The organism is Pseudomonas sp. NFPP25, assembly GCF_900116505.1.
Classification (GTDB): Bacteria; Pseudomonadota; Gammaproteobacteria; order Pseudomonadales; family Pseudomonadaceae; genus Aquipseudomonas; species Aquipseudomonas protegens.
Map to the genome: position 1 here is coordinate 1 of NZ_FPBG01000011.1, position 56046 is coordinate 56046.

General features: G+C 61.8%; 58 protein-coding genes and 1 tRNA gene (1 of these 59 only partly in view). 40 read left to right on the forward strand and 19 right to left on the reverse strand.

Annotated features, from left to right (window positions below; genetic code table 11):
* The first annotated feature begins 35 nt into the window (after nt 1-35).
* The 30 genes from BM382_RS30700 to BM382_RS30845 all read left to right on the forward strand — a co-directional run bounded on the left by BM382_RS30700 (nt 36) and on the right by BM382_RS30845 (nt 23959).
* Nucleotides 36-260 carry a helix-turn-helix transcriptional regulator gene (locus BM382_RS30700; RefSeq protein ID WP_072444106.1) on the forward strand — a complete coding sequence of 75 codons (225 nt, stop codon included), beginning with the start codon at nt 36-38 and terminating at the stop codon, nt 258-260.
* 325 nt (nt 261-585) lie between these two features.
* Nucleotides 586-1104 (forward strand): phage regulatory CII family protein, encoded by a 519-nt coding sequence (locus tag BM382_RS30705; protein ID WP_047287319.1) that lies wholly within the window; start codon nt 586-588, stop codon nt 1102-1104.
* Nucleotides 1097-1321 carry a TraR/DksA family transcriptional regulator gene (locus BM382_RS30710; protein WP_072444104.1) on the forward strand — a complete coding sequence of 75 codons (225 nt, stop codon included), beginning with the start codon at nt 1097-1099 and terminating at the stop codon, nt 1319-1321. Before BM382_RS30705 ends, BM382_RS30710 begins: the two co-directional genes overlap by 8 nt.
* The gene (locus tag BM382_RS30715; protein WP_072444102.1) at nt 1314-3533 is read left to right on the forward strand and encodes a virulence-associated E family protein; all 2220 of its coding nucleotides are present in this window, start codon (nt 1314-1316) and stop codon (nt 3531-3533) included. Before BM382_RS30710 ends, BM382_RS30715 begins: the two co-directional genes overlap by 8 nt.
* A complete protein-coding gene (locus BM382_RS30720) occupies nt 3526-3891 on the forward strand; it encodes a PA0613 family protein (RefSeq protein ID WP_072444100.1) in 366 nt (121 codons plus the stop codon). Before BM382_RS30715 ends, BM382_RS30720 begins: the two co-directional genes overlap by 8 nt.
* 520 nt (nt 3892-4411) lie before the next feature.
* Nucleotides 4412-4753 carry a phage holin family protein gene (locus BM382_RS30725; protein ID WP_060839751.1) on the forward strand — a complete coding sequence of 114 codons (342 nt, stop codon included), beginning with the start codon at nt 4412-4414 and terminating at the stop codon, nt 4751-4753.
* Nucleotides 4754-4902: 149 nt separating this feature from the next.
* Nucleotides 4903-5427 carry a terminase small subunit gene (locus tag BM382_RS30730; protein ID WP_072444098.1) on the forward strand — a complete coding sequence of 175 codons (525 nt, stop codon included), beginning with the start codon at nt 4903-4905 and terminating at the stop codon, nt 5425-5427.
* Between the two features lie 43 nt (nt 5428-5470).
* Nucleotides 5471-7357 carry a phage terminase large subunit family protein gene (locus BM382_RS30735; RefSeq protein WP_170866365.1) on the forward strand — a complete coding sequence of 629 codons (1887 nt, stop codon included), beginning with the start codon at nt 5471-5473 and terminating at the stop codon, nt 7355-7357.
* 12 nt (nt 7358-7369) lie between these two features.
* Entirely contained in the window at nt 7370-7585 is a 216-nt protein-coding gene (locus tag BM382_RS30740; RefSeq protein ID WP_072444094.1) for a hypothetical protein, read from the forward strand.
* A 2-nt stretch (nt 7586-7587) separates the two neighbouring features.
* Nucleotides 7588-9195 carry a phage portal protein gene (locus tag BM382_RS30745; protein ID WP_072444092.1) on the forward strand — a complete coding sequence of 536 codons (1608 nt, stop codon included), beginning with the start codon at nt 7588-7590 and terminating at the stop codon, nt 9193-9195.
* A gap of 2 nt (nt 9196-9197) precedes the next feature.
* Complete coding sequence (locus BM382_RS30750) at nt 9198-10418, forward strand: S49 family peptidase (protein ID WP_072444089.1); 1221 nt, start codon at nt 9198-9200, stop codon at nt 10416-10418.
* A gap of 12 nt (nt 10419-10430) precedes the next feature.
* On the forward strand, nt 10431-10781 hold the full coding sequence (locus tag BM382_RS30755; protein WP_072444087.1) for a head decoration protein: 351 nt from the start codon (nt 10431-10433) through the stop codon (nt 10779-10781).
* An 11-nt stretch (nt 10782-10792) separates the two neighbouring features.
* Nucleotides 10793-11827: a major capsid protein gene (locus BM382_RS30760; RefSeq protein WP_072444084.1), complete on the forward strand. Its 1035-nt coding sequence runs from the start codon at nt 10793-10795 to the stop codon at nt 11825-11827.
* A gap of 1 nt (nt 11828) precedes the next feature.
* Nucleotides 11829-12005 (forward strand): hypothetical protein, encoded by a 177-nt coding sequence (locus BM382_RS31985; RefSeq protein WP_170866366.1) that lies wholly within the window; start codon nt 11829-11831, stop codon nt 12003-12005.
* 2 nt (nt 12006-12007) lie between these two features.
* On the forward strand, nt 12008-12328 hold the full coding sequence (locus BM382_RS30765; protein WP_072444082.1) for a head-tail joining protein: 321 nt from the start codon (nt 12008-12010) through the stop codon (nt 12326-12328).
* Nucleotides 12325-12984: a hypothetical protein gene (locus BM382_RS30770; protein WP_072444079.1), complete on the forward strand. Its 660-nt coding sequence runs from the start codon at nt 12325-12327 to the stop codon at nt 12982-12984. The genes BM382_RS30765 and BM382_RS30770 overlap by 4 nt, the downstream gene beginning before the upstream one ends.
* On the forward strand, nt 12977-13492 hold the full coding sequence (locus tag BM382_RS30775; protein WP_072444262.1) for a hypothetical protein: 516 nt from the start codon (nt 12977-12979) through the stop codon (nt 13490-13492). The genes BM382_RS30770 and BM382_RS30775 overlap by 8 nt, the downstream gene beginning before the upstream one ends.
* A complete protein-coding gene (locus BM382_RS30780; RefSeq protein ID WP_072444077.1) occupies nt 13489-14079 on the forward strand; it encodes a phage baseplate assembly protein V in 591 nt (196 codons plus the stop codon). The genes BM382_RS30775 and BM382_RS30780 overlap by 4 nt, the downstream gene beginning before the upstream one ends.
* 64 nt (nt 14080-14143) lie before the next feature.
* A complete protein-coding gene (locus tag BM382_RS30785) occupies nt 14144-14344 on the forward strand; it encodes a hypothetical protein (RefSeq protein ID WP_072444075.1) in 201 nt (66 codons plus the stop codon).
* A 4-nt stretch (nt 14345-14348) separates the two neighbouring features.
* On the forward strand, nt 14349-14675 hold the full coding sequence (locus BM382_RS30790; protein ID WP_072444073.1) for a GPW/gp25 family protein: 327 nt from the start codon (nt 14349-14351) through the stop codon (nt 14673-14675).
* On the forward strand, nt 14672-15553 hold the full coding sequence (locus BM382_RS30795; RefSeq protein ID WP_072444070.1) for a baseplate assembly protein: 882 nt from the start codon (nt 14672-14674) through the stop codon (nt 15551-15553). Before BM382_RS30790 ends, BM382_RS30795 begins: the two co-directional genes overlap by 4 nt.
* Nucleotide 15554: 1 nt before the next feature.
* Complete coding sequence (locus BM382_RS30800; protein WP_072444068.1) at nt 15555-16160, forward strand: phage tail protein I; 606 nt, start codon at nt 15555-15557, stop codon at nt 16158-16160.
* Nucleotides 16157-17566, forward strand: coding sequence for a phage tail protein (locus tag BM382_RS32150; RefSeq protein ID WP_239690442.1), 1410 nt, complete (start codon nt 16157-16159; stop codon nt 17564-17566). The genes BM382_RS30800 and BM382_RS32150 overlap by 4 nt, the downstream gene beginning before the upstream one ends.
* 3 nt (nt 17567-17569) lie before the next feature.
* Complete coding sequence (locus BM382_RS30815) at nt 17570-18112, forward strand: phage tail assembly chaperone (RefSeq protein WP_072444066.1); 543 nt, start codon at nt 17570-17572, stop codon at nt 18110-18112.
* A gap of 99 nt (nt 18113-18211) precedes the next feature.
* Nucleotides 18212-19378 (forward strand): phage tail sheath subtilisin-like domain-containing protein, encoded by a 1167-nt coding sequence (locus BM382_RS30820; protein ID WP_011060328.1) that lies wholly within the window; start codon nt 18212-18214, stop codon nt 19376-19378.
* A gap of 12 nt (nt 19379-19390) precedes the next feature.
* Nucleotides 19391-19900, forward strand: a complete 510-nt coding sequence (locus BM382_RS30825; protein ID WP_011060329.1) for a phage major tail tube protein — start codon at nt 19391-19393, stop codon at nt 19898-19900.
* An 11-nt stretch (nt 19901-19911) separates the two neighbouring features.
* A complete protein-coding gene (locus tag BM382_RS30830) occupies nt 19912-20217 on the forward strand; it encodes a phage tail assembly protein (protein WP_011060330.1) in 306 nt (101 codons plus the stop codon).
* A gap of 141 nt (nt 20218-20358) precedes the next feature.
* On the forward strand, nt 20359-22923 hold the full coding sequence (locus BM382_RS30835) for a phage tail tape measure protein (RefSeq protein WP_072444064.1): 2565 nt from the start codon (nt 20359-20361) through the stop codon (nt 22921-22923).
* A gap of 9 nt (nt 22924-22932) precedes the next feature.
* Entirely contained in the window at nt 22933-23778 is an 846-nt protein-coding gene (locus tag BM382_RS30840; RefSeq protein WP_072444062.1) for a phage tail protein, read from the forward strand.
* Nucleotides 23753-23959, forward strand: a complete 207-nt coding sequence (locus tag BM382_RS30845) for a tail protein X (protein ID WP_072444059.1) — start codon at nt 23753-23755, stop codon at nt 23957-23959. The genes BM382_RS30840 and BM382_RS30845 overlap by 26 nt, the downstream gene beginning before the upstream one ends.
* Here BM382_RS30845 and BM382_RS30850 read toward each other — a convergent pair.
* On the reverse strand, nt 23956-24426 hold the full coding sequence (locus BM382_RS30850; RefSeq protein WP_072444057.1) for a hypothetical protein: 471 nt from the start codon (nt 24424-24426) through the stop codon (nt 23956-23958). The genes BM382_RS30845 and BM382_RS30850 overlap by 4 nt on opposite strands.
* Before the next feature lie 80 nt (nt 24427-24506).
* On the opposite strand from BM382_RS30850, the gene BM382_RS30855 reads away from it, so the two are divergent.
* The 4 genes from BM382_RS30855 to BM382_RS31800 all read left to right on the forward strand — a co-directional run bounded on the left by BM382_RS30855 (nt 24507) and on the right by BM382_RS31800 (nt 28412).
* A complete protein-coding gene (locus BM382_RS30855; RefSeq protein WP_072444055.1) occupies nt 24507-25550 on the forward strand; it encodes a phage late control D family protein in 1044 nt (347 codons plus the stop codon).
* A gap of 27 nt (nt 25551-25577) precedes the next feature.
* Entirely contained in the window at nt 25578-26129 is a 552-nt protein-coding gene (locus tag BM382_RS30860; RefSeq protein WP_072444053.1) for a glycoside hydrolase family 19 protein, read from the forward strand.
* Complete coding sequence (locus BM382_RS30865; RefSeq protein WP_072444051.1) at nt 26126-26656, forward strand: lysis system spanin subunit; 531 nt, start codon at nt 26126-26128, stop codon at nt 26654-26656. The genes BM382_RS30860 and BM382_RS30865 overlap by 4 nt, the downstream gene beginning before the upstream one ends.
* Nucleotides 26657-26783: 127 nt before the next feature.
* The gene (locus BM382_RS31800; protein WP_139187231.1) at nt 26784-28412 is read left to right on the forward strand and encodes a hypothetical protein; all 1629 of its coding nucleotides are present in this window, start codon (nt 26784-26786) and stop codon (nt 28410-28412) included.
* Between the two features lie 509 nt (nt 28413-28921).
* Here the strand turns inward: BM382_RS31800 and BM382_RS30870 are convergent.
* From BM382_RS30870 to BM382_RS30920, 11 genes are all read right to left on the reverse strand, one after another.
* Nucleotides 28922-29662 carry a hypothetical protein gene (locus BM382_RS30870; RefSeq protein WP_072444049.1) on the reverse strand — a complete coding sequence of 247 codons (741 nt, stop codon included), beginning with the start codon at nt 29660-29662 and terminating at the stop codon, nt 28922-28924.
* A 450-nt stretch (nt 29663-30112) separates the two neighbouring features.
* The gene (locus BM382_RS30875; RefSeq protein ID WP_072444047.1) at nt 30113-31012 is read right to left on the reverse strand and encodes a glycosyltransferase family 2 protein; all 900 of its coding nucleotides are present in this window, start codon (nt 31010-31012) and stop codon (nt 30113-30115) included.
* The gene (locus tag BM382_RS30880) at nt 30996-32099 is read right to left on the reverse strand and encodes a glycosyltransferase family protein (RefSeq protein ID WP_019095056.1); all 1104 of its coding nucleotides are present in this window, start codon (nt 32097-32099) and stop codon (nt 30996-30998) included. The genes BM382_RS30875 and BM382_RS30880 overlap by 17 nt, the downstream gene beginning before the upstream one ends.
* Nucleotides 32096-34168, reverse strand: a complete 2073-nt coding sequence (locus tag BM382_RS30885; protein WP_072444045.1) for a glycosyltransferase — start codon at nt 34166-34168, stop codon at nt 32096-32098. The genes BM382_RS30880 and BM382_RS30885 overlap by 4 nt, the downstream gene beginning before the upstream one ends.
* Nucleotides 34169-34193: 25 nt before the next feature.
* Entirely contained in the window at nt 34194-35216 is a 1023-nt protein-coding gene (locus BM382_RS30890; RefSeq protein ID WP_239690440.1) for a class I SAM-dependent methyltransferase, read from the reverse strand.
* Nucleotides 35217-35245: 29 nt separating this feature from the next.
* On the reverse strand, nt 35246-37435 hold the full coding sequence (locus BM382_RS30895; RefSeq protein ID WP_072444041.1) for a glycosyltransferase: 2190 nt from the start codon (nt 37433-37435) through the stop codon (nt 35246-35248).
* A complete protein-coding gene (locus BM382_RS30900) occupies nt 37428-38120 on the reverse strand; it encodes a 2OG-Fe(II) oxygenase family protein (RefSeq protein ID WP_072444039.1) in 693 nt (230 codons plus the stop codon). The genes BM382_RS30895 and BM382_RS30900 overlap by 8 nt, the downstream gene beginning before the upstream one ends.
* A gap of 5 nt (nt 38121-38125) precedes the next feature.
* Nucleotides 38126-39502, reverse strand: a complete 1377-nt coding sequence (locus tag BM382_RS30905; RefSeq protein WP_019094066.1) for a polysaccharide pyruvyl transferase family protein — start codon at nt 39500-39502, stop codon at nt 38126-38128.
* Nucleotides 39499-40773, reverse strand: coding sequence for an ABC transporter ATP-binding protein (locus tag BM382_RS30910; RefSeq protein ID WP_019095921.1), 1275 nt, complete (start codon nt 40771-40773; stop codon nt 39499-39501). Before BM382_RS30910 ends, BM382_RS30905 begins: the two co-directional genes overlap by 4 nt.
* A complete protein-coding gene (locus BM382_RS30915) occupies nt 40763-41578 on the reverse strand; it encodes an ABC transporter permease (protein WP_019094064.1) in 816 nt (271 codons plus the stop codon). Before BM382_RS30915 ends, BM382_RS30910 begins: the two co-directional genes overlap by 11 nt.
* Before the next feature lie 282 nt (nt 41579-41860).
* On the reverse strand, nt 41861-42511 hold the full coding sequence (locus BM382_RS30920) for an FMN-dependent NADH-azoreductase (protein WP_053157329.1): 651 nt from the start codon (nt 42509-42511) through the stop codon (nt 41861-41863).
* A 97-nt stretch (nt 42512-42608) separates the two neighbouring features.
* Between BM382_RS30920 and BM382_RS30925 the strand changes: the two genes are divergently transcribed.
* Nucleotides 42609-43469, forward strand: a complete 861-nt coding sequence (locus BM382_RS30925) for a LysR family transcriptional regulator (RefSeq protein ID WP_015634881.1) — start codon at nt 42609-42611, stop codon at nt 43467-43469.
* A gap of 185 nt (nt 43470-43654) precedes the next feature.
* Entirely contained in the window at nt 43655-45226 is a 1572-nt protein-coding gene (locus BM382_RS30930; protein WP_011060354.1) for a sensor domain-containing diguanylate cyclase, read from the forward strand.
* Nucleotides 45227-45229: 3 nt separating this feature from the next.
* On the opposite strand, the gene BM382_RS30935 is transcribed toward BM382_RS30930, so the two are convergent.
* Nucleotides 45230-45751, reverse strand: a complete 522-nt coding sequence (locus BM382_RS30935; protein ID WP_072444037.1) for a GNAT family N-acetyltransferase — start codon at nt 45749-45751, stop codon at nt 45230-45232.
* Between the two features lie 35 nt (nt 45752-45786).
* Nucleotides 45787-46362, reverse strand: coding sequence for a GNAT family N-acetyltransferase (locus tag BM382_RS30940; RefSeq protein ID WP_019094062.1), 576 nt, complete (start codon nt 46360-46362; stop codon nt 45787-45789).
* A 202-nt stretch (nt 46363-46564) separates the two neighbouring features.
* On the opposite strand from BM382_RS30940, the gene BM382_RS30945 reads away from it, so the two are divergent.
* Nucleotides 46565-47389 (forward strand): arylamine N-acetyltransferase family protein, encoded by an 825-nt coding sequence (locus BM382_RS30945; protein WP_011060357.1) that lies wholly within the window; start codon nt 46565-46567, stop codon nt 47387-47389.
* A gap of 468 nt (nt 47390-47857) precedes the next feature.
* A complete protein-coding gene (locus BM382_RS30950; RefSeq protein WP_072444035.1) occupies nt 47858-49399 on the forward strand; it encodes a nucleobase:cation symporter-2 family protein in 1542 nt (513 codons plus the stop codon).
* A 63-nt stretch (nt 49400-49462) separates the two neighbouring features.
* On the opposite strand, the gene BM382_RS30955 is transcribed toward BM382_RS30950, so the two are convergent.
* From BM382_RS30955 to BM382_RS30965, 3 genes are all read right to left on the reverse strand, one after another.
* On the reverse strand, nt 49463-50050 hold the full coding sequence (locus BM382_RS30955; protein ID WP_072444033.1) for an SH3 domain-containing protein: 588 nt from the start codon (nt 50048-50050) through the stop codon (nt 49463-49465).
* 93 nt (nt 50051-50143) lie between these two features.
* A complete protein-coding gene (locus BM382_RS30960; RefSeq protein ID WP_072444260.1) occupies nt 50144-51301 on the reverse strand; it encodes an MFS transporter in 1158 nt (385 codons plus the stop codon).
* Nucleotides 51302-51824: 523 nt separating this feature from the next.
* Nucleotides 51825-51900 (reverse strand) — tRNA-Asn (locus BM382_RS30965).
* Nucleotides 51901-52170: 270 nt separating this feature from the next.
* Here BM382_RS30965 and BM382_RS30970 point away from each other — a divergent pair.
* On the forward strand, nt 52171-52404 hold the full coding sequence (locus BM382_RS30970) for a hypothetical protein (protein WP_072444030.1): 234 nt from the start codon (nt 52171-52173) through the stop codon (nt 52402-52404).
* A 6-nt stretch (nt 52405-52410) separates the two neighbouring features.
* Here BM382_RS30970 and BM382_RS30975 read toward each other — a convergent pair whose 3' ends face one another.
* Together BM382_RS30975 and BM382_RS30980 are read right to left on the reverse strand one after the other, a co-directional pair.
* Entirely contained in the window at nt 52411-52608 is a 198-nt protein-coding gene (locus BM382_RS30975) for a hypothetical protein (RefSeq protein WP_011060362.1), read from the reverse strand.
* Between the two features lie 131 nt (nt 52609-52739).
* Nucleotides 52740-53936 (reverse strand): amino acid aminotransferase, encoded by a 1197-nt coding sequence (locus BM382_RS30980; protein WP_015634888.1) that lies wholly within the window; start codon nt 53934-53936, stop codon nt 52740-52742.
* 337 nt (nt 53937-54273) lie between these two features.
* Here BM382_RS30980 and uvrB point away from each other — a divergent pair, with 337 nt between their 5' ends.
* A protein-coding gene (gene uvrB, locus BM382_RS30985; RefSeq protein ID WP_011060364.1) for an excinuclease ABC subunit UvrB crosses the window boundary here: on the forward strand, nt 54274-56046 show its 5' portion. The gene runs 243 nt beyond the window's last position; the window shows 1773 of its 2016 coding nt (coding positions 1-1773); the start codon lies at nt 54274-54276; its stop codon lies off the right edge, out of view.

Below are 56046 nucleotides of genomic sequence, written 5' to 3' on the forward strand. Positions count from 1 at the left end.
TGCTTAAGATTGCCCCGTGTTATCGGAGACCCCTTATGAACCGTATTGCTGAGCACCGAGAGAAAGCAGGTATTAGGCAAAGAGATTTGGTGGTTGAGCTTGGTTGGACGCAGACGCGTGTTAGCAATTACGAGGCCGGGCGGCGCAATGCTGGGCTTTCGGAGTGTCGGGCAATTGTTCGTGCGCTAAACAAGCTTGGTGCTGCATGTTCGCTTGATGACGTTTTTCCGCCTGATTTAGGTGTAACTCAAGCAGCTTAGAAAAAAGGCGATCCAAAGATCGCCCAGTTCCTCCCAGCACACACCACCACAGTGTCGCCGGGTCGCGGTTTAGGTAGGCGCGCACACCACATGCAAAAACGTCTATTTCAACCGCGCTTTCAAGGCTCGGAGCCTTGGGTTGCTGCCTTCTCCACCACAGATTGGGCAGCTGTTGCGCCAGAGGTGAACAACGGATTGTTCGCCTCGGCACGGTGCTGGTGTCGATCTTGAGGATCTAGCCGGCGTTTGGGCCCTTACAAGCCACGCAGTAAATGTATCACCACTGCATGCTGCGCGGCACTGGCAACTTTTAAGGATTAATGCCATGAGCCGTATTGCTCTGAACTCTGTTGAGCGGGCCAAGCGGGAAGTCTTGCCGCTCGATCTCGCGCTTTACCATGCTGCCCGGGACTATCCCGGTGGCGCCGCTGCCATCGCCGCCACCACCGGCCGCAACCCAACCACGCTGCAGCACAAGCTCTCTCCAACCCACCCCAGCCACAGCATCAACATTCAAGAATTCGGAGAGATTCTTGAGCTGACCAAGGACCGGCGCATTCTCGATGCGGTGCATGCCTTGGTAGGGGACACGATCTGGCAGGAGTTGGCCGAGGCTTACACCAACGACATGCCGGAGACGCTGACCACGGGCATCGCGGTGTATTTTCGTCAGGTTGCCGACCTGGCCGACACCTGGGCCAAGAGCATCGGTGATGGCGTGGTGAGTGATGCTGAGCTGGCCGAAATCCGCCTGCAGGTGTTTCGCGGCATACAGGGGCTGCTGGGCATGTTTAACCGTGCCTCCTACGTCAACCAGACCACTCGGGGGGCGGACCATGGCTGACATTGCGGATTTTGCCAACGATCTGGTGCAAGAGCGCCTCGATCAAGCGCTTGCGGCGCGTCAGTTGCTGAGACCTGAGTTGGCGGCGCACTCCTTCCTCATCTGCGAAGACTGTGACGGTCCTATTCCCGAAGCGCGCCGCTTGGCGCAGCCCGGATGCACCTTGTGCGTGACCTGTCAGGAGATTGATGAAGTGCGGAGGGCCCGCCATGCTTGATGAGGTTTTGGGGCAGTTCGCCGATTACGGCCTGGAGCCCGCGCAGCCGTTGGTGTTCGGCAAGCTCACCCGCTGCAAGACGGCGCAGGATAAGGGCAAGGAGAAAAACGGCTGGTACGTGGTGCATGAGCATTACACCGAGAAGGGCGAAACCCTGATCTTCGGCAGCTTTGGCGACTGGCGTTCGGGTGTGACACAGAAGATCAAGGTCAAACCCGGCCGGATGAGTAGCGAGGAGCGTGAGGTGATGCGCGCCCGGCAGGAAGAGGCGAAGCGCAGGGCGGCGGAAGTGGCGGCTAATGCAGCGCGTCGTGCGGCAAAGCGTGCCGCCGGGTTGTTCAAGCGTATGCCGGAGAAGGGCAAAAGCGCTTACCTGGACCGAAAGCAGATCGTTGGTTTCGGTGTGCGCTATGCACCGCGCTCGGGGGCGTTTCTGGTGCCCATGAGCAACGTGCGCGACCAGATTGTGGGCCTGCAGGTTATCTATCCTGAGAAGCAGCAGAACACTGGCCGCGACAAGTCCTATTGGCCTTACGGGATGTCGAAGGATGGGGCCTTTCATTTGGTCGGTCCACACCCGGAGCCGGGTGAACCGATTCTGGTTTGCGAGGGGTACGCGACCGGCGTCAGCCTGCATATGGCGACTTCGCTGACCGTGGCCATCGCCTTTGATGCGGGCAATCTCATGCCGGTGTCCAAGGCGATGCGTGAGCGCTTCCCGGGCCGTCCGATCATTGTCTGCCGGGATGATGACTGGAAGACAACGCGTCCTAACGGAGAGCCCTGGAATCCCGGCAAGGAACGAGCGGAGAACGCAGCGGCGGTGGTCGGCGGCCAGGTGGTGGCGCCGATCTTTTCCGGCGAGCGGGAGATCAAGTGGACCGACTTCAACGACCTGCATTGCGCCGAAGGTTTGGAGGCGGTGCGTCGTCAGGTACTGGCGGTGGTCAGGCCACCCGCCGCGGGCGGCTGGCGGGATTTGTTGGCCCGCAGCGACAGCGGCATGCTGATCGCGCATATGCAGAACGTTGAACTGATCCTGAGCAACGATGAGCGCTGGGCCGGGGTGATCGGTTTTTGTTCGTTCAGCGCCAAGATCGTCAAGCTGCGGGTACCGCCCTATGGCGGCGACTCCGGCGACTGGGCCGACATCGACGACATGCTGGTGATGAAGTGGCTCGCGCAGCAGTACAACCTGCGGGTCAAGGTCGGCAACGTGATCGAGGCGGTGAGCGTGGTGGCGCACTATCGAGCGTTTCACCCGGTGCGCAATTACCTGCGCGGCCTTGAGTGGGACCGCGTGCCCCGGCTTGATTCCTGGCTCACCGAGATCATGGGTGTGGAACCGACCGACTACAGCTCAAAGGTCGGCAAGCGCTGGATGGTTTCGGCGGTGGGCCGGGTGATGGCGCCGGGGTGCAAGGCGGACTCGGTGATGATTTTGGAAGGTGCCCAGGGCGCCGGTAAGTCGACGGCGATGAGCATTCTCGGCGGTTCGTGGTTTATGGATACGCCGTTTACCCTGGGCGACAAGGATGCGTTCCAGGCGATCCGGGGCAAGTGGATCATCGAACTGGGCGAGCTGGACAGCTTCAACAAAGCCGAGTCGACCAAGGCCAAGCAGTTTTTCTCAGCCTCGGTGGACACCTACCGCGAGAGCTACGGCCGCAGAACGATGGACGTGCCACGCCAGTGTGTTTTCGTGGGCACCACCAACCAAGATGAATACCTAAAGGACGCCACCGGCAACCGGCGTTATTGGCCGGTGGCTTGTACCAAGGTGGACTTGGAGCAACTGCGGCAGATCCGCGATCAGCTCTGGGCCGAGGCGATGTGCTGCTATCAGGCGGGTGATATCTGGTGGGTGATCCGCGACGAAGCGCCGTTGTTCGCCGAGGCGCAGGAAGAGCGCTTTGTGGTGGATGAATGGGAGGTGCCAATTCTGAAGTGGCTGGAAGAGTCGCACCTGGGAGAGACCACCACCGGCAGTCAGATCCTGTCCGAGGTTCTGAAGATTGATCCTAGCCACTGGGGGAAGCCGGAGCAGATGCGCGTGGGTGCGATTATGCATCGGCTGGGGTGGCGCAAGAGGCGTATGCCGGCGTTGGCGAAGAGTGGTATACGCCCATGGGCCTATCAGAAGCCGACCAACTGGGGGCGCGGATCTGCATTGCAGGTGGCGCCGATGGAGGAGGAGCCTTGCTTTGATTAAGCGAATCGACGAGATGCTCAAGCTCTGGGCCCAGGATCTGCACATGCCCACGACCCTGGCCATCGGTAGTGCGGGCGGCGGCAACATGATTGCCATGCTGATGGCGTGCAAAGGCGAGCTGATACGGGGAACCCGTGGCAGTCGGGTGCTGCTGGATGAATCGGCCGATATCGAGCTGATCGTCAACAAACACCTGCCGCCCGAGCTGGCCCTGGTGGTGATGGAGCATTACTGCAATCACGACAGCCTGCTTTCGCAGAAAATGCTGCACTGCGGCTGTAGTGCCAGGACGTACTACCTGCGTTTGCATGAGGCTCACGTGTACATCGACGGCTTGCTCATGGGGAGGGCTGCTTGAGCCTCGCCCTGGCTACGTCTGCTGCTGTCCTACTGGCTCGCCTTGTCCGACTGCGCTTTAACGCAGCAGGACAAGCGCGGGCCTTGTCATTCGTGGGCTGTCCTACTGTCCAACCTCTCAGCGCGTCATGCGCACACATGAGCGCAGCGGGCACACACTACGCGCCTTGGGCGCGCACGCGTGCCTTTCAATTTCTTCTTACAGGCGAGAAAGGAAAGATAGAGGTAGGGCAGTAGGGCAGAGCTTTGTATTTCGGGGCCTGTAGCTGTCCTGCCTGACTCACTATCAGTGGGACAGGCAGGACAGCGCCAAAGGCGCTGATAGCCGAAATAAAGATATTCGCCGACATTGCCTAGGCGTTCACTAGACATTCACCGGGTGGCGTTAAAACAGGGTTGCTGCCAGTAAAATCCACCTGTAAAAAGTAGCCATCTTCGATAGGTGCGACCGCAGAGAGCGGCAGGCATCCACACACCAAACCCGGCCCTTGCGCCGGGTTTTTGCGTTTAAGGGGCGGGCGATGACGAACGAGCAACAAGCACTGGCAGAGATGCCGATCTGGTTAGTGATCGTCCTGGCCCTGGTGGGCGGCGTTTCGGGGGAGATGTGGCGGGCAGACAAGGAAGGAGCGCGAGGTTGGGCATTGGTTCGGCGTCTCGCGCTGCGGTCCGGTGCCTGCATCGTCTGCGGGATGGCGGCAATGATGCTGCTGATCGGCGCCGGTGTATCGGTCTGGACTGCGGGTGCCTTTGGCTGCCTGACGGCGATGGCCGGGGCGGATGTTGCCATTGGCTTGTACGAGCGGTGGGCGGCAAAGCGGATCGGCGTCTCGGAGCAGCCACCCAGCGGCGGGACGGCCTGAATGGTAGGGGCGAGGCCCCGGCGAGCCGGGCCGAATTTTCAGATTTTTGGGTCCTCCCCCGGGGCCGGCCCCTACACGGGTTAGCGAACTCGCGGTTTCCCTGCAGCTGAGATCAGTGCAGGGATGTCCGTCTTTTCAAGGACTTAACAATGGGCAAGACAGTCGGCAAGCCCGAGCTTAGTGAGATCGTCGGTCGCGATGAGCGCACCCTGAGCCGGTGGCAGAACGACGGGATGCCGGTGATTGAGTTCGGGTTAGGGCGGGGCAACGAAAACCAGTACGACACCCAGGCGGTGATCGAATGGTTGATTCACCAAGCCGCCCTGAATGGCAAGAAGGAATCCACCCGGGACCGGCTCGACAGGATACGCGGCGACCGCGAAGAGCTGGCGCTGGCCAAGGACCTGGGCGAGGTTGTGATTGAGGCGGAGATGGTCGAGCGCTTCGAGGCTGTGATCACCTCCGCCAAGATCGAACTGCTCAACACGTTTCCCGATGAACTGGCGGCGACCTTGTCGGCCCGATACGGGGTTGAGGTGGATGAACAACTTATCCGCGAACCCATCGAATCGATACTGAGGAGGTTGTCAGCCTATGGAGAGGACGATGCCGATCTCGATTGGGATCATGACCAGCAAGGCGACACGGAGGGCGCTGAGGAAGACTGCGATTAAGGCCATGCGCCGGGCGTGCCGCAAGTGGGCACCGCCGCCACGGATGAGCGTTATCGAGTGGGCGGACCGGTTCCGCTGGCTGTCGCCAGAAGAGTCGGCCACGCCGGGCAAGTACCGGTTCGACAAGACGCCCCACCTGATCTGGCCGGGTGGCCCGCTGGAAGCCCTGGACGATCCGAACGTCGTCGAGATCGTCGGCCGCAAATCGGCCCAGGTGGCGTGGACCTCGGGCGTGATGGGCAACGCCATCGGCAAATGGATCGACCTGGACCCGTCGCCGATCCTGATCCTGTTTCCCAAGGCCGAGGCCGCCAAGCAATACGTTGCCGAGAAGTTGGAGCCGATGATCGAGGCAACCCCACGGCTGCGCAAGAAGGTCGACCTGCGTAGCCGCAAGCTGCAGCAGCGCCAGGACTTCAAGCGTTTCCCGGGCGGCTTCCTCAAGATGGTCGGCTCCAACAGCCCGGCCAGCGTGAAGTCGACACCTGTGCCACGGGTCGCCGTGGAGGAGCCGGACGACTGCAACCTAAACCTGAGGGGGCAGGGGGACAGCATCAAGCTGGCCAAGGAACGCCTCAAGACCTTCCGCCGCTCGAAGATCATCATCGGCGGCACCCCGACCATCAAGGGGCTGTCGGCAATCGATGCGGAGCTGGAACTGTCGGACAAGCGCGTGGGCCTGGTGCCGTGTCACGACTGCGAACAGTCGCACGCACTGAGCTTCGAGCACCTGCACTGCGACGAAGACCCCAGCTACTTCCACGAGGTCTACGGCAAGCGACGGCCCGAAACAGCTTACTACTCATGTCCGCACTGCGGCTCGATCTGGGATGACCACCAGAAGAACGCTAACCTCAAGCACGGGCGCTGGGAGGCGACGGCCGAGTTTCGCGGTATCGCGGGCTACATCCTCAACGAACTCTATGCCACGTTCCACGGCTCGCGGTTCGAGGTGCTGATGGAGAAGAAGCTGCAGGCTGAGCATGCAGCGTCGAAGGGCAACATCGGGCCGATGATCGCCTTCACCAACAGCTCCATGGGTGAAAGCTACGAGTACAAGGGCAACGCGCCCAAGACCGATGAGCTGGAAAAACGAGCCGAACCCTACGCCGAGTTGACCGCGCCGAAAGGCGTGCTGCTGGTCACGGTCGGGGTGGACGTTCAGGGCGACCGCCTGGCGCTGGTGATCGTGGGCTGGGGCAGGGGCGAGGAGTCGTGGCGGTTGTACTGGGGCGAGCTGCCCGGCAACCCCATCGACCCCCACGACCCGGTCTGGTCCGAACTGGACAAGATCATTGCCACGCCGATTCCGGTCGAAGGTGGCGCACAGCTCGCAGTTTCGGCGGTCAGCCTCGACAGTTCGGACGGTAACACCAGTGATGCGGTGTACACCTACGTGCGTGACCGGCAACGCTTCAACATCATGGCGATCAAGGGCGCGTCCATCGACAGCCGCGACCGGGAGATCTTCACCAAGCCGGCCCAGTCGGCAGACACCAGCCAGGACAACACCAAGGCCGCCAAGTACGGCCTGCGGGTGTTCATCGTTGGCACGCACAAGGCCAAGACGCTGATCGATGGCCGGATGCGGCTCAAGGGCAACGGCCCGGGCCGGATGCACTGGTACAGCGAGATCCGCTCTGATTATTACGAGCAGCTCACCAACGAAGTGCTGGCCCCGCACCCGCGTAACCCCAGTCGGATGGTGTGGCAGAAGAAGGCCGGACGGCGCAACGAAGCCCTGGACTGCGAGGTGTATGCCTTGCACGCCGCTCGTAGCCTGAAGACCCACCTGCTGCGCGACAACGAATGGGACCAGCTGGAGCAGCAACTGCTTCAGCCCACCCTCTTTACCACTGAGCAGGCGGTAGCCCCGGTTCCTCGTCGCGCACTTTCTCGCGGCAGGGGCACCCGGAGCCGCGTCGGCTAACCGAGGTTCACCATGACAGAAGCACAACAACGCCTTGCGGAAGTACGGGCGGCGATCTCGGCCGTCCTGCAAACCGGTCAGCGCCTGCGCCGAGCGGATCGCGAGGTACAACTGGCGGAACTCAACAGCTTGCGTCTGTTGGAGAAACAGTACGCCGAACAGGTGGCTAGCGAGCAGGCCGCGCTCAAGGGGCGTGGCCGTAGCCGCGTTTCTTACGTGGGGATCTGATCATGTGGCCATTCCGTACACGTGAGTCCGCACCTGAGCAGCTGATGCGCGAGGCTATCCGGGTTGCCAGGGCCTCGACCGATGATCGGCAGATCGTCGCTCAGGGTGGGGGTGGCGGCGTTGAAACCCGCTGGCGCGGAGCCTCCCGCGTGCTGCGTAGCATGGCCAGCTGGATCCCTGGCCTGGGCAGCCCGCGCCGTGACTTCAACCAGAGCGAGCGGCGCATGCTGGTGGCGCGCTCCCGCGATGCCATGCGCAATCACTTGGTCGCCCGAGCGGCCATCACGCGCTTGCGTACCAACGTAGTGGGCACCGGGCTGGTCTGCCGGGCGCAGGTCGACAACGAGGCGCTGGGCCTGAGTGAAGAGGAGGCGGATGAGCTGAACGGCCGGCTAGATCGATTGTGGTCCTTGTACGCCGACGATCCTCGGGAGTGCGACGCGGAGGCGACGCTGAACCACTATCAACTGCAGGCCCTGGTGCTGGTGTCCTCGTTGGTGGCTGGTGATGTGCTGGTGGCCAGCCCGGACCAAGAGCGGGCTGGGTGCATCTTCAGCACGCGCCTGCAGCTGATCGAGTCGGATCGGGTCAGCAATCCAAACGGCGGTATGGACCGGGCCGACCTGGTCGATGGGGTCGAGTTTGATTCCTTGGGTGCGCCGGTCGCTTATCACGTCTGCACCGGCTATCCCGGTGAACACCTGGCGGGCAAAACGTTGGGCTGGGAACGCCTTACCGCGTTCGGTGCCGAGACTGGCCGACGTCGTGTGTTGCATGTCCTTGCCGATAAGGAGCGGCCCGGGCAGAAGCGGGGTATGCCCTACCTGGCCCCGGTGCTGGAGCCGTTGCAGAAGCTGGAGCGCTACAGCAGCGCGGAGCTGATGGCGGCGGTGGTCTCGGCCATGTTCACCGTATTTATCAAGAAGGGTGACGCCTTCTCGGCGGGCAATTTGCCGATGACGGCGCTCTCTGAAGAGCGCCCTGATGGCGACAACACCTCTGATGGTGAGCTGAGTCTCGGCGAGGGTGCAATCGTTGACCTTGGAGTGGGTGAGGAGCCCGTTACGGCCAACCCCGGCCGGCCTAACGCACAGTTCGATCCGTTCTTCACTGCGGTGGTCAAGGAGATCGGTGCCGCTCTGGAGCTGCCGCTGGAGGAGTTGCTGCTGCACTACAGCAGCAGTTATAGCGCCGCCCGGGCTGCAATGCTGCAGGCGTGGCGCTTCTACAGCCTGCGCCGCTGGTGGCTGGCCTGCGACTTCTGCCAACCCAGTCGCGAGCTGGTGATCGATGAGGCGGTGGCCCGAGGGTTGATCGACCTTCCCGGCTACGGTGACCCAGCCAAGCGCAAGGCTTACTGCCAGGCCATCTGGATCGGTCCGGCCCGTGGTGCCATCGATGAGCTGAAAGAGGCCAATGCCGCCGGCAAGCGCATCGAGATCGGCGTTAGCAACGAAACCCTGGAGACAGCAGCAATGACCGGCGAGCCCTGGCAGCAGGTGTTCCGCCAGCGCGTGCGCGAGGTCGACCAACGCCGGAAACACAACCTGCAGGCCCTGCCCAAGAGTGGGTTGGAAAACCCGCCCGAGCCTACCCCCGAAGAGGAATAGACATGCCGCGAGCACTTGAGCTGGCTGCCTCGCAGCCCTGGCTGATGCTGCCTGCCGCTCTGGATAACCTGCTGACCATCTCTGATCGCATGGGCGATCCGATGGCGCTGGAGGCCAAGCGCGGCGAGCGGTTGGAAAACACCCGCCAGGTCACCCTGCGCAACGGCGTGGCGGTAGTGCCGGTCATTGGGCCGATCTTCCGTTACGCGAACTTGTTCACCGAGATCAGCGGTGCCACCAGCACCCAGGTCCTGGCCACCGACATTCAGCGTGCGCTGGATGATCCGAAGGTCAGGGCGATTGTCCTCAACATCGACAGCCCGGGCGGTGTCGCTTCCGGTATCAACGAGCTGGCGGAAATGATCTTCGCCGGTCGCTCCCGCAAACGCATCGTGTCCTACATCGGCGGCACGGGGGCGAGCGCCGGCTATTGGATCGCATCCGCCGCCAGCGAGATCGTGATCGATGAGGCCAGTCTGGCGGGAAGCATCGGCGTTGTTGTCGAGGCTGTGGTCGAGAACGAGAACGCCACCGGACGTAAGCGTTACCAGATCGTCAGCCGCGACGCGCCGAACAAGCGTCCTGACCTCTCGACTGAAGAGGGCCGCGCCAAGATCGGCGAAACCATCGATGCCCTGGGCGAAGTGTTTGTGGGCAAGGTCGCCCGCAACCTGGGCGTCGCCGCAGAGAAGGTCCCCGAGATGGGCGACCACGGGGGGCTGCGTGTCGGCGCCGATGCCGTCAAGCACGGCCTGGCCCACCGCGTGGGCTCGCTGGAAGCCCTGATCACCGAACTGGCCAAGCCGGCCATCACCAACCCAAGGATACACACAATGACCACCGTTAAGACCACGGCCGATCTGCGCGCAGCTCTGGCAGCCGGCACCGACCCGAACACCATCGAAATTGCCCAGGCCGACCAGCCGGACCTCGCTGCGATCCGTGCCGAGACGGCCACGGCCGAGCGTGAGCGCATCAAGGGCATCAACGCCCTGGCCAGCAAGGGTTTCGAGAAGGAGATCGAAGCGGCCATCGATACCGGCAGCTCGGTCGAGGCCACCGCGCTGGTGCTGTTCAAGGCCGCCCAGGATCGCGGTATCTCGCTCCAGGGCATCAAGAGCGATGCCCAGGGCGCTACCGGCGCAACCCCAACTGGCGACAGCAAGCTGGCCGAACGCCAAGCCGCTGTTAGCGCAATCGTCGCAGGCGCCTCGCGCCGTTAATTGGAGACATCCATGAGCAACCCTAAAAGCGAAACCTATGTGCCGCGCCAGATCTCGGCGGGTGACTTTCCTGTGGTGATGGAGGCCGGCGTGATCGCTTCTGGCCAGACGCTGCACGCCGGGGCGGTCCTGGGCCAAGTGACCGCATCCAAGGAGTACGTGCTGTGCAAGGCGGCGGCGGAGGACGGCTCGCAAAACCCCTGTGCCGTCCTCGATCAGGACGTTGACACGGCCGGCGGCGCCAAGAGCGCGCCTATTCGCCTGACCGGCCAAGTGCTGGGCAACCAACTCACACTGGGCGAGGGCTTGACCCTGGCCGAAGCCAAGGCCGCTCTGCGTCCTCTGTCTATCTTCATTCGTTGAACGGAGCCACCATGACTGACATTTTCGACACCATGACCATGCTGCAGGCGGTCGAGCAGATCCGCACGCCGCGCCGCTTTCTGATGGACACCTTCTTCAACGGTTCCATGCCGGAAACCTTCGGGACCAAGACGGTGACCATCGACATCATCAAGGGCCAGCGCAAAATGGCTCCTTTCGTTCACCCTTCGCTGCCGGGCAGCGTGGCGTCGCGCAAAGGCTTTGTCTCGAACACCTATGAGCCGCCCTACATTCAGCCCAAGCTGCCGACCAATGCTGAGCTGATCTTGAAGCGTTCGCCCGGGGAAAACCCTTTCTCTACCCGCACGCCACTGCAGCGAGCCGGTGAACAGTTGGGTAAGGACCTGGTTGATCTCGACGAGCAGATCATCCGCCGCGAGGAGTGGATGTGCGCCCAGGCGTTGACCACGGGTAAGGTCCGGGTCATTGGCGAGGGGGTCGATGACACCATCGACTTCCTGATGGAAGACAGCCACAAGATCACCCTCGGTGCCGGGCGCTGGATTACCCCAGACTCGGACCCGATTGCTAACCTACGCCAATGGCAGCGCAAAGTGGCCAAGGACTCCGGCCGTACTGCTGGCGTCGCTGTGCTGAGCGCTGAGGCTCAGGATGCCTTCCAGAAAAATGACACGGTCCTCAAGCAGCTCAACAGTCGCCGGGTGGACATGGGGTTGATCAGGCCCGAGTTGCTGCCAGATGGGGTGACTTACCTGGGCTACCTGAATGATCCAGGCGTCGATCTGTATACCTACAACGAATGGTACCTGGACGATGACAGCGGCGACGAGGCACCGCTGATTCCTGCCGGTGGTGTGATCCTGGGGTCCACTTCCACCCGCAACGCCATGCTGTACGGCGCGATTCAGGATCTCGAAGCCATCGAGAGCGGCTTGGTCGAGGCGGCCCGTTTCCCGAAAAGCTGGGTGACTCAGGAACCGAGCATGCGCTGGCTGAAACTGCAGAGCGCAGCCCTGGCCGGCCTGCTGGAACCGAACGCCTTCATCTACGCCAAGGTGGTGTGACATGGCCGCGAAAGTTGAATACGTGGTGGTGGACGGCTGCATTCAGGACGGCGCCGAGGTTGTAAGGGCAGGCGAGGTCTATGTGCCCCCTAGCACCGAGGTTCGGGATCTGCTGCTTGAGGAGGGCAAGATCACCAAGCGCGGCAAGCTCGACGCTGCCCAGGGCGAGGACGACTAATCATGTCGTTCCGTGACCAAGTGGCAGTGATGGATGCGCGCCTGCTGGATGTCCTAGGCGATGAAGCGGTAATCGAGGGCATCGACAGGCCGATCCCTGGCTTTCTCGCTGCGCCCTGGTTACAGCCCAAACTCGGGAGGATTAATACGGGCCTTCGGGAGCCTCGTTTTGAGATCCGCGTCAGCGATGCAGCAGGCATCACCCCGGGCCGGCACGTCTCCATAGACCTCCCGGCCCAGGATGGCGGCGGGAGCTATGACCTTGTCCGGTTGGAGCCGGGCGGGACTGGATGGGTGGCGCTGGTACTGAGGGCTAAGGCATGAGCATTGGCAGTTACGTCAGACAATCATCCAGCGACGGCATGATCACGCTGCAACCTTCGGCCGTCGATATGCAGGCGTTCAAGGACTTTGCTGCAGTGGTACCCAAGGCCGCAGCTGCGGCCCAGCGCCGGGCGATTAACAAGACCTTGCGTTGGCTTCGGACTTACATCGCCCGCGCTGTCAGCAGCAAGGAGCGCATTGCGGTTGGGGCTGTACGTCAACGGTTGCGGGCGTACACCGTCAACAGCAACGGGCAGGGCAGGCTCTGGTTCGGCATCAACCCGATTGAGTCGAGCCGGATCGGTCGGCCCCGCCAGAGCCGGTCGGGTGTGTCGGTCGTGGGGCGGCGCTATCAGGGAGCCTTTTTCAAGAAGGTCTATGGCAATCAGGCCGACATCTGGATTCGGACCAGCAGCCAGCATTTCAACTCGAAGGACTACCCCGAGAGTCAGGTGTCTGGTGTTGGCTCGGGGTCGGGTTGGGTGTCTGAGCAGGATGACCGCTTTCCCCTGGCCAAGGCTAAGGTGTCACTGGATGACGTGCGGCCGACGTTCGAGGAGTGGGTCAGGCGTGCTGACGAGCGCTTGCTGGCGATCCTTGAGCAAGAACTGAACTTTGAGCTGCAGAAGTACCTGCGAGGTGGCAAACGTGTCTGATGAACCTTTCAGCCTGGAGCAGTTATACGGCGCGATAGAGCAGCATATCCGCGATGCCATCCCCGACTTGGCTTACGTGGCGACCATGCCTGACCTGTTCAAGGAGTCTGTGGCTATCCCGGCGGTGGTGATCGAGTTGGTGGAGCTGGAGCCGGGTCAAGATCAGCTTACCGGTGAAACCGTACTTGATGCTCGCTTTGAGGCGCGGGTGATCGTGGGGGCTGAGCAGGAACAGCCCCAGCAGCAAGCCGCCTTTGCCGCTTCGCAGATTGCAGTGCTGTTGCGTATGCAGACGTGGGGCGTTGAGGTGGACCCTGCGGTGTTTGTACGGGCCGCCCAGGACTGGACGCGGCCCGAGCTGGACACCTATGTAGTCTGGGTTGTGGAATGGACCCAGGGAATCTACCTCGGCAAAGAGGAATGGCCGTGGCCGGATCAGCCGCCGGGCACGTTGGTGTTTAATCTGGGCGAGGGTGTCGGTGATGTCCGGCCCGAGGAGTTGTCGTGAGCTACGTCAGCGCACAACACGACCGTATGCTGGCCGGCCTGATCATCCCGTGCAGTGTGGTCGGTGTAGATCTCGCCGGCGGGACGGTGCGGGTTTCTGATGGTGCGGGCTGGACCAGCGCCTGGGTGCGCTGGCACAGCCAGGCCGCCGGCAAGGCCCGGCACTGGCGGGCGCCGAGCCTGGGTGAGCAGGGGGCTTTGATCAGCCCCAGTGGCGAGCCAGCACAAGGCACCTTCGTGCCTGGCCTGTATGGCAATGCCGGTCCCCAGCCTGACAACCGCGACCACGTCGAGGTTTGGCGCTTCGACGACGGCGGCTCGCTGGTTTACGACTGGCAGGCCAAAAGCTACAGCATCAACCTGCCCAGCGGCACGGTGACCATTCAGGTCGGTGGCAGCTCGGCGGTGGTGACTGACAGCGCCATTACCGGCAAGGCCGATACCATTACGCTGTCCGGGCAAATCACCTTGAATGGCGAAGTGCTAATCAACGGCGCGAGCTTGAAGCACAACGGGGTGAACGTCGGGTCGACCCATACCCACCTGGGCGTGCTGCCTGGGCCTGCCTCAACTGCACCGCCGCAGTGATACCCCTGCGACCGTCACTCACACCCAGCCGCCCAGAGCGGCTTTTTTGTACCTGGAGGAATGTATGTCCACCCCCAAGAAGCTACCTGCTGAAGCCGCCGGAGCCAGCCCTACAGTGTTCCGCGACACGCTTTACACCTCCCGGGTGTTGATCCTGCCGGACGGCCGCCAGTTGGCCGTGGTCCAGGGACAGGTATCCGCTGACGCTGGCGACAGCGCCGCGCTGGAGTACCTGAGCAAGCACCCGGATCTGCAGCAGGAGTAACGCGATGATCGGAATGGATCGCCGCACCGGCCAGCCGCTGTCGGGCATCGAGCATGTGCGGCAGTCCATCGAGGACATCCTGACCACGCCGCTGGGCAGCCGTCGGATGCGGCCGGAGTACGGCAGTAACCTGCGCCGCTATGTCGACTTGCCGGTGACCGGCGGTTGGAAAAGCGCGGTTCAGGCTGAGGTGGCTCGGGCGCTATTGCGCTGGGAGCCACGCCTGAAGCTGGAGCGGGTACGGGTGGTAGCGGTGGTGGGTGGCCAGATCAGCTTCGAGTTGGTCGGCCAGTACCTGGGCAATAACGCGGTTTTGGAGGTGACGGCATGAGCATGCTGGACTTGTCGGTACTGCCGGCGCCGCAGGTGCTGGAAGCCCTGGACTTTGAAGCGTTGTACCAGGCCAAGCTGGCAACCTTTCGCCGGCACATGGGCGAAAACTGGACTGCAGACTTGGAGAGCGACCCGGTCACCAAGCAGCTGGAGCTGTCGGCTTACGGGGATATGCAACTGCGGGCCCGAGTCAACGACGCGGCCAAGGCGCTGTTGTTGGCCCACGCCAAGGGCACGGACTTGGATCACCTGGCGGCCAACGTCAACTTACAGCGCCTGGTGGTCCAGCCCGGAGATCCGCAGGCAGTGCCACCGGTGGAGGAGGTCAAGGAGTCCGACGACGCACTGCGCGAGCGTGTCCAGTTGGCCTATGAAGGACTGACCACTGCCGGGCCGCGCAATAGCTACATCCTACATGCGCGCAATGCCTCGGCCCTGGTGGCGGATGCCGAGGCCGAAAGCCCGTCGCCGGCCTGTGTGACGGTCACGGTGCTGAGCCTGGAAGGCGACGGCGCGGCCGCTCCCGAGCTGCTGGCGACTGTCGCGGCAGCCCTCAATGATGAGGATGTGAGGCCACTGGGAGATCGGGTCACAGTCCAGAGTGCCCAGGTGCTGCCGTATCGCATTGACGCGGTGCTGCACATGAAGGGGCCAGGGCCGGAGAGTGATGCCGCGCTGGCAGAGGCAGAGCGCAAGCTGGCCGCCTGGGTCAACCCGCGCCGGCGCCTGGGCATCGAGGTGGCCCGTTCAGCCATTGATGCCCAACTGCATGTGGCCGGCGTGGCCCGGGTTGAGTTGCCAGGGTGGCAGGACATTGCCCCGACGCGGGCCCAGGCGGCGTACTGCACCGGCTACAGCGTCACCCTGGGAGGCTGACATGACCAGCCTATTGCCGATTAACAGCACGCCGCTGGAAAGGGCCCTTGAGGCTGCGAATGCCGGCGACACCTCGATTGTGCTGCGCACCCTGTACAACCCCGCGACCTGTCCGGTGCATCTGCTGCCCCAGTTGGCCTGGGCCTGGTCGGTGGATCGCTGGGACCCGCGCTGGTCCGAGACGGTCAAGCGTAACGCGATCCGGGCGGCCCACTTCATCCATGCCCGCAAGGGCACCATCGGTGCGTTGCGCCGGGTGGTGGAGCCGCTGGGCTACCTGATCGAGGTGGTCGAGTGGTGGCAGACGGTGCCCACTGGTGAGCCGGCCACCTTTGCTCTCAAGGTCGGCGTGCTGGATACCGGCATCACCGAAGAGATGTATGCCGAACTCACGCGCTTAATCGACGACGCTAAGCCCATCAGTCGTCATATGACGGGCCTGGCCATCAGCCTGGAAACCTCCGGGGTGATCGGCTACGGCGCCTATGTGGACCAGGGCGAGGTGATCGACGTTTACCCCCCGACACCCCGCGATATTGAAGTGACCGGCCGTTATGGCCAGGTCGTGTGCATTGATGAAATAGACACCCTGGACGTGTACCCATGATCGATTCCAATAGTCAGTTCTTCGCCATCCTCACGGCGGTAGGCGAGGCGAAACAAGCCAACGCTACGGCGCTCGGTGTGCCCTGGACTTTCAAGGAGATGGTGGTAGGGGATGCCAACGGCACCGACCCCATCCCGAACCGGACCCAGACCAAGCTGATCAACGAATGGCGCCGGGCCCCGGTCAATCAGGTACGCACTGACCCGGCGAACCCGAACATCATCATCACCGAGCAGGTGATCCCGTCCGATGTGGGCGGGCGCTGGATTCGTGAGATCGGTCTTTTCGATGCAGACGGCGATCTCGTGGCGGTGGCCAATTGCGCCCCGAGCTTCAAGCCTCTGTTGGCCCAGGGCACCGGCAAGACCCAGATCATTCGCATGAACTTTGTTGTGTCGAATACTGCCCAGATCGTGCTCAAGATTGATCCGGCGGTAGTGCTGGCGACCCGGCAATACGTCGACGAATCGCTGGCCGCGGCGCTGCCGGCAAGTAAGATCCCCGGCACTTACCGGCAGGTGACCATCGACAAGCGCGGCATTGTTGTCAGTGGTGCTAACCCGACCACGCTGGCTGGCTATGGCATCACCGATGCTTTCACCAAGCCGGAAACGTCAGCGGCGATCAATCAAGCGGTGGCCGCGCTGGTCGCAGCGTCGCCCGGCGCACTCGACACGTTAAAAGAGCTTGCGGATGCGTTGGGCAACGACCCGAACTTCGCTACAACCATGACCAATGCCCTGGCGTCGAAAGCGAACAAGGCGACGACCCTTGGCGGTTACGGCATTACTGATGGCGCGACCAAGACCGAACTGAATAGCGGGCTTGCTGACTACATCAAGAAAGGCCAGGTGTTGAACCCTGGAGAAAGCCTCACATGCACGAGTGCCACCACGGGTACGATTGCTGGCACCAGCAGCAGTGCTGGCGGGTTTGAAGCTCGCGCAAATGCTACCGCTGCCGCAGTGCTCAGCTTTCATCGGCCAGGGAGCTTTGGAGTCAATTTTGGCCTAGACACCGACAATCAGCTCAAAGTTGGCGGCTGGAGTATGGGGAGCGTGGCCCATACGATCTGGCACTCCGGCAATCGTCCACGTGATACGGCGTCCCTTGGCCCAGCAGGCTGGAGCAAGAACGCAGACACCGGTGAAATAGTCCAGTGGATAGAGGTGCCCGTTAATGACTTCCAGCATGGAAGACTCATCAACATTACTTGGCCCTTTCAGTTTCCAACGCAGTTCCTCCACGCCGTCATCAGCTTTCGTCAGGCCTCTAGCTCAGGGAATTTTTGTGGACAGGCCGTCTATTCAGCTGGCACTCAAACGGGGTGCACTTTGCGAATGGAGGAGTGGGCCGGAGTCGGCCAGGATGGCTTGGTGGTCATTGTTACAGCCAGGGGGTTTTAGTCAGTGAACATATTTTACAGTGCGAAACAAAATGCCTTTTTCAATGACGTCCTGCACAGCACCCGCACTATCCAGGTGCCAGACCCCGACTGGGCCCCGCCAAAAGATCAAAATGAAGGCTCTGCAACCGCTCCTTTGGTTGCTGTTCAGAATCCCGCGTGTCTTCTTCCTCCAGAAAATGAGCTCGTGCAAATATCGCAGGATGACCACGACGCTATCTTTCGGGCACTCGCAAAAGGCGGCACTGTTCTGACAAGTGATGGCAAGGGCTTCCCGACACTTGTCGCCGCGCCTGGACCGACAGCGGAAGAACTGGCGGCTGCCGAACGCATATCGCGGGACCGGATATTGTTGAACACTGATCCGCTGGTAGCGCGGCACCGAGACGAGCTGGAGGCGGGCCGGTCGACCACAATCACTGCAGAGCAATACAAGCAGTTGCAGATTTATCGCCAGGCCCTGCGGGATTGGCCCGAGGTAGTTGGGTTTCCTTCGATAGATAAGCGCCCGGTAACGCCGCCTTGGCTTATCGAGCAGATCAACTAAACGCCCCGCACCGACGGGGCGTTTTATTTCCCGCGCTTCGGCGCCTGTTCCTCCCACAGCCTCGCTCATGCGGGGCTTTTTCATGTCTGGAGCTTATCCATGAGTGGTTTCTTTCACGGCGTTACCGTCACCAACGTCGACACCGGCACGCGGACTATCTCGCTGCCGTCATCCTCGATCATCGGCTTGGTGGACACTTTCACCGAAGGCCCCGACTTCAGCGCCAAGGCCAATGACTTGTTACTGATCACCAACGAGCGCGAAGCCATCGCGGCCTGGGGGCCGGATGCGGCCATCACCAAGGCGTGCAAGGCCATCTACCAGCGCGCCAAGGCGGTGATTGTTGCGTGCGGTGTGGCCAAGGTTCAGGACGCCGCACAGCAGACCTCGGCGATCATCGGTGGGGTGCTGGCCAGCGGCAAGCGTACCGGCCTGCAGGCGCTGCTGGATGGCAAGAGTCGATTCAACGCGCAGCCGCGGTTGCTGGTGGCCCCCAAGCACAGCGCAGATCTGCCAGTGGGCACAGCCCTGGTCGCCCTGGCCGACAAGCTGCGTGGCCTGGCCATCCTCGACGGCCCCAACACCACCGACGAGGCGGCCATGGAGTACGCCAAGAACTTCGGCGCCAAGCGGGCCTACCTGGTCGATCCGGGTATTCAGTACTGGGACACCGGCGAGAGCGCCACCGTCGATGCGCCGGCTTCGGCCTGGTCGGCGGGCCTGTTCGCCTGGACCGACAACGAGTACGGCTTCTGGGCCTCGCCCTCGAACAAGGAGTTTGTCGGCCTCACCGGTACCACTCGGCCTATTGAGTTTCTGGATGGGGACGAGACTTGCCGGGCCAACCTGCTGAACAACGCCAACATCACCACGATTATTCGTGATGCGGGCTTTCGGCTTTGGGGCAACCGTACGTTGTCGAGTGATCCGAAGTGGGCATTCGTCACCCGGGTGCGGACCATGGACATCGTCATGGACGCGATCCTCTACGGCCACAAGTGGGCGGTCGACCGTTCGATCACCGCGACCTATGTCAAGGACGTGACCGAGGGCCTGCAGGCGTTCATGCGCGACCTAAAGAATCAGGGCGCCATCATCAACTTCGAGGTCTACGCGGACACCGAACTCAACACCGCCAGCCAGCTGGAGCAGGGCAAGGTGTACTGGAACATCCGCTTTACCGACGTACCGCCCGCCGAAAACCCCAACTTCCGCGTCGAGGTCACCAACCAGTGGTTGACCGAAGTCCTCGATTCCGCCGCTTAAGGAGCCGCAGCAATGGCAATGATTCCCGAAACCCTGGCGAACATGAACCTGTTCGCCGATGGCATCAGCTTCCAGGGTGATGTCCCAAGCCTGACTCTGCCCAAGCTCACGCTCAAGACAGAGGAACACCGGGTCGGCGGCATGGACCTGCCGGTGGAGCTGGACATGGGCATGGAAAAACAAGAAGCCGGCTTTACCACCACCGGCGTGCGCCGCGAGTCGTTGAAGCTCTTCGGCCTGGCCGACGGTACCGCCTTCAATGGCGTGTTCCGGGGTGCCTTCAAGGGCCTCAAGGGCAAGGTTACCCCGGTGATTGTCACCCTGCGCGGCATGCTCAAAGAGGTTGATATGGGCGACTGGAAGGCCGGCGACAAGGCCGAGATCAAGCACAACGTGGCGTTGACCTACTACAAGCTGGAAGTGGACGGCCGCCTCATTTACGAGATCGATGCGCTGGGTATGAAGCGCGTGATCAACGGCGTCGACCAGCTCGCCGCCCAACGTTCGGCCCTGGGCCTGTAAGGAAAACCCCCATGACTCAAGTAGCGAAAAAGACACCGGCCTGGATGACCCTGAGTGCCGAGAGCGTGGCCGTGACCCTCACCAAGGCGGTGGAGATGAATGGCGTGGTCTGCGACAAGGTCACCCTGCGTGCACCCACCGTGCGCGATGTACGTGCCGCCAACACCGCCGCCGGTGGTGACGACGAACAGCGCGAGTTGATGCTGTTTTCCAGCCTGGCTGGGGTTGGGTCTAAGGATCTGGAGGGCATGACCCTCAAGGATTACCAGCGCCTGCAGGCCGGCTATTTTCGCCTGGTGCAAGACGACGAACTTTGACCCGGCGGTGATGAAGATGGCGGCGAAGCGGCTCGCGAGCGAGCTGCATTTTTCCGCCGAGGAAATCATGACCATGCGCTTTAGCGACATGGTCTGGTGGCTCACGGACTGAGCCCATCAACTCGGGCATAGGTGAATCAGATGGCAAGCAAGCTGGCGTTGGGGCTGGTGATCGGCGGCGCCGTCAGTTCGACGGTGGGGGCTGCCTTCAAGACGGTTGAGGGCCGGATCAAGAAGCTGGAGGAACAGGGCAACAAGGCCAAGGTGCTGAAGAACACCATCGGCGAAACCATGCGCCTGCGGGATGAATGGAGGCGGGCGCACGAAACCGGTGCGGCCTCGGCCGCCGGGTTGTTGCGCAAGCTGGAAGGGAACCTGACCAGCCTGCAGAAGCAGGGTATCCAGGTTAACAAGCTGCGCCAGGAATATCAGGCACTCGGCCGAGTGGCCCGGGGTGCCGATCTGCAGCTTAAGGGGCACCAGCAGATCCAGCAGGGCAAGGAGGGCCTCAAGTCCAGCATTGGCCAGGCCGTGGCCGGTGTCGGGGCGGTAGCTATTCCGACCAAGATCAGCGCGGACTATCAGGCGATCATTCGCGATATTGCGATCAAGGCCGACGTGGCGAACAAGCCACAAGAAGCCCAGTTGACCCGCACCATCATTCAGACCTCGCAAGACACCGGAATGGGCCGCAACGACGTGGCCGAGCTGGTGAATCAGTTGGTTGGCGCCGGGATGGAGCTGGACAAGGCGCTGTCCTATGCGCCGGTGGCGGCCAAGTTTGCCGTGGGCCAGGGCTCGGGTGGTGAGGACACCGCCAAAATGATCCAGGCGCTGGAGCAGAACGCCAAGATCAGCGACCCGAAGGTCATGGAGAAGGCCCTGGAAGCCATCGCGATGCAGGGTCAGGCGGGCAGCTTTGAGGCGTCCGACATGGCGCGCTGGTTTCCGCAGCTGCTGGCTGGCATGGGCAAGATGGAAATCACCGGCATGGATGCGGTGAGTCAGTTGGGCTCGATGCTGCAGGTGCAGATGAAGACTGCCGGTGGCTCCGATGAGGCAGCCAACAACCTGAAAAACTGGATGGAGAAAATCGGTTCCGGGGAAGTGGTCAAGGCGTACAAGGATGCTGGTATTGATTACCAGGCCTCACTGAGTACCGGTGTTCAGAAAGGTATGTCGACCCTGGAGTCGAGCTTTGAGCTGGCCATGCGGTACATCAAGGCCACGGATCCGGCGAAGGCGGCGAAGATGGCCGAGGCCCAGGCGAAGATCAGCAAGGAGGCGGATCCGGCCAAAGCCAAGGCAATGCTGAACGCCCTGGAGCAGTCCTTGCGCACCGGTGACCTGTTCTCCGACATGCAAGTCAAGGCGGCACTGACGGCGTACTCGCAGAACCGGGAGCTGTACGAGCAGCTCAAGAAAGATTCGTTGAGCGCTAAGGGCATCCTCGACAAGAACCTGGCCGAGCGCCGGGAAACCTCCTCGCAGCTGTGGGCCGAAACAGTTCACGCGATGAACGATGGCATGCGGGCCGTGGGGGATGCTCTGCGGCCAGCAACAGATGCCGTGGCCAAGCACATCACCACGGTGGCCAGGTCGCTAACTGGCTTGGCGGAGAAAGCCCCGCCCCTGGTGATGGGGATTACCGCCCTGGGGGCTGGGCTGGTCGCGCTAAAGAGCGTGGTGTCCGCCGTCAAGATCGGCAAGGGCCTGCTCAATGTGGCTCACGGTTCGTTGATGGGTAACCCGAACGTGATTCAGCGGGTGTTTGTCACCAACGCCGGCGGGTTGGGCGGAGGTGATTACGACGTCGATGGTGGCAAGGATAAGAAGGGAGGCAAAGGCGGCAGGGGCTCCCGGGCAGGAAGGGCGGGGCGCGGCCGACTTGGTAGTGTCGGGCGGGCGCTCAGGAGTGTCTTTAGCCGGGGCGGTGTGGGGACCGTTGCAAAAGGTGCGGTGGGTTTAGGCTCGGCAGCCTTAAAAGGTACAGGTTCCCTGTTAAAGGGGCTGGCACCGGTGGTCAAAGGCGGGGCCTTCCTGTCGGTGCTGGGTGCCGGCCTCAAGGCTGCAGACACCTATCAGAATGCCAAGACCAAGGACGAGAAAGCAGAGGGCTATGGCGGCGCGGCGGGGGGGCTGGCGGGTGCTTTGGTCGGGACGAAAATGGGGTTGGCTGCCGGTGCGGCCATTGGCTCTGTCGTTCCAGGGCTTGGCACTGCCATCGGGGGGGCTATCGGTGCTGCCATCGGGGGCACTGTCGGTTACCTGGGAGGTGATGCCCTGGGCTCTTATGCTGGCAAGTCGATGTTCGGTTCTGATGACTCGCTCAAGCGGATGCCCGCAGCGGGCCCGCTGATGCTGGCCAATGCCGGGAAGGACATCCCGCCGGTCCTGGGCGACATCGCGAAATCGTTCAAGACCGGGCAGACGCCCCCGGTCATGGGGCAGGTGGTTCGCTCGATGGGGTCAGCCTCACCGTCGGCTGCCGTGCCGGCAATGCTCAAGGCGCCCGAACCTGCGAAGCAGGTGCCCAAGGTCGATCAGCAGTTTGCTTTCTCGCCGAGCCTGCAGGTCACGGTGCAGGGGGACGTTAAAGACCCGGCTCAGGTGGCCCGGGAGGTTGAGCCTTATATGCGCCGGATGTTCGACGAGTACAGCCGCCAGGCTGCGGCGCGTCAGCTGTCGGATGAACCACACGTTTAAGGAGGTGCCATGGCGTACATGGAGCAACTGCAGTCGGGGTTTCAGTCCCTGGTTGACGCGGGGGAGGCGGGCCGCAGCAGTGCGGATGGCATGCTGACCCCACTGAACGGAGCCATCAGCGATATTACCGGTGCTGCCTCGGAGCTGGAGAACATCCCATTTGTGGGGCCTGAGATGGGCGCCAAGCTGCAGCGGACCTTGCGCGGCATCACCGCTGCACAGTCCGTAGTCGGCGAGGTGGCAGCTCAGTACAGCCAGGCCGTGTCGGCGGTGGGACAGATTCAGCAGCGTCTCGGTACGCTGCAGGAGCAGACCGCCAAGGCCGGTGCCGCTATCAACCGGATCGGCGGGCAGATCAGCCCCTCCCTGGGCAACATTCTCCCTACTGGATCGTTCGGCGGCCTGGGTACTCCGGCCGCCGAGGCGGTGAAGCCGTTCCCGCACCTGCTGATCATTCACCCGCTGAAGACTGGCGGGCAGCCGTATTACTTCAACCTCGACACTGCAGCTTTTGAAGAGCTGCGCCGTCAGACCGGGTTCCGCTGGGCTGGCCAGGAACGCCTGACCCGTAGTATCGCGCAGCAGGCGGTGGGCCAGGGCGACGACAAGATCACCCTCAAGGGCGCGGTGTTTCCGGGGTTCAAGGGTGGGCTGGGTCAGTTGCAGAAGCTGCGCAGCATCGGGCGGCGGTTGCAGCCGCTGAGCCTGACCACGGGCTATGGTGAAGTGCTGGGCACTTGGTGCCTGACAAGCCTTGAGGAAGAACAAAGCCACCTGCTGGCCGGGGGCATCCCGCGTAAGCAGGGCTTTTCACTGGAGTTCGTGAGCTATGGCGACGACATGCAGAACGTCTGACGGGGATCTGCTCGACACCCTGTGTCACCAGTTTTACGGGCACCTGAATGGCAGTGTCGAAGCGGTGCTGGATGCCAACCAGGGGCTGGCCGACGAACCCCAGCCGTTCCGGGCTGGGGTGCTGATCGTACTGCCCGATCTTCCGGTGGTGACAGAGGCTGCGCTGCAGCTATGGGATTAGCCGGCCGCCTGGGCGCATTCCTTGGCGTTAGCTTGGTAGGACGTGTTGCCTTCGGAGTACTGCCGAACGTTCTGGGAAATCATGCCTTGCCAGGAGGTATTGGCATCGATTGCGGCGGAGCGGCACTTGGCGAAGGGGGCAAACAGCGATCCGAAGCGGTCGCTTTCGTCCATTAACTTTTTCAGCGCAATGGCCTGCTCGCGAGCTTGTTTGCCGTCCATAGCTCCGGACAGCGCCAGGGTTTGGCCGTGCTCTACCGTCTTGTTAAGACGTTTGAGGAAGTCGCGGGCCTCCTCGGGTTTGATTTTCTTTGCTGCTTCTTGGGCGGCGATGGCCTGCCTACCGCGCTCTGCGGCTTCGGCGCTCACTGGGGCGTCGTCACCCAGGTCTATAACCCGAAGTTTCTGTTCGGCTTGTGCCATCGAGGTGGCCAACAGGCACAGCGTCAATCCGAAAATCCTTTTCACTTTCTCAACTCCTGTAGGGGCAACGGCTCGGGATTCTATGAAGTCCCGGTGGCTGTGTCACCCAGGGGGAGGTTTATTGCATGACGCCTGTATTCCGAATCGTTGCAGACGGCAAGAACATCACCGCGCTGATCAATGACCGGCTACTGACCCTGCGGACCTCGGACAAGCCCGGCATGGAGTCGGACGAGTTTGAGCTGCGCATCGATGACCGAGATGGCGCGGTGGCGCTGCCCAGCCGTGGTGCCAGTATCGAGGTGTTCATGGGGTACGCCGGTCAGTCACTGACCCGGCTGGGTCGCTACACGGTAGACGAGGTCGTGGTGACGGGGCCGCCCGACTCTATCGAGATCCGGGGCAAGGCCAGCGACATGCGCGGCAGTGGCAAGACCACCCGCAGCGGTAGTTGGGAAGATGTCCCGCTGCAGCAGATCGCGCGCGATGTGGCTACCCGCAACGGCTGGCAGCCAGTGTGCACGGTGACCACCAAGGTGCCCCGGGTCGACCAGCTCAACGAATCCGACTTCAACTTCATCACTCGCCTGGCCAAGCAGTACGACTGCACAGCCAAGGTGGCCGACGGCAAGTTGCTGGTGCTGCCTCGGCAGGCCGGGCAGAGCGCCAGCGGCAGGGCCCTTAGCACCGTCACCATCACTCGCCGCGACGTGAGCCGCTATCAGTTCCGCCTGGGGGACAAAAGCACCCACAAGGCGGTGCAGACCAAGCACCAGGACAAGAAGAGCGGAAAGCTGCGGGTCGTCGACCTGGGCAACGAGGACTCGCCGGATGGGCTGCCACCGGTGCACACCGACCGCCATATCTATCCGAACAAGTCCGCAGCCGAACAGGCCGCCAAGGCGCGTCTGGCTGCATTCAACCGCAGCACCGCCGGCGTGCGGCTGGAGATGCCTGGCCGAACCGATCTATTCGCTGAACGCATGATCAATGCCCAGGGCTTCAAGGTCGGCCTCGATGGCGAGTACCTGGTGGACTCGGTCGAGCAGGTGTTTACCCAGTCCGGGTGGAGCACCACGGTTGAGTGCAACGGCGGCAAGAAGGGCAAGGCGAAAGCTAAAGGCAAGAAAAAGAAAGCAACCAAGCCACTCAGGATCGAGCAGCTTTAACCCTCATCATCACTGGAGATAACAGGCATGACCATCACAGCGCAGCAGCTGCTGCAGATCCTCCCCAACGCCGGCGCTAAAGCCGGCGTTTTTGTTCCAGCTCTCAACGCGGCGATGAGCAAGTACGCAATCATCACCCGCCTGCGCGTTGCGGCGTTCCTGGCGCAGATCGGCCACGAGTCCGGCCAGCTTCTGTACGTGCGCGAGCTGGGCAGCAATCAGTATTTGAGCAAGTACGACACCGGCACTCTGGCCAAGCGCCTGGGCAACACACCCGAGGCGGACGGCGACGGCCAGAAATACCGAGGCCGGGGGCTGATTCAGATCACCGGCCGGGCCAACTATGAAGCCTGTAGCGAAGCGCTGTTCAGCGATGCTCGATTGCTCAACACCCCGGAGCTGCTGGAAACCCCGGTCTATGCTGCGCTGTCGGCGGGTTGGTTCTGGCAGCGTGCGGGCCTGAACAGCCTTGCCGATAAGGGCGACTTTCTCACCATCACCAAGCGCATTAACGGCGGGACCAACGGCCTGTCGGATCGTGAGGCGCTGTATCAGCGTGCATTGAAGGTGCTGCCTTGAAGGCCCCGGGCTGGTTGTTGCCGGCTCTGGCCCTGGTGCTGGGGTTCGCCCTGGGTGGTTGGCTGGCCTGGACGTGGCAGGCCAACGCCTATGGCAAGGATCTGGCTGACCAGGCCGAGGCGTACAGCACTGATCGTGAGCAGGCCGCCAGTGCGGTGATCAACTGGCAGGAAACCCAGCAGGACGCCCGTCGGGCCCTGGAGGATCGCCTGCAGGCGAATGACGAAACCCACTACAAGGAATTGCGCGATGCTCAAACGAAGCAGGCTCGTCTGCGTGACCGGATTGCTACTGCTGAGCAGCGGCTGTCAGTCCTACTCAACACCGCCGCCACGGGTGGTGGCGGTCGGGTGCCAGCCACCGCCGGCACCTGCGGCGTGGTTCATGGAGGAACGCGAGCCGAACTTGACCCAGCGGTTGCTCAACGAATTGTCGCCATCACCGGAGACGGCGATCAAGGATTGATTGCCTTGCGGGCGTGCCAAGCCTACGTCCGAGATACAGGGCCTGGAGTTGGGAGAAGGTAAACTCAGACGACTGCTTTCGAGTCGAAGTTGAAAGATGCGTGATCTTTGGTCGCTATCAAACAGCTCTTTGTTTGTATCATGTCTACCTATCTCCCCAGAATGACAGCGAAACAAAAGGATGTGTCGCATGAATGCTGCCTTAAAGAAGCCTAAATCCTCTGCCGAAGAACGTGCCCAAGAGCTGTATACACAAAGGATGGGGAAAATAAATAAGAAAATATCTCATTATGATCAGGGGTTCTTCATCGCGAAATGCTTAAAGAAAATATCTGAGATCAAGAGGCGGAATGAGATAAGTTTTGACTTTGAACATGTGTGGATTTTAGCAATCAAAATATCCGCTACATCTTCAGGTGGAACTAGAAGGCCGGGAGATAATGAGATAATAGATATTATTAATAGCCTATGGCGGGTGCATAATTGCTTGATACCCTATCTGGAAGCAGATAGTAACCCTTTGGTGGCTATGCGTGCCATGATAAGCCAACAGTCGACCTTGCAGCATAATATACTGAGTTCTCACGCCGATATTGTGCGCCAGGCTAATCTGCTTGCGGATAACCAATGTCTGGATGACTATTTTAAAGGAAAGTTTGGGATTTCTATTTCGACCTATTGTTTTATATGGTTCTTGCTGCTTAATCAGATAGGAGCTTCGGAAACGGGATCTACTGAGATTAATTTGGCGCGATTGATATATGAGTCATATAGGTATGTTGCGCTTAGAGATATATACAGTTTCTTTAGGGTTTTCTCTGTAACTGTTGAGGAGTTGCCCCAGTTTTTTTCGAAGTTTACAACTTATGATTCTGATTTTGGAAGCTATTTCTATGATTCTCCGCTCAAGCAAAAGCCGTTTATTTTCACCGGAAAAGCTATCAGAACTATATCAAATAATTTGTCGGCCTCATCCGCGAGCTTTTTACTACCCCATCTGTTCAAAGACTCAAAAGAAATTTCTAGCACTTTCAAAAAAGTGTTCACACAAAAGTTCGAAAATTATATTGGGGCCATCCTTGTGTGGACCAAGCTGCCTTATATAAGTGAAGGCGAAATTAAAGAGCTGTACAGGAGGTTAGGATATTCTGGTAAAAAAAGTAATGTTGTTGATCATATGTTGACTTCGCCTGAGGCAAAAATAGCACTTATTGTCGAGTCCAAAGGTGTTGAGCAGACGGATTTCGTAAAGGTTATACTAGACACTGCCACGCTTGCCAAGCGTTTGCAGGATAGTCATATTAAAGGTATAGCCCAATCCCAGCAATGTGTACATATTCTTCAAAAAGACCATGTTCTCAAAGATTATGAGTTTTACTCGTTTATAGTTGTTAATGACGATTACGGATTTTCAGATGCTGAATCGTTAGAACGAATGATTGGCACTGCTGCACTTACTGGTGCGCCATACCCTGTATGCTACCCTTCGCCTATATTACTTTCGAGAATTTTATTTGTCAGAATTAGCACTCTTGAAAAAATATGCAGTTCTATACAAGATGGCGAATATACACTTTTCGAGCTTTTGGAAAGAACGAAAAATCCAGGGCAGTTCAATAATCTAGAAAAAATTCATCACTCGCTAACTAAAGCGCACCCAGCCGAAGCAGTGGCTAAAAATATAAGTGTAGACTCTCCTAATATACAGGCGCTCATGTTTCAGAAGGCTGGGCGTTCCGGGAGTTATCCTTTAATTGAGTATGTAAATGATGTAGATCGGGTTATTAAAAGTTTGGCATATCAAAAGTACTCAATTTAGATAGCGCTTAGGTTTTTTACTGATATTCCTGTCAAGGGACGTTAAGCTCATTCAATGTTCCGATTTATTTAAGTTGATAATTCTTCATATTGCCCACTTCAGAGGGCGCCCTGTAGCATTCGAACGTTTTGGCGGCTTCACTCTGGTGCAGCGCCACCACGGCGCTATTGGCAAGGGCGAAGAGTTGTCGGAGCCTGCAAGGTGAAGAGGTTGAGTATTGGGGCAAAAATGGGGCAATCTGCACACCAATCAATGCCATTTAATGCCAAGCGGCGCGATCTCTTGCTCAATAAAAAAGCCCTACAGCCCTTGTTATTTGGGGCTCTAGGGCTTTTTTCGTTAATACCCGAGCACAATCGGCGTGTGATTGTTTCCTTTCGATCCATAGTGGCCCTTAACGAAAGGCAGTCACCGGCCAAAAGCGACTAATCCAATCGGAGAAACCCCATAAATGGCAAACGTGCTCCATCGCGTAGGCTGGACCACCAGCTGTATCGCCCAGGCCGCGTTTATGAAACCTCCATCAGCGCAAGAATGTCCTCTTTAGGAATAGTTTTTCCGTCGCCTGCGAAAGTATGAGTAAGGTGGCACTCACCGTCATCCGATAGCAAATAGGCCCAGAGGGTTGCGCAGTAGTCATCGATATTTGAAACTTTTCCTTTGAACTTGACTACGACAGGTCTCAGCTTTTCTTCGATGAGCCCCCTCAGGTCGACCAACCCGCCGCCGCCACAAAGACTGGAAGACCACAAATCCTGGATCGCCTCTGGGACCCTATAGCTAACTCCGTTTGAGCTAGAGCTGGCAGCAGTAAAGGTGTCCCATGCATATGGTCCGCACGTCTCGGCAGTGGCACCTTCGTACTCGCTGCGACGCTTCACGATGCCCTTAACCGCTTCTTTTGCTACAACTTGCTCCTCAAGAGGGAGCCATTCGGTAATTTTTTCTAGAAAATGCCCCACGCCTTGCGACGAGCCAAGCAATCCTTCATCGAACCACGAAGGGCGGCCATCGTAGCTCGTCGAATGGTAGTAACAAGCGTGCGTAATATCGGAACGAGGGGAAGCATTTAGAAGGTGACATACTACAAAGTGGAAACCCTGTGACTCCATTTGGGAATACGACTGTGCAATTTCTAGCACTTCGGAAGCCTCAAGAACCCTTCCGATTTCTTCAGTTGAAACTGCATAGATTTCAGCGAGAGACCTGATGGCATCTTCTCTGTGATCACAGCTCGGGATAAGCCCCATCTTCGGCACCTAGCCTTATCAAATCAATCAAGTTCAGAGCTTATCAGGCTGAGTGCATAGCCACCTCAAATTCGGGGCCATGAGCGTAAGCGCGAAAGATGGCAGCTTGCGGTTAGCGCCGCCAGTCGCGACGGTCCGGTTTGGGTCGATAGCAACCGGTCAGCGCTAGCAGAATTCAGATTGCTGGAATTTTGCTACAGCAAAAACATCTATGTAAGTAAGCTACTGAATTATAAGTATTTTTTTAATCGATATACCCAATCCATCATCGGCGCCACACTGAAGCGCCGGGAAGGTTCTGAACGGGAAGGGCTTGGAGCGGTAAAGGGCATGGGATGTTTGTCGCTTTGCGGGGCAACCGCCTGTGGTCATGGCGGTTGTCGGGGTGACGAATTGGCGCAGTTTATCAGGAAGTGCCACGCCGACGCTGTGCTCTGAGCCATTGCCGGGCTAGCGAGGCTGTCCGAGCATCCGTCCCACCTGCGCCAGCCAGTGGTAGCCCACCACGAAACTGAAACGTAGCCAGACACCTGCACAGATGCTCCAGGAGAGGACCCGGGGATAGTCCTCACGAAAAAACTTGCCATAGAAGCGGATCATGCCCCGGTGCTTGTGCCATTCGACGAACACCGGGCGGGTGCGGCTGCAGGCGCCCCAGGCGTGAAAGATCCTGGCCTGGGGTACGAAGCAGACTTTCCAGCCTTCCTGGCGAAAGCGCATGCACAGGTCCAGGTCCTCGCAGTGCAGGAAGTAGCCTTCGTCCCAGCCGCCGACGCTGTCCAGGGCTTCGCGCTTGACCAGCATGCAGGCGCCGGAAATGGCTTCTACCTGCGTCGGACGGCTGGGCAGGGGCTCGCGGTGCAGAAGAAAGTCGGAAAACAGTCGCGGCGAGAGCCAGGCCAGGCCCGACAGGTTGAGGGCGCGTACTATTGCCCGCCGTGGAGTGGGGAAGACCCGACGTCCACCGGGCTGTTCGCTGCCGTCGAAGTTGCACAGCAGGCCACCTGCCATGCCCAGATCGTGGGTGTGGCGCAGGGCGTCGATCATTCCTTGCAAGGCGCCCGGTTGCAATACGGTGTCGGGGTTGAGGAACAGGATGTGTGGCTGCTCGCAGTGACTGGCGCCTAGGTTGCAGGCCGCGGCGAAGCCGGTGTTGCTTGGGTTGCGCAGGATGAGCAGGCGTTCATCGGCAGCGAACCGGGTGGCAACCTGTTCCAGGCTGCCGTCATGGGAGGCATTGTCCACCAGCACCAGCCGGTTGATGTCCTGGGCCAGCACCGAGATCACGCAGTCCTCCAGCAGAAGGCCGGCGTTGTAGTTGACCACCACCACATCACAGGAACGCGGCATGGGCCCCCTCGAAGCGTTTTGCCCAGGAGTTGGCTTCGCGGAACTTCAGGGTCTCGGCCAGGGGCTCGGTAAACGTCAGCGCCTGGTGGATCACTCGGGAGATGTCGTCGAGGCTGTCGCTGAGAAACACTCCCGGAAGGTGGCGCCTGGTGCCCATTTCGCCGAATGCGGTGCTGACCACTGGCAAGCCCAGGGCCCGGTACTCGTAGTATTTGATCGGGTCGACGTAGCGGGTGATGTCGTTGCACTTGAACGGGATCAGGCCGACATCGAACTCGGCCATGGCTTGCAGCGCGGCCTCGTGGGACAGCGCCGGCAAGCACCGGATATTGTCCGGCAGTGCCCTGGGCGAAGGTCCGTGCTGGGGGCCGATCAGGCGTACCTCGGCCCCGGGAAAGGCCACGGCCAGGGCAAGCACGAATTCCCAGTCGAACCACTTGGCGAGGGTGCCGATGTAGCCGAACACCGGCCGTGTTCCATGTGCTGCGCGCCGGGACAGGGGCAGGGCGGGCAGGCGTTCGCTGGCGCAACCATTGAGCAGCAGCCGGGTATCGACCTGTTGCCGTTGCCAGTAGCGCTGCAAAGTCGTGCAAGAGGCCAGGGCGGTGACCACAGCCCGGGCGGTCTGGTGCTGGCGCCGGTGCATGGCACGGCGCGACCAGCCGCGATAGAACGCCGGTACGTTGTCCATGACGTCATAGAAACTGCCGGCGAAGATCGGTTCCTGCAGCAGTTGCAGGGCCAGCCTCGAGGGTTTGCCGATGCCGAGCTGGGTCGGTGCCTGGGCAAAATGGCGGATCTGTTGCTTGAGCTCCTGCCAGAACAGGCGATTGACCCAGCCCGAGCCGGGCAGGGGCTCTATGGGCAGGGCCCGGGGCCTGGCCAGGGTCAGCCAGTCCGGCACGGCGACGGTCGGGCCCTGGTATGGCGGGCGGGTTAGCAAGTCGGCCAGTACCGGCAAGCGCGTGGGATAGGGTTCGACCCACAGCACGGGGGCCTGGGTGGCCGCATGGAACTGGCGCACCAGTTCATGGGGGCGTTGCGCGAAGCTGTGCCAGCTGACCGGTGACAGATAAACCAGCCTCATGATGGCTCCCTGGCGGTGTGGGGAGTCCAGGGTCGGCCCCATTTCGCCTCGTACAGGGCCTTGTTGCGCTCAAACAGTTGTTGGCGCTGGCTGCCGGGCATCTGGCTGAACGAGGCAGAAAGATGGTGATGAATGAACACGTCTTCGGCAAAGGCGCAGGACAGCCCTGCTTGCTCGACCCGGCGGCAATAGTCGTCGTCTTCGAAAAAGCCCAGGCCGAAGGCTTCATCCAGGGGCCCGACGCGCTCATAGGTCGACCTGGGCATCATGACCGCGAAGAAACCGAGGGTGGCGCAGGGCACCACCCGGCCGGCATGGCGCCAGGTGTATTGGCGGGCGCGGCCAGGCATCTCCTCGAGGCTGCGGTAGCTGATCTCGATCTTCGCTTCGTTGCCGATGTTGTTGGTTACCGGCCCGATCAGGCCGAGCCCCGGGTTGCGTTGCAGATGGCGGCGCAGGGTCTGCGCCCAGCCAGTGGTGACCTCGGTGTCGTTGTTGAGCAAGACCAGGAACTCGCCCCGAGCCCGGGCCAGGCCCTGATTGTTGGCCGCGGAGAAACCCAGGTTGCCGAGGTTGAGGATGAGCGAGTGAGCGCTGTCGCTGGCCCACTGCCGAAGGAATTCGATGCTGCCGTCGGTGGAGGCATTGTCGACGACAATGATTTCCAGATTGCGGCCCAGAGCATCGGCGGCCAGGCTGGCCAGGCAGGCACGGGTGAATGCCAGGTTGTTGTAGGTCACTACTATCACGCTGATCAGGGGCTCGGTTTGCTCGCCTTCAACCAGGGCCTTCAACTGTTCTACCCGGTGCTCCCAAGTCTGTTGTGCGGCGAATTCCTGGCGCTGGCGGGAAGTGCTGTCGCAGGCAGGTTCCTGCAACGCCTGGGCGATGGCTTCGATAAAGGAGGGGGTATCCCTGGCAATGGATACCTGCTGGCCGAACTCCTGCAGCTCGGGCAGATCCACCGCCACCACCGGCTTGCCGGCACTCAGGTATTCGTAGACCTTGACCGGGTTGGTGGCCAGGGTCAGTGCCTCGATGCGAAACGGCAGGATGCAGACATCGAAGGCCTGCAGGTAGGCGGACAGCTGTGCGTAGGGGATTTCACCGGTCAGCCTGACGTTGGCATGGCGCTGCAGGCGCGCACCAACCCGCCCGGTATCTGCGCCTATCAGCAGGATCGTGCAGTGCCTGAAGGCTTCGGCGATGGCGGCCAGCAGATCCACATCGAACCACTGGGCGAGCGCCCCGTAGTAGCCGATCACGGGACGGCCTTGCGGGTCTTGATAACACTGGGCCGGGGGCTTGGAAAAATAGGTGAAGTCGGCGGCATTGCGCAATACGGAGCGTTGCCCGGTGCTTGCAGGCGGGCAGTGCCGACTCCAGTGGCGTTCCAGCCACGCCGAGGCAAACAGCGTGATATCGGCCTCGCGCAGCAGCTCATGCTCCAGTTGCAGGAGGTCCGGGGCGTTGTTGCCGAAACCCTGATGGTCGTCCATGCAGTCATAGACCAGGCGGCTGGCCGGCAGCGCCCCGGCCACGGGGGCCCAGAACGGGTGCTGGACCAGGGAGATCACCTGGCTCGAATGGGCCCAGCTCAATAACTCGCCGATGCTGCGACGCAACTGCTTGACCACGGCCTCTTGCGGGGCAGCGTGGTAGAGGAGCGGGGCTGTGCGTGCAAACAGCCACACTTCGAACAGCCGCCCTCGGTCATCCAGCGGGCGCAAGGTAAAACCGTCGCGAGCGTCGTCCTCCAGGCTGGCCGAGACATAGAAAACCCGGCGTCCGCTGGTGCTCAAGCCGCGGGCCAGGTGCTGGGGACGCTGCTGGCGGAAATCCCAGTCGATGGCACCCCAGACCACGTAATCCGGCCATTGCGGGTCGGCCGCCGGTAGCACGCTACAAGCGGGTACGAAACTCTTGGCGGCCCGCTGATGCCGACGCAGGGCCCGCCAGCCAGGTCCCAGCACGCCGTGATACAGGCGCCGGATCAAGGCTTTCAGCAGGTAAGGCAGCGGCAGGCGGTGATAGACGCGGCGCCAGCGCTGGAACGGGGCGGTGCTCATTGCCGCGCCCCGGATACAGAGCGAGTCAAGGCACGGACTCCGACTGTTTCGGGGTCGCGGCAACGATCACGAAATCGCTGTTCAGGGTGCCCGACTCGATCAGCCCGTCTTCGATGTCGAACAGCATCCGTAGCACCCGCATCGCCTGGGGATCATCGGCCTTGAAATTGCCGGCGATGCCATGCAGCAGAAATTGCAGCAGGGTACCGCCGCAGGTGTTGAGGGCCTGGATCTCGAAGTGCTGTTCCACCACCTTGAGGATGTCCTGGGAGCGCACCGCCTCGGACGGATCAACCTTCACCACCTCTTGTGGGTCAGGGAGCGGTACGTTGTTCTGCACCTGACCGTAGGAACCCTGGACGAAAGAGCGGCGCATGGCCGGGGGAATCAGGGCGAAGGCATGGCTGATGGCTGCGCACTGGGCCTGGTCAAAGGCAAAGTGATTGGCGCCGACATACTCGTTGAAGAACAGCCAGCCGTCCGCCTTCAAGGCCTGGCGGACATTGGCGCAGACCTTTTCCAATTGGCGAATGTGATGCAGTGAACCGTTGAACCAGACGGCGTCGTAATGAGCGCTGGGCAGTTGCACCCGCTCGACGTCGGTGAGGCTGTAGTGCAGGGTCCGGGTCCCCAGCGCCGCCGCTTCTGCCCGGGCGGTGTCCAGCGCCGCCGGGGCGATATCCACGGCGTCGCAGTCCTGGAAGGCCTGGAGTTTGTAGAGCTCGCGTTCCAGGGTACCGGTGCCGCAGCCGATGCTCAGCATACGCGGCACCGGTAACCGGTCCGCCAGAAAGGTGTTCAGGCAATAGGGTACCCAGTGAGCATGACCGCTGCCGGCCGTGGCCTTTTGCTGATGGCGTTGTTGCACCGCAGGCACTGCCAGCCAGTAGACATCCGCAGAAAACGCATCCGAGCCGGCCTGGTTCTGTGACCAGTGCTCGGCGGTCTGCGCCTTGCGCTGCTCCTCGCTCATGTCGTCCGGGGGAACATGGGCTGCGACTGCCCGACCACTGAGCTGTTGAATTATTTTTTTCAGCACGTTCGGCATCTTCCTTGTGGGTGCATCGGGCTGCAGATTCAGTCGGTGAGCTTCATTTTCGTGGCGTCGGCGTTCGCTCTGCGGCGTGCTTGACGATGGGGTTGCCAGGGCCCCCACTTGCTTTCGAAGTAGGCCTGGTTCTTGTCCCATAACCGCTGGTATTCGCCGCTGGCGATAAGGGCCTTGAACGAGGCCTGGCCGTAGTGGTGGATGTAGCTGTCCTCGGCGCATACGGTGCGCAAGCCGGCGGCCTGGACTCGCCGGCTGTAGTCGTCGTCTTCGAACATGCCGATGCCAAAGGCTTCATCCAGCCAGCCCACCTGATCCAGCACTTCGCGGCGCATCGCTACGCAAAACATGGCCAGCATCGGGATGTCGAAGCAGCGCCCGCGGTACTGGCTGGCGCGCCGGTCGGCGAAGTCCTCCATGTCGTCGAGGTCCTGGTAGTCGATGCTGACCCGGGCCTCGTTGCCCACCGCATTGGTGGTCGGCCCCACCAACCCCACCTCCGGGTCGTCGAGGTGGCGCAGCAGGGGCGCGAGCCAGCCCTTGGGCACCACGGTGTCGTTGTTGAGCAGGACCAGGTAGTGGCCCTGCGCAAGGCGCAGGCCCTGGTTGTTGGCGGCGGCGAAACCCAGGTTCTGTTCGTTGAGCACTATGCTCACATTGGGTTCGCTGCGGGCCAGGTAGCGCAGGTAGTTGCGGGTGGAGTCCTGCGAGGCGTTGTCGACGATGATCAGTTGCAGGTTCGGGTAGGCGCAATTGCGCAGCAGGCTGTCGATGCAGCCGCGGGTCAGCTGAACATTGTTGTAGGTGACGATGATTACCGAGACCTTCGGAAACAGTTCGACCAGCGCATCGCGCGTGTCTTCGAAGCGTTGCCGCCAATCGTTTTCCCTGGCCAGTGCCAGCCGTTGGTTCCAGCGCTGCAGATCGGTTTCCCCAAGGGCTCTTTCGATCTGCGTGACAAAGGCAGACGGCCCGTCGGCGAAATACAGGTAAGGCTCGTAGATCTGCATCTCCAGCAGCGGCACTGCGACCACGGGTTTGCCGGCGCTGATGAACTCGTAGAACTTCACCGGATCCACCGCGTGGGTCACGTTGTAGAGGCGAAAAGGAATGATGCAGACATCGAAGTGGTACAGGTATTGCGGCATCTGCGAGTAAGGCTTGCGGCCCAGCAGGTGCACATTGGGCAAGCGGTCGAGGCCGGCCAGGTCACGGACGAACACATCGCCAATGAGCACCAGATTCCACTCTGGTCGTTGTCGGGCGATGGCCGCCACCAGCTCAAAATCGACCCATTCGGCCAGGGCACCATAGAAGCCGATGATCGGGCCTTGAAGCTCCTCCAGCAGAGTATTGGGTGTACAGCATCGGGCAAAGAAGTCGAAGTCCACCCCGTTTCTAACCAACTGGCAGCGACGGTTGGTACTGGCCCATTTGTCGTACAGCACGGAGGCGGTGACGGTTACCAGATCAGCTTGCTCCACCAGTACCTGTTCCTGGTCCAGCAAGGGCTGACCGATGTTCGGAAAGTCCTGCCATTCGTCCATGCAGTCGTATTGCACGGGCCAGCCGTATGCCTTGCGCAGGTGCAGGGCCAGGCGCGTCCAATAGGGCAGGTGAACCACCGACACCGCCGTCTTGATCCGGTAGTCGCTCACCAGGGCCTGCAACGCCTCTGCATTGGCGCGCAGGTTGCCTTCGGTGATGCAGGTGGCGTAATAGTCCTGCCGTGCATGCCCGCGCAGGGTGACTTCGAAGACCCCGGGAGCGACTGGGTGCGCCGTATAGGGCCGCTCTGCCGCGGGTAGCGGCGAAAGGATAATGTAGAACACCCGATAACCCTGGATAGCGAACTGCGTCATCAGTTGCTGTGGTCGCTGGAACCTGGCGGACCAGTCGATATTGGCAAAGCACAGCAGGTCAAAATGCTGAGCAGCAGAGCCGGGTGCTGAGTCCTCCACGATATCGGGCTCCAAGGGGATGGAAGCTGGCAGAGGCTGGACGAGAGAGGGCAGGTGAGTCGGGTACTCGCTCTCGTCGTTGATCACCCCGTGCCGCAGCAGCTGCATCAGCATGCGCAGGGGGCGGGTCAGGCGCCAGGAACGCGAGCGCCGCATATGTTCGATATGCGCCAGGGCGGCATCGCGCTGAAGGATGGCCTGTGCGTGCTCGAGCCGCAGCAGGGTCGACTCCTGGTCCTGCGAGTGGGACTTAGTCATGAGCGGGCTCATAGTTGTGCAGTGAGCTCTGGTCGCCACTGGGCCACATTGAGCTGAGGGAGCCGGGCCGGTAGAAGGTCACGGTCATGCTGCGCCGTGAAGTCCGGCAATTGGCTACCACCTGCGTCACCGCATGCCAGGAGTTCTCGGCGCGTACCAGTACTGCCGATGTGCCCACCAGGGGCGGGATCACCGCGACCACATCCGTGGGGTCGGCAGAGCCCAGGATATTCAGGCAGCCACCGTCCTCGATGTTCCAGGAATCGTTGAAGTACAGGATATGGGTCACCAGCTTGTCGCCCAGGTCCGGGTGCGGGCCGAGGCAGGCCTGCGGCCCGTAGTGGAAGACATTGACCTCCATGGGAGCGTTTCTGAGGTCCATGTCGGTGAGCGTCGACAGCGCCAGGCGATAGTCCGGTGCGGTCAACTCGCTGGCCAGCCTGCGCCAGGCCGGGCTCAGGTGCTGCTCGTGGATAATGCGCCCGGTGCCCATTTCCACCAGTTGCCGCGCCTGGTACTCGTAGTCCTTTTCTCCGCCATAGCCGGACACCGTCTTGAAGGAGTCACGGGGATAGGTCGCTACCAGGGCCGCGGCGTCCGCGGGCGAATACAGTTCGGTGATCCGCCCCCAGCGAAAGGGCTGAGTGTGCAAGGGGGCTCTGGTCAGCATTGGCAGATTCAGCATCGTATTCATCTTCCCAATAAATGTTGCAGGCGGCGCCGCAGGGAGCGTAACGGCGCGGTGAGGCGATAGGAGTTGGAGCGATGGATTCGACCCAGCTCGGCATCGACCCGACTGGTGAGTTCCGTTTGATGGCGGCGTAGTAGCGTCAACTGCTGTACCTGGATTTTCAGCGCATCCAGTTCGGCCTGTTTGCTCAGGATCGCCTCGCGACAGTCCGGGAGGGGGGCCTCCAGCAGGCTGGGCAGGGCTTGCCAGAAGCGGTTCAGCGCCTGGCTGGTGGGGCGCGGGCCCTGGGCGATCAGTTCGGCTACCCGGTCCCAATGGCGCTGCACTTGTTCTTGCGCGGCGATCACCTCGGGGCAGGGCCCCGTTTCGCTCAGGTGTTGCTGGAACCACTGGGGATCGATGGGCTGTTCGGCGGGCAGGGGGCGGATCCCGCGGTATGCGCGCAAGGCGGTGTACTTGCCCTGGTTCAGGTTGGCCGAACAGAAGGCCGGTACGCCGAAGGCCAGGGCGGTGATCGCCAGGTGATAGCTGTGGCCGATGACGCCCTGGGCCTGGGCCAGGATCTCCGCCAGTAGCAGTGGCTCTGGCCAGGCCGGCAGGCGCACGGCCCGTGGCAGGTCGGCCCCGAGAATCGACTCATGGTCCCCGAGCACCGGGCCGATGGGCAACAGCAGCAGCTGCCACTGGCTGAACAGCGCGTTGTGGGTTTTCCATAGCTGGAGAAAGCTCTCCAGGCCGGCAATCGCATGCACCACCAGATAGGGCCCGGTCAGGCCGGCCTGGGCACAGAGTTGGCGATAGGCCGCCGAGGGTTGCTGCCGGTCGATCAGGCTGGGCAAGCCAAAGGCGGTATCCGGCAGTACCTCGACCTGGGTCTGCTCGCTCAGCGCGGACAGGGTGTTTGCAGACAGGGCATCGCGCACCCGGACGTGGGGGCTTTGCTCCAGGGTCAGCCTGACCAGCGGGGCCGCCCAGGATGGAATCGGGTTGCAGTGCATGCCGGGGGCGTTCCAGATCAGCGGCACATTGTGTTGCAGGGCCATCAGCGCAGGCGACAGCCAGTACCCGGTGGGGTGATGGATCTGCGGGTCGGGCGGGTAGTAGTCGGCAGCGATGACCTTGTCGAAGCGAATGATGAAGCCGCCGCCGATCAGCACTGCGTCCAGGCTATCGATGAGCTGGGGTAGTTCACTGACCGAGGTGACGGGGTAGGGCCATTGCGGCGTGCTGCGCGAGTGATAGGAGAACGCGTGCAGGCGCACCTTGCCCAGGCGCGCCTGCAATGCTGCTTCGGCAATGAGGGGGAACAGCAGGTCGCCGTAGTTGGCTACATCGAAGGTACCGAAGATCGCGACTTGCCATTGCTTGTCGCTCATGAACGCTCCTCGACTGCCAGGAGCTGCTGCGATGGGCGGGTGACAGGTTCGATGTGCAAGTCGACGATTCCCAGGAAGTGCTTGTTGCCCGGCAAGGTGTCGAACGCCAGGAGGGCCACCTGCTTTTCAATCAGGTGGGAGGTTTCTTCCGTTTCGCCATTCATCAGCTTGAGCGTGATGTGGTAGCGCCCGGCCGCCAGGTTGGCGGCGAATCGCAGGCACACCGAGGCGCTGCGCCAGCCTTGCCGGGACTCGCCGCATTGCAGGGCGACGTTGACCCCGCTGACCACCAGCAGCCGGGCTTCCTGGATGGTCAGGCTGATGTTGGGGCGGGCAATGGCGTCGCTGACCTGGGCATCGATGGCGATTTCGATCATGTCGCCGTGGGCAAAGCTTGAGTACAGCGCCCCGGTATTGCTGAACACGGCTGAGGTGATCCGCCCTTCAGGGGTGCCGAAGGCCATGCCGTGCTCCGGGTTGAGTGGTGTCTTGGCGCTGACCTGGACGGCGCCCGCGCTGGCCCAGCGGCGCTGTTCGTCACGCATGTCCAGCAGGTACAGCTCGGCCATCGCCTCCGGTGCACCGCTGGCGCGGATTTCGCCGTCGCGCAGGTAGAGGGCGCGGTTGCAGAAGCGCTTGACCATGCTCATGTCATGGGACACGAACAGCAGGGTCATGCCTTGTCGGGTCAGGCGCTCCAGGCGTTCCAGGCACTTGAACTGGAAGGAGGCATCGCCGACGGCCAGGGCTTCGTCGACGATCAGGATATCCGGCTCCACGCACACCGAAACGGCAAAGGCCAGGCGCACCAGCATGCCGCTGGAATAGGTCCTGGTGGGCTGGTCGATGAATTCGCCGATGTTGGCGAAGGCGGTGATTTCGTCGAAACGCGCCTCGATCTCCGCGCGTTTGAGGCCCAATACCGCACCGTTGAGGTAGACGTTCTCGCGGCCGCTGAACTCTGGATTGAACCCTGAGCCCAGCTCCAGCAGGGCGGCGATCCGCCCATGGCTGGTCACGCTGCCCGTGGAGGCGGTGCTGGTGCGGCAGATCAGTTGCAGCAGGGTCGACTTGCCGCTGCCGTTGCGGCCGATGATGCCCAGGGTTTCACCCTTGCGCACTTCCAGCGCAACGTCCTTCAAGGCCCAGAACTCGCGATAGCGCTGCTTGCCGCGGGGCAGCAGCAGTTGCAGCAGGCGGTCGCGGGGCTGGTCGTAGATCGGGTAGCACTTGCCCAGGCCCTGGGCCTTGATCGCCAGTTCAGAGCACATCGGCGAACCCCGGGCGGGTTTTTTCGAACCACGCCCATCCCAGGAAGGCCACGCCGAGCGCGACGCTCAGCTCTATCAGCCACAGGCCGAGATCGGGCACCACGCCCCAGATCAGCACGTCGCGGGAGGACTCGATCACCAGGGTCAAGGGGTTCAGGTAGAGCCAGTGCCGGTAGGCCTCGGGCAGGGCGCTCAGCGGATAGAACACCGCCGACATCAGCAGCAGGGCCGACATCAGTACACCGATGACCTGGCTAACATCCCGCAGGTAGACCCCCAGGGAGGCGAGGACCCAGGACAGCCCGAGGGTGAACAGCACCAGGGGCAGCAGCACCAGGGGAAACAACAGAGCGGTGGGCGGCGGCAGGCCGAAGGCCAGGAGGTGGAACAGCAGCCAGACGGCAAAGCTCACCAGCGTGTGGAACAGCACCGCCCCGAGCATCACGCAGGGCAGCATGTCCAGGGGGAACACCACCTTCTTCACATAGTTGACGTGGCTCAGGATCAGCCCGGGGGCTCGGGTGAGGCATTCGGAGAACAGGTTGAAGACCATCATCCCGGTGAACACCAGCAGGGCGAACTGGGTGTTCGAGTCGTTGTCGGTTCCCCAACGCACCTTGAACACCACGCTGAACACGAAGGTGTACACCAGCAACATGAGCAAGGGGTTGAGAAAGGACCAGAGCAGGCCGGCGATCGAGCCGCGGTAGCGGCCTATCACTTCGCGTTCGATCAGTGCCCGCAGCAGTTCGCGATGACGCCAGGGCCTGAAGGTGAAACGCTGCAGCGTGGTACTTCCGGTCAACTCCCGCTCCTTGGGGCCAGCTTCCAGCACCACCCCATGCTCGACAAGGGCATGGGTGAACGGGTGGTGATTCGAAGCGAAGGATTTTGTGAATTGTTTATAGACCCGAAATGCAGGAAGTGAAGGTGTCGTTACAGCTTTTTTTGATGAGCGGCGGGCGCAGCCGGATAAGTGGCAAGACACCCGCGAGGGTAATGCTCACTGCGGATGCCTGGGCTCGGCGGTAAAGAGCAGGGTGGGCCAGGCGGGCAGGCTCCTGCGCGGCGCCGGCCCGGGTATGGTTCAGTACTGGCGGGCCGCCAGTTGCTGCGCCAGGGCCTGTGCCTGCTCGGCGGCCGCCTGTCGCGAGGCCTGGTCGATGTCCGGGCCGAGGATGGTCTTTTCCACGATCAGCGAGTGCTGGTTGGCAATCCCGATGAAATTCAGCCAGGCCTCTATATAGGGCTTCTGGAAATCGAATGCCGGTGCTGGTGTGCTGGAGCGGGAAGAAAAGTCCAGGCCCCGGGCGTAGGCCGCCACCGCCGTCTTGTTGCGCAGCAGGCCTTGCAGGCCGTTCTCGGGGTCGAAGCTGAAGAGGATGCCCTGGTGGGAAACCAGATCGATGAAGTGCTTGAGCTTGTAGGGAATGCTGAAATTCCACAGGGGGATGGAAAGCACCAGCAGGTCGGCCTGGTGCAGCGGCTCTGCCAGCGCCTGGAGCCGCGCCCAGGCCCGCTGTTCGGCATTGCCCAGGGGCTGGCCGGCCAGTTGTGCATATTTGGCGTCCATGGCCGTCTGATCGAGTTCCGGCAAATCGAGGCTCCACAGGTCCAGGGTGGTGACCTCGGTGTCCGGCCGTTGCTGTCTGTAGCTCTGGATGAAGCCGTGGGCGATTTCCAGGGAGGCGGAGCGGCGCAGGCGGGGCGAGCATTGAATGTGCAGGAGCCGGGTCATGGACGAATCTCTTGGAGTTGGGATGACCGTTATTGCAACATAGCTTGTTTTTAAATATAAATTGTCGATTCAAGCCTTATTGATTTCATTCTGAAATATGTTCGATGCCCTGCTATTGCGCACCTTTGTTGCTGTTGTCGATGAACAAGGGTTCAGCCGTGCGGCCCTCAAGCTGCACCTGACCCAGTCCGCGGTCAGCGGCCACCTGCGGCGCCTGGAACAGCAGGTCGGCAAGCCGCTGCTCCAGCGCACCACCCGCTCGCAGCAGCTGACCGCCGATGGCGAGCGGTTGATGGCCTATGCCCGGGCGATCCTGGCGTTGAACCGCGACGCCTGGACCGAACTGACCCGGGTGCCGTTCCACGGGCGCGTGGGGGTGGGCCTGTCCGAGGATTTTGCCGACCCCCGGCTGCTGCGTGCGCTGCAGGATTTTGCCGGGCGCTACCCAGGTATCCGGCTCGATGTGCAGGTTGGCATTCCCGGTACGCTGCTGGATCTGCTGGCCCAGGGCAATTTGCAATTGGTGGTGGGCTCGCTGTGCGAAACTGCCGAGCCTGGCCGCCTGCTCTGGTCCGAACCGCTGGTCTGGGCCGGGCTGGTGCAACCTGCCGGGCTCTTGCCCGACCCCTTGCCCCTGGCGCTGTTTCCCGAGCCTTGCCCCTATCGGGCCGCGGCCCTGGGCCGGCTGGCCCAGGCCGGCATTGCCCAGCGCACGGTTATGCTTTGCAGCAGCAATTGGGCCCTGCGCGCCGCCGTGCTGTCCGGGTTCGCCATAGCACCCATGGCGGCCAGCCAGTTGGGGGCAGGGCTGTGTGCCCTGGGGGAGGAATACGGTTTGCCACCGTTGCCGGATGCGCAGTACCGTCTGTTCACCGCGCCCGAAGCGGACCAAACTGTGCTGGCGGCGCTTTCCGAGGTGTTTGTCGAATATTGCTCGAGCCGTCGATCGGCACTTTAAGCATTGCTCGCGGTGGCCGATAACCCCAGGGTGGAGCCGGGCCGTTCAAGGTTGCTGCCTGAGCTCCCGGCCCGGGTCAGCGGCCAGAAAACCTATACTGTGCAGGGCGCTGGCCGTTCAGCCAGTCTCGAAAACAACCAGGGACCCGCCCTGTAGCCCAGGCCACTCCCGTCAGGACGACCCTTTTGCCTGTTCCCATCTACGATCCTCATCATCCCCCTGGTGGAACCCTGAAGCGCTTGCCGCTGCTCAAGGCCGCGGTGGCCTTCATCGCAACCGTGTTTCTGTGCCTGTGCGGGCTGTTGTACCTGCAACTGGAACAGTCCTGGCGTCACGACCTGATGCAGGCGGAAGTCAATTCCACCAACCTGACCCGGGCCATCGCCCAGCAGGCCGAAGACACTTTCATGGAAGCCGACCTGGTGCTGATGAGCCTGTCCGAGTGGATCCAGGCCCTGGGCGATGGCCCTGAGCAGCAGCCCCGCTTGCAGGGCATATTCGCCCGGCGGGTGCAGGCCCTGACCCAGCTCAGCGGGGTATTTCTCTATGACCGGGACGGTCAGTGGGTGGTCAGTTCCTTTGGTGATTCGCCCCATGGCAACGATGTGGCAGACCGCGACTACTTTCGTTTCCATCAGCAGAATGCTTCGTTGCTGGCTCACATCAGCCCGGCCATCCGCAGCCGGGCCAATGGCGAATGGATCATTCCCATCTCGCGGCGGCTCAACGATAGCCAGGGGAATTTCCAGGGGGTGCTGATGGCAGGCATCAAGCTGGCGTATTTCGATCAGTTCTTCACCAGTTTCAATATCGACGAGCAGGGTGCCATGTTCCTTGCCCTGTCCGACGGCACGCTGATTGCGCGGCGGCCGTTCGAAGAGCGGCAGATCGGTGCTTCCCTGGCCCGCGGCGAGATCTTCAGCAAGTACTTGCCCGAGGCCACCACCGGCAACGCCATGATCACCTCGATTGTTGATGGGGTGACGCGCCTGTACGGCTATCGGCAGTTGCAGGCCTATCCCCTGGTGGTGGCCGCGGCCAACTCCAAGGACTCGGTGCTCAAGGGCTGGTATGCCTCGGCCTACCAGTCCACGGCCATCGTCGCCCTGGTGCTGCTGGGGGTCGGCCTGTTCGGCTGGGTCTTCGTGCAGCAGGTGCGCAACAACGAGCGGATCGAGGCAGATCTGCGCGAGGCCCAGGAGGCCCTGGAGGTGATCGCCACCCATGACAGCCTCACCGGCCTGGCCAACCGCCGCTTGTTCGAGCGCGCCCTGACCGTGGAGTTTGGCCGTGGTGCGCGGCAACGCAGCCCGTTGAGCCTGGTCATGGTCGATATCGACTATTTCAAGCGCTACAACGATACCTACGGGCATGTGGCGGGCGATCACTGCCTGACCGAGGTGGCCCAGGCGCTCAAGGGCTGCTGCCAGCGCAAGGCTGACCTGGCCGTGCGCTATGGTGGCGAAGAGTTTGCGGTGTTGCTGCCCGACACCGACATTCATGGCGCGCTGGCCATGGCCGAGCAGATTCGCCGCAGTGTCATGCAGCGCAACATCGCCCATTCCGGCTCACCGGTGGGCTGCGTGACGGTTAGCCTGGGCTGCTACGCCTTCGTGCCGACGGGCCGCGACAGCATCGAGATGTTTATCGAAAGGGCCGACGCGGCCCTGTATCAAGCCAAGGCCACGGGCCGCAATCGGGCCATGGCGCTGGCGGCGGACCATGTGGGGGAGCCGTTGCAGCGCTCCGATCGCTGACGGCTACCAGCGCTTGCAGAACACCTGGTTGGCGTAGGCGTTGCCGCCAAACTCGTAGGCGGTGCTACCGGCGCAGACGTAGCCCTGGGCCTGATAGAAGGCCTGCGCCCGATGGTTCTGTGCCCAGACGGCGAGCCACAGGCAGGGCCTGTCGCTGGCTTGCAGCCGTTCTTCCACCTGTTGCAGCAGCGCCTGGCCAACGCCTTGCCGATGGGCATGGCGCTGCACGTACAGGCGCACCAACTCCATCCCATCGGCCAGGCCGGCAAGCGGCGGCCGGGTGTTGCCGGCGATTTCCGCGAAGCCCAGCAGGTGCCCGTTACGCTCGGCCAGCAACAGGCTTCTGTGGGGATCCTCAAGGCGCTGGTGGAACTGTTCCGGGGCGTAGACGCTCAGGGCTTCCTCGGCCAGGTCGCTGCGCATGCCGTCGGTGGCATAGGTGTCGAGAAAGACCTGGGTGGCCAGGCCACTGATGCACAGCGCGTCCTCGCGCTGGGCTGGGCGTAGGGTGAAATCGACGGGCATGGCTACATCCTTGTGGGGCTTGTAAGGGTGAGGCCTCAGGCTTGGCTGAGGCGTTGTTGCAGACGCTGGCGCACGGCGGGCCACTCGTCGTCGATGATGCTGAAGCGCACGGAATTGCGCTTGCGTCCGTCGGGCATGATGCGCTCGTGCCGCACTATGCCTTCCTGTCGGGCGCCGAGGCGCAGGATCGCCGCGCGGGATGTGTGATTGATCTCGTCGGTCGTGAACTGCACCCGCACGCAGTTCATGTCGTCAAAGGCATGGCACAGCATCAGGTACTTGGCCTCGGTGTTGACGAAGCTGCGCTGCCAGCGGCTGGCGATCCAGGTGCTGCCGATCTCCAGCTTGCGGTTGTGCCGGTCGATCTTCCAGAAACGCGTGCAGCCGATGACTTCGCCCGTGCTCCTGAGCACGGTAGCGAACGGCAGTACGCTACCGGCATCACGGCCCTCGAGCGCCACGTCGAGGTAGCGTTCGACGGTGTCGGGGGAGGGCACTACGGTGAAAGGCAGGTTCCACAGCTCACCGTCCCGGGCGGCGTTGACCAGGGCGTCGGCATCACTGCGTTGCAACGGGCGCAGGATGATTCGCGGGCCTTCCAGTGAGTGCATGGCGCAGAGTTCTCCAGCGGGAGCGACGGGGCGCTTATTACAGAGTCGCCCTCGGCGCTTGGCAAGAGCCAATCCGGGGCCAATGCGATAAAAAATATCAGCCGAATTGATTGTCCGGGCCGGCCGCTTCTGGCTTATACATAACGCCGACCTGCCGGGGCCTGTCGCGACCCTGGGCGACCCTCATTTCAAGGATTTGTGCATGAGCCAGCCGCACCTGATGAACTTCGACCTGTACCTGCAGCAACTGGGCTACCCACAGGCGCCAGCGCCGACCCTGGAAACCCTGCGGGAGCTGCAATGGCGCCATGTCTGTCGTTTTGCCTTCGAAAGCCTTTCGACCCTGTTGCGGGTTCCGGTACCCATCGACCTGGCCTCGGTGGAGCGCAAGATTCTCCACGAGGGGCGCGGCGGCTACTGCTATGAGCTCAACCAGGCCTTCTTGGTGCTGTTGCAGCACCTGGGTTTCGATGCCCGGGGCATCACCGGGCGGGTGGTGATGGGGGCGCCGGAAGATGCGCTGACCGCTCGCAGCCACCGTCTGGCGCTGGTGCACCTGGAGGGCCAGCGCTACATCGTCGATGTCGGCTTTGGCGGCATGGTGCCCACCGCGCCCTTGCTGCTGGATACCGAGCAAGAACAGGCAACGCCCCACGAGCCGTATCGCATCACCCTGCGCGAAGGCAGCTACACCTTGCGCGCCAAGGTCATGGATGAATGGCGGGCGATGTACGTTTTTGACCTGCAACTGCAGGGCGATGTGGATTACGAGATGGGTAACTGGTACGTCTCGACCCACCCGGACTCTCCTTTCCTCGGCCAATTGAAGGTGGCGCTGATGGGGCCGGGAATACGCCGCACCTTGAACAATGGCAGCTACGCCCTGCATCGGATGGGGCAGCCCAGCGAGCGGCGGCAGATCACCGATGCAGGGGAACTGATGAGCCTGTTGCAGGACGAGTTTGCCCTGCGCCTGCCGGCCCACCCCGAACTGCCGCGGGTTCTCGAGCAGTTGCTAGAGGCCTGATTTCACGGCTTCCCCAACAGCGAGGCGGTGTCCGCGGTTCCGGTCGGTTGTCGACACGGCCGTCCAGGTGCAGTTGCCGCGTTTGCCGTCGCCGGCCCGGCCAACGGTAGGGCCGTGTTGCACCCAATGTGTACAAGATCCGGGTTCCGGCCAACGGATCGCACCCTACGAGCAGCAGATAAGCCGATCCGGCAACGGGATCGGCTTTTTTATCCTGTTTTTTCAACCAGTAGAGCAGCCCTCAAACCTTCGGTTGAAGAGCGGCGGATCGGCCCTGGGTTGGTTTCAACGAGGGCTCTGGGCCGCCTTTACAGGCCGGCACGGAGTCAATATCCGAGTGCCTTGCGCGCAATAGCCCGGGTTGATGGGTGGGGAAATTCAGAATGGAAAACTGTATACAATCCTATGGACAGTTGTCTTGGATGTTGCATACAGTGTGCCCATAACAAAAACAGGGAACCCCACACCATGAATACCCCCCAGGTTTCACAACAGCGGCCCGAAGACGAAAATTTGGGTGTTGGCGCCAACATGGCTTATGGCCTGCAACACGTGCTGACCATGTATGGCGGCATCGTTGCCGTGCCACTGATCGTCGGCCAGGCGGCTGGCCTGTCGCCTTCGGAGATCGGCTTGCTGATCGCCGCTTCGCTGTTCGCAGGAGGGCTGGCAACCTTGTTGCAGACCCTTGGCGTGCCGTTTTTCGGCTGCAAGCTGCCGTTGGTGCAAGGGGTGTCCTTCGCGGGCGTGTCGACCATGGTGGCGATTGTTACCAGCGGCGGCGAGGGCGGCTTCCAGTCGATTCTCGGTGCGGTGATCGTCGCCTCGCTGATCGGCCTGCTGATCACACCGGTGTTCTCGCGGATCACCAAATTCTTTCCACCGCTGGTCACTGGCATCGTCATCACCACCATCGGCCTGACGCTGATGCCGGTGGCGGCGCGCTGGGCCATGGGTGGCAACAGCCGGGCCCCGGACTTCGGCAGCATGTCGAACATCGGCCTGGCGGCGGTGACCCTGGTGCTGGTGCTGCTGTTGAGCAAGATCGGCAGCGCGGCGATTTCCCGTCTGTCGATTCTCCTGGCCATGATCATCGGTACGGTGATCGCGCTGTTCCTGGGCATGGCGGACTTCTCCGGGGTCACCCAAGGGCCGATGTTCGGCCTGCCCACGCCATTTCACTTCGGCATGCCGACCTTTCATGTCGCGGCGATCCTGTCGATGTGCATCGTGGTCATGGTGACGCTGGTGGAAACCTCGGCGGACATCCTCGCCGTGGGTGAAATCATCCACACCAAGGTCGACTCCAAGCGCCTGGGCAACGGCCTGCGCGCCGACATGCTGTCGAGCATGATTGCGCCGATCTTCGGTTCCTTCACCCAGAGTGCCTTCGCCCAGAACGTCGGGCTGGTGGCGGTCACCGGCATCAAGAGCCGCTTCGTGGTGGCCACCGGCGGGCTGTTCCTGGTGATCCTCGGCCTGCTGCCGTTCATGGGGCGGGTGATTGCCGCGGTGCCGACTTCGGTGCTGGGCGGCGCCGGTATCGTGCTGTTCGGCACCGTGGCGGCCAGTGGCATCCGGACCCTGTCCCGGGTCGACTACCGCAACAACATGAACCTGATCATCGTTGCCACCTCCATCGGCTTCGGCATGATCCCGATTGCCGCGCCGAGCTTCTATGATCATTTCCCCAGCTGGTTCGCAACCATCTTCCACTCGGGCATCAGCTCCTCGGCGATCATGGCGATCCTCTTGAACCTGGCGTTCAACCACTTCACCGCGGGCAACTCCGACCAGCAGTCGGTGTTCGTCGCCGGCACCGAGCGCAGCCTGCGCTTCCAGGACGTTGCCGTACTGCGTGAGGGTGACTACTTCAGCGGCGGCAAGCTGCACGATGCCGAGGGCAATGAAGTACCTCTGGTAGGAGAGGAGCCGGGCCAGTCACCGAACCAGGCCGGCGATGGTTCGCAGCCGAGCCATGCGCGCGGCAGTGTCGAGGCCACTCACTGAAGTCGAGTACCGCGGCCATGAAAAAAACCGGCGCCCTCAGGGCGCCGTTTTTTTTGCAGTCGGTTATTCCAGGTTGTCCAGCGGCTTCAGGGCCTGCAGGGCGTCGGGGTTGTCCTGGTACTGCTGGCGCAAGCTGGCGAGCTGCTGATCATGGCCTGTGCAGACCTCATTCACGGCTTTCTCCAGGAAGACCCGGCGTTCCTCGTCGTAGGCCTCCTCGCCGGCAAAGTGCTCGCAGGCTTCGTGGCGCTGGATGAATGCAGCCACCTCATCGGGAAGCTCGGCGCCGCTTGCGCCATAGTGCTTGCCCAGCAACAGGCGTTTTTCCTCGACCCAGCCGGTGTAGTCCTCGCCGTCCTTGGCGATGTACATGACCTGGGCCCAGCCGTCTCCACTGGAGGCGTACACCGTCAGGCCATCACCGGGAATCACGTAGAGCTTCTTGTTCAGGCAGGTGGCATTCGGCCCGCTGTGAAAGTGCAGCCGCCCCTGGCCTATCACCTTGGCTTCGAGGGGCGGGCGATATTCGCCGGCTTCCAGGGAGACGTTGTCGCTGAGGGTGGCGCAGTCCACCGGGGCTTCGGCCAGGGCTGGCACGGGCAACAGGGAAAGCAGGCCGTACAGGGGCAGGAGGCGCAGGAGTCGGTCCATCGCGAAGGGATCCATGAGGTGGGAGTGCGGATCGCGCGATGGTAATGACAAAGATGCGGCCTGTGAATGATCACGGGCCGCATCCGCGGTATTTCAGTTGGCAGCCTTGCTGAGTTGCCCCTGGCGCACCAGGGACAGGGCGAAGACCACCACCACTGCGGCGGCCGCCGCCAGGGTCAGGGGCAGCCCATAGCTGCCGCCGCTCATGGCCGCGCCGCTGAGCAAGGGGCCCAGCAGGCTGCCGATGCCCCAGAGCAGCCCGGCGCTGGCGTTGGCAGTCACCAGGTCGGCGCCGCTGAAGGACTGGCCGATCAGCACGATAGCCAGGGTATAGATGCCGCCGGCCACGGCGCCGAGGATGACCAGGCTCGGCCAGAGCAGGGTGGACGTTTGCATCAGCAGTGGCAGGGCAAGGCCGATCAGCAGGGCAATGATGCCGCAGCCCAGGTAGATCCCGGGGCGCCCGAGCTTGTCCGAAAGCCAGCCGAGGGGGAACTGGAACGCGGTGTCGCCCAACAGAATGATGGTCACCATCAAGGCCGCGAGCTTGATGCTGTAGCCATGGGTGGCGGCGTACACCGGAAACAGCGACAGCACCACGCTGTCGAAAAACGCGAAGAACAGGATGCCCACGCACAGCGCCGGCGCGATGCGGATAAAGCCCAGTACCGAAAAGGTGCGACTTTCGGCATGCAGCGGCTGCTGGTCTTCCAGGGGCAGGATCAGCCAGACCACTGCGATCGCCACCGCATAACCGACGCTGACGATGCCCAGCACGGCGGGCCCCTCGGTGCCCAATAGCGATACCAGGCCCGGGCCCAGGAGCTGGAAGAAGGTGAAGCAGGTGGTGTAGACCGCTACCAGGCGTCCGCGGGTGGCGTCTTCGGCCATTTCATTGACCCAGGTTTCCCCGAGAATGATGATCAGCCCCGCCCCCAGGCCCATGGCGACCCGCGCCAGGCCCAGGCTGTAGAGGCTGGCCCCGGGCAGTTCCAGGGCGGCCACGCTCAAGGCGCACAGGCTGAAACACAGCAGGTAGATCTGGCGCCGGGTCAGGCGTTGGCTCAGGGCATTGACCAGGAAGGCCGAGAGCATCATGCCTGCGGCGGGCAGCGCCGACATGATGCCGATCTGGTTGTTCGAGGCGCCGGCCTGATACAGGCGCAGGGCAAGGATCGGCACCGTGGAGCCGATGCTCAGGCCGACAATGGAGATGCCCAGGATCAGGGCGGCTAACAAGGCTTTGTTCATGATCAAGACCTGCGCCTGAAGCGTCAGGCGCCAAAAAAGACAGTTATTGCGGGCGCTGCAGGACATCGCAGACCGACGTGCGGGCGATTGCCGGGCAGATGCCCTGGTGGAAGCAGAGGGGCTAGCGGGGTGGCGCCGGGTTCAATCGCGATCAGCGTGGGCCCGGGTGCGGAGAGAAGGTGAAGGCAAACAATACGCTGCGGCGTCGACGGTTGATCGCACAGTCAAGTTGGGCAACAGCCAGGGTTGCCGAAGGGCTCATCGAGGGGGAAGGGCACGGTGACTGTGCGGGCAGGAACATCGCGGGGTCTGACTGCTTGGATAAAGAGGCGCACAGCCTACGTCAGGCCTTTGCGGCAATGCAACCAGGTTGGCGAAGGAGGATTCCAGGCGTGCATGAAGCGTCTATCCGCATGTCGGGATGACAGGCGGATCAATCATTTGCAAGGGGATACTGCTTGAGCTGATTTGCCGCAGGAGCAGGGCGCTCTCATGAGGATCAAGGCAAATCAGTGTAGGAAGATGGCTCCACGACCTGGACTCGAACCAGGGACCCAGTGATTAACAGTCACTTGCTCTACCAACTGAGCTATCGCGGAATGCGCCGTATCTTACTGATTCAGAAAGGTAAGTCAACAAGTCGAGAAATATTTTTTCAGGGCGACGAGGATCTGAATGAAAGGCTGGCAGGACTTTGCGGGATTTATCGGTCTGCACGTCTCTGGCGCGTCCGATAGGGGCTACCATGGCGCCCCGGAAGTGGTTTCACGCGCTGCCGGCCTTCAGCCGCATAGGTACGCCTTTATGATCCGCTTCGATTTATCCCAGCATCCTTCTGTCTGTTTCGCGCTGTGCTGCGAGGTGCTGTCATGAGCATCGAGCAGATCAGCCTGCCCAAAGGGGTCGGCCCCCAGGCCGGCAAGTTGCTGGACGCCATCACCCACGCCGGATCGGCGGTGGATTTGAACCGTGCCGGCGGCAAGGCCGAAGGTTTTGTCCTGGGGCTGGAGAGTGCCAAGGCCATCAAGAGCCAGGTGGCCGAGGCGCTGTACGTGGCGTTCGACGATGCCGCCAGCCAGCGCCTGGCTCAATTGCAGGGGTAGGGCGGTTCAGCCGCCGAAGGTCAGGGTGCCGAGCATCAGCTTGGCCATCAGCGAGGTTGCGGCCAGTTGCACCAGCCACAGGGCCAGTCCGCCAAGGAATACCCCCAGGGCAATTTGCAGCACCAGGCTCTTTTCGCGTTTCTGCGAGCGTGGCAGGTAATGCTCCAGTTCGTCGCGGTCGGCCCGCAGGTCATCGTTTTTCATCGGGATCTCGCTCAGCAAGGGGGGCATAGGCTCACAGTCTAGAGGCTGTGGGGGCGGGCAGGGCAACGACGTATCGCCAACGAAAAAGGGGAAGCCTGCCGGCTTCCCCTTTTCGTTGGCGCTGTCGTGAATCAGATCACTTGCAGGATGGCCTGGGTCACGACATGGATGTTGTTCTGGTTCAGCGCGGCGACGCAGATGCGGCCGGTGTCCAGGGCGTAGATGCCGAATTCGTTGCGCAAGCGGGTCACTTGCTCAACGGTCAGGCCGGAGTAGGAGAACATGCCGCGCTGGCGACCGACGAAGCTGAAGTCGTGCTCAGGGGCGCCTTTGGCAAGCAAGTCGACCATCTGGGTGCGCATGCCGCGAATCCGCAGGCGCATTTGCGCCAGTTCCTGCTCCCACTGGGCGCGCAGTTCCGGGCTGTTCAGCACGGCGGCGACGATGGTTGCACCGTGGGTCGGCGGGTTGGAGTAGTTGGTGCGGATCACGCGCTTGACCTGGGACAGCACGCGGGCGCTTTCTTCCTTGGAGCCGCTGACGATGGACAGGGCGCCAACGCGCTCGCCGTACAGCGAGAACGACTTGGAGAACGAGCTGGAAACGAAGAAGGTCAGGCCCGACTCGGCGAACAGGCGCACCGCCGCGGCGTCTTCGTCGATGCCGTCGCCAAAGCCCTGGTAGGCCATGTCGAGGAAGGGCACGAGGTTTTTCGCCTTGACCACCTCCAGGACGTCTTTCCAGTCCTGTGGGCTCAGGTCGACACCGGTCGGGTTGTGGCAGCAGGCGTGCAGCACCACGATCGACTGGGCCGGCAGGGCGTTCAGGTCTTCCAGCAGGCCAGCACGGTTCACGTCGTGGGTGGCAGCGTCGTAGTAGCGGTAGTTCTGCACCGGGAAGCCGGCGGTCTCAAACAGGGCGCGGTGGTTTTCCCAGCTCGGGTCGCTGATGGCGACCACGGCGTTGGGCAGCAACTGCTTGAGGAAGTCGGCACCGATCTTCAGGGCGCCAGTGCCGCCAACGGCCTGGGTGGTGACCACGCGGCCAGCGGCCAGCAGTGGCGAGTCGTTGCCGAACAGCAGCTTCTGTACCGCCTGGTCGTAGGCGGCAATGCCGTCGATCGGCAGGTAGCCACGGGAAGCATGTTGGGCGGCGCGAATCGTCTCGGCTTCGACAACGGCGCGCAGGAGCGGAATGCGTCCCTCCTCGTTGCAGTACACGCCCACCCCAAGGTTGACCTTATCGGTGCGGGTATCGGTGTTGAATGCTTCGTTGAGGCCCAGGATAGGATCGCGTGGTGCCATTTCGACAGCGGAGAACAGGCTCATTTTTACGGCGGCTCTGAATGGAGTGTGGAGGGACGTGTCGCGCTCCAGCCGAATGCACTAGAGCGGTGCACAAACGGGGAGCTAGTATAGAGGCCATCATCGCGTGGGGCGACAGGCTATTGACCTTTTGCGCCAAGTTTTTCGCTTTATTTTTCGACCGTTAGTCTTATTGCAATAACCAGGGTGTCAGCGGGTGTAGGACCTTTGCCTTGAAAGCTGTGGTAATCGGCTCCACATCAAGGATATTCCGGTTTTTTTCCTCGGCGACATGGGTCGTACGCGGTCTTTCCTGTTCCTGTACGGTATTGCCGCGCACGAATGATCCCAGAGGTACGTTATGTCTGAATTCCAGCTAGTCACCCGCTTCCAGCCCGCCGGCGACCAGCCGGAAGCCATTCGCCTGATGGTCGAAGGCATCGAGGCCGGGCTGGCCCACCAGACCCTGCTCGGTGTGACCGGTTCGGGCAAGACCTTCAGCATCGCCAACGTGATCGCCCAGGTGCAGCGCCCGACCCTGGTGCTGGCGCCGAACAAGACCCTGGCGGCGCAGCTGTATGGTGAGTTCAAGGCCTTCTTCCCGAACAACGCGGTGGAGTACTTCGTTTCCTACTACGACTACTACCAGCCCGAAGCCTATGTGCCGTCCTCCGACACCTTTATCGAGAAGGACGCCTCGATCAACGACCATATCGAGCAGATGCGCCTGTCCGCGACCAAGGCGCTGCTGGAGCGCAAGGACGCCATCATCGTCACCACGGTGTCGTGCATCTATGGCCTCGGCAGCCCGGAAACCTACCTGAAGATGGTCCTGCACGTGGACCGCGGGGACAAACTCGATCAGCGCGCACTGCTGCGCCGCCTGGCGGACTTGCAGTACACCCGCAACGACATGGATTTCGCCCGCGCCACCTTCCGCGTGCGTGGCGATGTGATCGACATCTATCCGGCGGAGTCGGACCTGGAAGCGATCCGCATCGAGCTGTTCGATGACGAAGTGGAAAGCATCAGCGCCTTCGACCCCTTGACCGGTGAAGTGATCCGCAAACTGCCGCGCTTCACCTTCTACCCCAAGAGCCACTACGTGACCCCGCGGGAAACCCTGCTGGACGCCATCGAAGGGATCAAGGTGGAGTTGCAGGAGCGCCTGGAATACCTGCGCTCCAACAACAAGCTGGTGGAAGCCCAGCGCCTGGAGCAGCGCACCCGTTTCGACCTGGAGATGATCCTCGAACTGGGCTACTGCAACGGCATCGAGAACTACTCGCGCTACCTCTCGGGGCGTCCGGCTGGCGCGGCGCCACCTACCTTGTACGATTACCTGCCGGCGGATGCCTTGCTGGTGATCGACGAATCCCACGTCAGCGTGCCCCAGGTCGGCGCCATGTATAAGGGCGACCGCTCGCGCAAGGAGACCCTGGTTGAGTACGGCTTCCGCCTGCCATCGGCTCTGGATAACCGGCCAATGCGTTTTGACGAGTGGGAAGGGGTGAGCCCGCAGACCATCTTCGTTTCCGCCACTCCGGGCAACTATGAGGCCGAGCACGCCGGCCGCGTGGTGGAGCAGGTGGTGCGCCCCACCGGGCTGGTGGACCCGCAAGTGGAAGTGCGCCCGGCCCTGACCCAGGTGGACGACCTGCTGTCGGAAATCACCAAGCGTGTGGCCGTGGAAGAGCGGGTACTGGTGACCACCCTGACCAAGCGCATGGCCGAAGACCTTACCGATTACCTGGCCGACCATGGCGTGCGTGTGCGCTACCTGCACTCGGACATCGACACCGTGGAGCGGGTGGAGATCATCCGCGACCTGCGCCTGGGCACTTTCGATGTGCTGGTGGGGATCAACCTGCTGCGTGAGGGCCTGGACATGCCGGAAGTGTCCCTGGTGGCGATTCTCGATGCCGACAAGGAAGGCTTCCTGCGTTCCGAGCGTTCGCTGATCCAGACCATCGGCCGGGCCGCGCGTAACCTCAATGGCCGGGCGATTCTCTATGCCGACCGCATCACCGGCTCCATGGAGCGGGCGATTGGCGAGACCGAACGCCGTCGCGACAAGCAGATCGCCTTCAACCTGGCCAATGGCATCACCCCCAAGGGTGTGGTCAAGGACGTT

What these genes read in the sequence shown, in the direction of transcription:
- BM382_RS30950 (WP_072444035.1), top strand. Translation starts at nt 47,858, where the DNA reads ATGAATACCCCCCAGGTTTCACAACAGCGGCCCGAAGACGAAAATTTG.
- BM382_RS30870 (WP_072444049.1), bottom strand. Translation starts at nt 29,662, where the DNA reads ATGGGGCTTATCCCGAGCTGTGATCACAGAGAAGATGCCATCAGGTCT.
- BM382_RS30910 (WP_019095921.1), bottom strand. Translation starts at nt 40,773, where the DNA reads ATGTGCTCTGAACTGGCGATCAAGGCCCAGGGCCTGGGCAAGTGCTAC.
- BM382_RS30975 (WP_011060362.1), bottom strand. Translation starts at nt 52,608, where the DNA reads ATGAAAAACGATGACCTGCGGGCCGACCGCGACGAACTGGAGCATTAC.
- BM382_RS30840 (WP_072444062.1), top strand. Translation starts at nt 22,933, where the DNA reads ATGGCGTACATGGAGCAACTGCAGTCGGGGTTTCAGTCCCTGGTTGAC.
- BM382_RS30710 (WP_072444104.1), top strand. Translation starts at nt 1,097, where the DNA reads ATGGCTGACATTGCGGATTTTGCCAACGATCTGGTGCAAGAGCGCCTC.
- BM382_RS30765 (WP_072444082.1), top strand. Translation starts at nt 12,008, where the DNA reads ATGTCGTTCCGTGACCAAGTGGCAGTGATGGATGCGCGCCTGCTGGAT.
- BM382_RS30920 (WP_053157329.1), bottom strand. Translation starts at nt 42,511, where the DNA reads ATGACCCGGCTCCTGCACATTCAATGCTCGCCCCGCCTGCGCCGCTCC.
- BM382_RS30725 (WP_060839751.1), top strand. Translation starts at nt 4,412, where the DNA reads ATGACGAACGAGCAACAAGCACTGGCAGAGATGCCGATCTGGTTAGTG.
- BM382_RS30820 (WP_011060328.1), top strand. Translation starts at nt 18,212, where the DNA reads ATGAGTGGTTTCTTTCACGGCGTTACCGTCACCAACGTCGACACCGGC.
- BM382_RS30860 (WP_072444053.1), top strand. Translation starts at nt 25,578, where the DNA reads ATGACCATCACAGCGCAGCAGCTGCTGCAGATCCTCCCCAACGCCGGC.
- BM382_RS30935 (WP_072444037.1), bottom strand. Translation starts at nt 45,751, where the DNA reads ATGCCCGTCGATTTCACCCTACGCCCAGCCCAGCGCGAGGACGCGCTG.
- BM382_RS30715 (WP_072444102.1), top strand. Translation starts at nt 1,314, where the DNA reads ATGCTTGATGAGGTTTTGGGGCAGTTCGCCGATTACGGCCTGGAGCCC.
- BM382_RS30835 (WP_072444064.1), top strand. Translation starts at nt 20,359, where the DNA reads ATGGCAAGCAAGCTGGCGTTGGGGCTGGTGATCGGCGGCGCCGTCAGT.
- BM382_RS30905 (WP_019094066.1), bottom strand. Translation starts at nt 39,502, where the DNA reads ATGAGCGACAAGCAATGGCAAGTCGCGATCTTCGGTACCTTCGATGTA.
- BM382_RS30955 (WP_072444033.1), bottom strand. Translation starts at nt 50,050, where the DNA reads ATGGACCGACTCCTGCGCCTCCTGCCCCTGTACGGCCTGCTTTCCCTG.
- BM382_RS30980 (WP_015634888.1), bottom strand. Translation starts at nt 53,936, where the DNA reads ATGAGCCTGTTCTCCGCTGTCGAAATGGCACCACGCGATCCTATCCTG.
- BM382_RS30730 (WP_072444098.1), top strand. Translation starts at nt 4,903, where the DNA reads ATGGGCAAGACAGTCGGCAAGCCCGAGCTTAGTGAGATCGTCGGTCGC.
- BM382_RS30895 (WP_072444041.1), bottom strand. Translation starts at nt 37,435, where the DNA reads ATGACTAAGTCCCACTCGCAGGACCAGGAGTCGACCCTGCTGCGGCTC.
- BM382_RS30875 (WP_072444047.1), bottom strand. Translation starts at nt 31,012, where the DNA reads ATGCCGCGTTCCTGTGATGTGGTGGTGGTCAACTACAACGCCGGCCTT.
- BM382_RS30705 (WP_047287319.1), top strand. Translation starts at nt 586, where the DNA reads ATGAGCCGTATTGCTCTGAACTCTGTTGAGCGGGCCAAGCGGGAAGTC.
- BM382_RS30795 (WP_072444070.1), top strand. Translation starts at nt 14,672, where the DNA reads ATGAGCATGCTGGACTTGTCGGTACTGCCGGCGCCGCAGGTGCTGGAA.
- BM382_RS30900 (WP_072444039.1), bottom strand. Translation starts at nt 38,120, where the DNA reads ATGCTGAATCTGCCAATGCTGACCAGAGCCCCCTTGCACACTCAGCCC.
- BM382_RS30960 (WP_072444260.1), bottom strand. Translation starts at nt 51,301, where the DNA reads ATGAACAAAGCCTTGTTAGCCGCCCTGATCCTGGGCATCTCCATTGTC.
- BM382_RS30855 (WP_072444055.1), top strand. Translation starts at nt 24,507, where the DNA reads ATGACGCCTGTATTCCGAATCGTTGCAGACGGCAAGAACATCACCGCG.
- BM382_RS30845 (WP_072444059.1), top strand. Translation starts at nt 23,753, where the DNA reads ATGGCGACGACATGCAGAACGTCTGACGGGGATCTGCTCGACACCCTG.
- BM382_RS30755 (WP_072444087.1), top strand. Translation starts at nt 10,431, where the DNA reads ATGAGCAACCCTAAAAGCGAAACCTATGTGCCGCGCCAGATCTCGGCG.
- BM382_RS30740 (WP_072444094.1), top strand. Translation starts at nt 7,370, where the DNA reads ATGACAGAAGCACAACAACGCCTTGCGGAAGTACGGGCGGCGATCTCG.
- BM382_RS31985 (WP_170866366.1), top strand. Translation starts at nt 11,829, where the DNA reads ATGGCCGCGAAAGTTGAATACGTGGTGGTGGACGGCTGCATTCAGGAC.
- BM382_RS30785 (WP_072444075.1), top strand. Translation starts at nt 14,144, where the DNA reads ATGTCCACCCCCAAGAAGCTACCTGCTGAAGCCGCCGGAGCCAGCCCT.
- BM382_RS30830 (WP_011060330.1), top strand. Translation starts at nt 19,912, where the DNA reads ATGACTCAAGTAGCGAAAAAGACACCGGCCTGGATGACCCTGAGTGCC.
- BM382_RS30750 (WP_072444089.1), top strand. Translation starts at nt 9,198, where the DNA reads ATGCCGCGAGCACTTGAGCTGGCTGCCTCGCAGCCCTGGCTGATGCTG.
- BM382_RS30925 (WP_015634881.1), top strand. Translation starts at nt 42,609, where the DNA reads ATGTTCGATGCCCTGCTATTGCGCACCTTTGTTGCTGTTGTCGATGAA.
- BM382_RS31800 (WP_139187231.1), top strand. Translation starts at nt 26,784, where the DNA reads ATGAATGCTGCCTTAAAGAAGCCTAAATCCTCTGCCGAAGAACGTGCC.
- BM382_RS30970 (WP_072444030.1), top strand. Translation starts at nt 52,171, where the DNA reads ATGAGCATCGAGCAGATCAGCCTGCCCAAAGGGGTCGGCCCCCAGGCC.
- BM382_RS30940 (WP_019094062.1), bottom strand. Translation starts at nt 46,362, where the DNA reads ATGCACTCACTGGAAGGCCCGCGAATCATCCTGCGCCCGTTGCAACGC.
- BM382_RS30945 (WP_011060357.1), top strand. Translation starts at nt 46,565, where the DNA reads ATGAGCCAGCCGCACCTGATGAACTTCGACCTGTACCTGCAGCAACTG.
- BM382_RS30745 (WP_072444092.1), top strand. Translation starts at nt 7,588, where the DNA reads ATGTGGCCATTCCGTACACGTGAGTCCGCACCTGAGCAGCTGATGCGC.
- BM382_RS32150 (WP_239690442.1), top strand. Translation starts at nt 16,157, where the DNA reads ATGATCGATTCCAATAGTCAGTTCTTCGCCATCCTCACGGCGGTAGGC.
- BM382_RS30800 (WP_072444068.1), top strand. Translation starts at nt 15,555, where the DNA reads ATGACCAGCCTATTGCCGATTAACAGCACGCCGCTGGAAAGGGCCCTT.
- BM382_RS30760 (WP_072444084.1), top strand. Translation starts at nt 10,793, where the DNA reads ATGACTGACATTTTCGACACCATGACCATGCTGCAGGCGGTCGAGCAG.
- BM382_RS30885 (WP_072444045.1), bottom strand. Translation starts at nt 34,168, where the DNA reads ATGAGCACCGCCCCGTTCCAGCGCTGGCGCCGCGTCTATCACCGCCTG.
- BM382_RS30880 (WP_019095056.1), bottom strand. Translation starts at nt 32,099, where the DNA reads ATGAGGCTGGTTTATCTGTCACCGGTCAGCTGGCACAGCTTCGCGCAA.
- BM382_RS30770 (WP_072444079.1), top strand. Translation starts at nt 12,325, where the DNA reads ATGAGCATTGGCAGTTACGTCAGACAATCATCCAGCGACGGCATGATC.
- BM382_RS30700 (WP_072444106.1), top strand. Translation starts at nt 36, where the DNA reads ATGAACCGTATTGCTGAGCACCGAGAGAAAGCAGGTATTAGGCAAAGA.
- BM382_RS30890 (WP_239690440.1), bottom strand. Translation starts at nt 35,216, where the DNA reads ATGCCGAACGTGCTGAAAAAAATAATTCAACAGCTCAGTGGTCGGGCA.
- BM382_RS30735 (WP_170866365.1), top strand. Translation starts at nt 5,471, where the DNA reads ATGAGCGTTATCGAGTGGGCGGACCGGTTCCGCTGGCTGTCGCCAGAA.
- BM382_RS30790 (WP_072444073.1), top strand. Translation starts at nt 14,349, where the DNA reads ATGATCGGAATGGATCGCCGCACCGGCCAGCCGCTGTCGGGCATCGAG.
- BM382_RS30825 (WP_011060329.1), top strand. Translation starts at nt 19,391, where the DNA reads ATGGCAATGATTCCCGAAACCCTGGCGAACATGAACCTGTTCGCCGAT.